The sequence below is a fragment of the Sphingomonas sp. Leaf208 genome (genome assembly GCF_001421415.1).
Classification (GTDB): domain Bacteria; phylum Pseudomonadota; class Alphaproteobacteria; order Sphingomonadales; family Sphingomonadaceae; genus Sphingomonas.
Map to the genome: position 1 here is coordinate 287,762 of NZ_LMKH01000001.1, position 57,671 is coordinate 345,432.

49 protein-coding genes, 1 pseudogene and 2 riboswitches (2 of these 52 running past the window's edge) are annotated in these 57,671 nt (G+C 65.7%); of the genes and pseudogenes, 36 read left to right on the forward strand and 14 right to left on the reverse strand.

What is annotated here, in order from left to right:
* On the forward strand, positions 1–779 hold the 3' portion of the coding sequence (locus ASE69_RS01130; RefSeq protein WP_056481745.1) for a choline dehydrogenase. The gene continues 841 nt to the left of window position 1, outside the view; 779 of the gene's 1,620 nt are visible here — the last part of the coding sequence; the start codon falls outside the window, past its left edge; its stop codon occupies positions 777–779.
* 215 nt (positions 780–994) lie between these two features.
* On the opposite strand, the gene ASE69_RS01135 is transcribed toward ASE69_RS01130, so the two are convergent.
* Positions 995–1,774: an SDR family NAD(P)-dependent oxidoreductase gene (locus tag ASE69_RS01135; protein ID WP_056481748.1), complete on the reverse strand. Its 780-nt coding sequence runs from the start codon at positions 1,772–1,774 to the stop codon at positions 995–997.
* A 104-nt stretch (positions 1,775–1,878) separates the two neighbouring features.
* On the opposite strand from ASE69_RS01135, the gene ASE69_RS01140 reads away from it, so the two are divergent.
* The 10 genes from ASE69_RS01140 to cobJ all read left to right on the forward strand — a co-directional run bounded on the left by ASE69_RS01140 (position 1,879) and on the right by cobJ (position 17,054).
* Positions 1,879–3,249: a cytochrome P450 gene (locus tag ASE69_RS01140; RefSeq protein WP_056481751.1), complete on the forward strand. Its 1,371-nt coding sequence runs from the start codon at positions 1,879–1,881 to the stop codon at positions 3,247–3,249.
* Positions 3,250–3,291: 42 nt separating this feature from the next.
* Positions 3,292–5,367, forward strand: coding sequence for an alpha/beta hydrolase family protein (locus tag ASE69_RS01145; RefSeq protein WP_056481753.1), 2,076 nt, complete (start codon positions 3,292–3,294; stop codon positions 5,365–5,367).
* A complete protein-coding gene (locus ASE69_RS01150) occupies positions 5,364–7,472 on the forward strand; it encodes a S9 family peptidase (RefSeq protein ID WP_056481756.1) in 2,109 nt (702 codons plus the stop codon). The genes ASE69_RS01145 and ASE69_RS01150 overlap by 4 nt, the downstream gene beginning before the upstream one ends.
* A gap of 61 nt (positions 7,473–7,533) precedes the next feature.
* Positions 7,534–7,751, forward strand: a riboswitch (cobalamin riboswitch).
* Between the two features lie 181 nt (positions 7,752–7,932).
* Entirely contained in the window at positions 7,933–8,982 is a 1,050-nt protein-coding gene (locus ASE69_RS01155; protein WP_235517896.1) for a HoxN/HupN/NixA family nickel/cobalt transporter, read from the forward strand.
* A gap of 215 nt (positions 8,983–9,197) precedes the next feature.
* Positions 9,198–9,411: riboswitch (cobalamin riboswitch) on the forward strand.
* A gap of 99 nt (positions 9,412–9,510) precedes the next feature.
* Positions 9,511–10,548 carry a cobalamin biosynthesis protein CobW gene (cobW, locus tag ASE69_RS01160; RefSeq protein WP_056481759.1) on the forward strand — a complete coding sequence of 346 codons (1,038 nt, stop codon included), beginning with the start codon at positions 9,511–9,513 and terminating at the stop codon, positions 10,546–10,548.
* Between the two features lie 8 nt (positions 10,549–10,556).
* Entirely contained in the window at positions 10,557–13,802 is a 3,246-nt protein-coding gene (gene cobN, locus ASE69_RS01165) for a cobaltochelatase subunit CobN (protein WP_056481762.1), read from the forward strand.
* Entirely contained in the window at positions 13,799–14,944 is a 1,146-nt protein-coding gene (locus ASE69_RS01170) for a cobalamin biosynthesis protein CobG (RefSeq protein WP_056481765.1), read from the forward strand. Before cobN ends, ASE69_RS01170 begins: the two co-directional genes overlap by 4 nt.
* Positions 14,945–15,574 (forward strand): precorrin-8X methylmutase, encoded by a 630-nt coding sequence (locus ASE69_RS01175; protein ID WP_056481768.1) that lies wholly within the window; start codon positions 14,945–14,947, stop codon positions 15,572–15,574. It begins immediately after the preceding gene.
* The gene (cobI, locus tag ASE69_RS01180) at positions 15,571–16,308 is read left to right on the forward strand and encodes a precorrin-2 C(20)-methyltransferase (protein ID WP_056481771.1); all 738 of its coding nucleotides are present in this window, start codon (positions 15,571–15,573) and stop codon (positions 16,306–16,308) included. The genes ASE69_RS01175 and cobI overlap by 4 nt, the downstream gene beginning before the upstream one ends.
* Positions 16,305–17,054, forward strand: a complete 750-nt coding sequence (gene cobJ, locus ASE69_RS01185; protein WP_056481774.1) for a precorrin-3B C(17)-methyltransferase — start codon at positions 16,305–16,307, stop codon at positions 17,052–17,054. The genes cobI and cobJ overlap by 4 nt, the downstream gene beginning before the upstream one ends.
* Here the strand turns inward: cobJ and ASE69_RS01190 are convergent.
* Positions 17,030–17,779: a cobalt-precorrin-6A reductase gene (locus ASE69_RS01190; protein WP_056481777.1), complete on the reverse strand. Its 750-nt coding sequence runs from the start codon at positions 17,777–17,779 to the stop codon at positions 17,030–17,032. The genes cobJ and ASE69_RS01190 overlap by 25 nt on opposite strands.
* Here ASE69_RS01190 and ASE69_RS01195 point away from each other — a divergent pair.
* From ASE69_RS01195 to ASE69_RS22355, 7 genes are read left to right on the forward strand one after another with little or no spacing between them, the layout of a single operon-like run.
* Positions 17,778–18,977, forward strand: a complete 1,200-nt coding sequence (locus ASE69_RS01195) for a bifunctional cobalt-precorrin-7 (C(5))-methyltransferase/cobalt-precorrin-6B (C(15))-methyltransferase (RefSeq protein WP_056481780.1) — start codon at positions 17,778–17,780, stop codon at positions 18,975–18,977. The two genes, ASE69_RS01190 and ASE69_RS01195, sit on opposite strands and share 2 nt — an antisense overlap.
* Positions 18,959–19,336: a cobalamin biosynthesis protein gene (locus ASE69_RS01200; protein WP_235517898.1), complete on the forward strand. Its 378-nt coding sequence runs from the start codon at positions 18,959–18,961 to the stop codon at positions 19,334–19,336. The genes ASE69_RS01195 and ASE69_RS01200 overlap by 19 nt, the downstream gene beginning before the upstream one ends.
* A complete protein-coding gene (gene cobM / locus ASE69_RS01205) occupies positions 19,333–20,118 on the forward strand; it encodes a precorrin-4 C(11)-methyltransferase (RefSeq protein ID WP_056481786.1) in 786 nt (261 codons plus the stop codon). Before ASE69_RS01200 ends, cobM begins: the two co-directional genes overlap by 4 nt.
* A complete protein-coding gene (locus ASE69_RS01210) occupies positions 20,115–21,422 on the forward strand; it encodes a cobyrinate a,c-diamide synthase (protein ID WP_056481789.1) in 1,308 nt (435 codons plus the stop codon). The genes cobM and ASE69_RS01210 overlap by 4 nt, the downstream gene beginning before the upstream one ends.
* Positions 21,419–22,147 (forward strand): uroporphyrinogen-III C-methyltransferase, encoded by a 729-nt coding sequence (gene cobA / locus ASE69_RS01215; RefSeq protein ID WP_056481792.1) that lies wholly within the window; start codon positions 21,419–21,421, stop codon positions 22,145–22,147. Before ASE69_RS01210 ends, cobA begins: the two co-directional genes overlap by 4 nt.
* Positions 22,144–22,920, forward strand: coding sequence for a precorrin-6A synthase (deacetylating) (gene cobF / locus ASE69_RS01220; RefSeq protein WP_056481795.1), 777 nt, complete (start codon positions 22,144–22,146; stop codon positions 22,918–22,920). Before cobA ends, cobF begins: the two co-directional genes overlap by 4 nt.
* 47 nt (positions 22,921–22,967) lie before the next feature.
* Positions 22,968–23,126 carry a hypothetical protein gene (locus tag ASE69_RS22355; RefSeq protein WP_235517901.1) on the forward strand — a complete coding sequence of 53 codons (159 nt, stop codon included), beginning with the start codon at positions 22,968–22,970 and terminating at the stop codon, positions 23,124–23,126.
* A 91-nt stretch (positions 23,127–23,217) separates the two neighbouring features.
* Here ASE69_RS22355 and ASE69_RS01225 read toward each other — a convergent pair whose 3' ends face one another.
* A complete protein-coding gene (locus ASE69_RS01225) occupies positions 23,218–23,487 on the reverse strand; it encodes a DUF1488 family protein (protein WP_056058830.1) in 270 nt (89 codons plus the stop codon).
* A 144-nt stretch (positions 23,488–23,631) separates the two neighbouring features.
* On the opposite strand from ASE69_RS01225, the gene ASE69_RS01230 reads away from it, so the two are divergent.
* The 3 genes and pseudogenes from ASE69_RS01230 (at position 23,632) to ASE69_RS22710 (ending at position 28,325) form a co-directional block, all read left to right on the forward strand.
* A complete protein-coding gene (locus ASE69_RS01230) occupies positions 23,632–25,767 on the forward strand; it encodes a M3 family metallopeptidase (RefSeq protein WP_056481798.1) in 2,136 nt (711 codons plus the stop codon).
* Positions 25,768–25,917: 150 nt separating this feature from the next.
* Positions 25,918–26,385: pseudogene (locus tag ASE69_RS22705) on the forward strand (TonB-dependent receptor plug domain-containing protein); the annotation flags it as partial.
* A gap of 674 nt (positions 26,386–27,059) precedes the next feature.
* Positions 27,060–28,325: a TonB-dependent receptor gene (locus tag ASE69_RS22710; RefSeq protein WP_235517903.1), complete on the forward strand. Its 1,266-nt coding sequence runs from the start codon at positions 27,060–27,062 to the stop codon at positions 28,323–28,325.
* Positions 28,326–28,359: 34 nt separating this feature from the next.
* Here the strand turns inward: ASE69_RS22710 and ASE69_RS01240 are convergent, their stop codons facing one another.
* Both ASE69_RS01240 and ASE69_RS01245 read right to left on the reverse strand, forming a co-directional pair.
* Positions 28,360–28,986: a glutathione S-transferase gene (locus ASE69_RS01240; RefSeq protein WP_321163557.1), complete on the reverse strand. Its 627-nt coding sequence runs from the start codon at positions 28,984–28,986 to the stop codon at positions 28,360–28,362.
* 108 nt (positions 28,987–29,094) lie between these two features.
* Positions 29,095–31,245 (reverse strand): TonB-dependent siderophore receptor, encoded by a 2,151-nt coding sequence (locus ASE69_RS01245; RefSeq protein WP_056481802.1) that lies wholly within the window; start codon positions 31,243–31,245, stop codon positions 29,095–29,097.
* Positions 31,246–31,388: 143 nt separating this feature from the next.
* On the opposite strand from ASE69_RS01245, the gene ASE69_RS01250 reads away from it, so the two are divergent.
* Positions 31,389–31,730 (forward strand): hypothetical protein, encoded by a 342-nt coding sequence (locus tag ASE69_RS01250; RefSeq protein WP_056481805.1) that lies wholly within the window; start codon positions 31,389–31,391, stop codon positions 31,728–31,730.
* Between the two features lie 318 nt (positions 31,731–32,048).
* On the opposite strand, the gene ASE69_RS01255 is transcribed toward ASE69_RS01250, so the two are convergent.
* From ASE69_RS01255 to ASE69_RS23310, 3 genes are all read right to left on the reverse strand, one after another.
* Positions 32,049–33,701, reverse strand: coding sequence for a Na+/H+ antiporter (locus ASE69_RS01255; RefSeq protein ID WP_183037970.1), 1,653 nt, complete (start codon positions 33,699–33,701; stop codon positions 32,049–32,051).
* A 131-nt stretch (positions 33,702–33,832) separates the two neighbouring features.
* Complete coding sequence (locus ASE69_RS23305; protein WP_200924085.1) at positions 33,833–33,985, reverse strand: hypothetical protein; 153 nt, start codon at positions 33,983–33,985, stop codon at positions 33,833–33,835.
* A 175-nt stretch (positions 33,986–34,160) separates the two neighbouring features.
* Complete coding sequence (locus ASE69_RS23310) at positions 34,161–34,364, reverse strand: hypothetical protein (protein ID WP_056481809.1); 204 nt, start codon at positions 34,362–34,364, stop codon at positions 34,161–34,163.
* Between the two features lie 179 nt (positions 34,365–34,543).
* On the opposite strand from ASE69_RS23310, the gene ASE69_RS01265 reads away from it, so the two are divergent.
* Positions 34,544–35,551, forward strand: a complete 1,008-nt coding sequence (locus tag ASE69_RS01265; RefSeq protein ID WP_056481812.1) for a sugar kinase — start codon at positions 34,544–34,546, stop codon at positions 35,549–35,551.
* A gap of 63 nt (positions 35,552–35,614) precedes the next feature.
* Positions 35,615–35,821, forward strand: coding sequence for a hypothetical protein (locus tag ASE69_RS01270; RefSeq protein ID WP_056481815.1), 207 nt, complete (start codon positions 35,615–35,617; stop codon positions 35,819–35,821).
* 48 nt (positions 35,822–35,869) lie between these two features.
* Here the strand turns inward: ASE69_RS01270 and ASE69_RS01275 are convergent, their stop codons facing one another.
* A complete protein-coding gene (locus tag ASE69_RS01275) occupies positions 35,870–37,159 on the reverse strand; it encodes an N-succinylarginine dihydrolase (protein ID WP_082452802.1) in 1,290 nt (429 codons plus the stop codon).
* Positions 37,160–37,476: 317 nt separating this feature from the next.
* Here ASE69_RS01275 and ASE69_RS01280 point away from each other — a divergent pair, with 317 nt between their 5' ends.
* The 8 genes from ASE69_RS01280 (at position 37,477) to ASE69_RS01315 (ending at position 45,128) form a co-directional block, all read left to right on the forward strand.
* Positions 37,477–38,463: a lytic transglycosylase domain-containing protein gene (locus ASE69_RS01280; RefSeq protein WP_235518000.1), complete on the forward strand. Its 987-nt coding sequence runs from the start codon at positions 37,477–37,479 to the stop codon at positions 38,461–38,463.
* Positions 38,447–39,178, forward strand: coding sequence for a septal ring lytic transglycosylase RlpA family protein (locus ASE69_RS01285; RefSeq protein ID WP_056481824.1), 732 nt, complete (start codon positions 38,447–38,449; stop codon positions 39,176–39,178). Before ASE69_RS01280 ends, ASE69_RS01285 begins: the two co-directional genes overlap by 17 nt.
* A 26-nt stretch (positions 39,179–39,204) precedes the next feature.
* Positions 39,205–40,368: a D-alanyl-D-alanine carboxypeptidase family protein gene (locus tag ASE69_RS01290; RefSeq protein WP_056058791.1), complete on the forward strand. Its 1,164-nt coding sequence runs from the start codon at positions 39,205–39,207 to the stop codon at positions 40,366–40,368.
* Positions 40,369–40,396: 28 nt separating this feature from the next.
* Positions 40,397–41,374 (forward strand): AAA family ATPase, encoded by a 978-nt coding sequence (locus ASE69_RS01295; RefSeq protein WP_056481827.1) that lies wholly within the window; start codon positions 40,397–40,399, stop codon positions 41,372–41,374.
* A gap of 79 nt (positions 41,375–41,453) precedes the next feature.
* Positions 41,454–43,001, forward strand: a complete 1,548-nt coding sequence (gene metG, locus ASE69_RS01300; protein ID WP_056481829.1) for a methionine--tRNA ligase — start codon at positions 41,454–41,456, stop codon at positions 42,999–43,001.
* Positions 43,001–43,777, forward strand: a complete 777-nt coding sequence (locus tag ASE69_RS01305; RefSeq protein WP_056481832.1) for a TatD family hydrolase — start codon at positions 43,001–43,003, stop codon at positions 43,775–43,777. Before metG ends, ASE69_RS01305 begins: the two co-directional genes overlap by 1 nt.
* Positions 43,774–44,538 (forward strand): MBL fold metallo-hydrolase, encoded by a 765-nt coding sequence (locus ASE69_RS01310; protein ID WP_056481836.1) that lies wholly within the window; start codon positions 43,774–43,776, stop codon positions 44,536–44,538. Before ASE69_RS01305 ends, ASE69_RS01310 begins: the two co-directional genes overlap by 4 nt.
* Positions 44,535–45,128 carry a TIGR02281 family clan AA aspartic protease gene (locus tag ASE69_RS01315; RefSeq protein ID WP_056481839.1) on the forward strand — a complete coding sequence of 198 codons (594 nt, stop codon included), beginning with the start codon at positions 44,535–44,537 and terminating at the stop codon, positions 45,126–45,128. The genes ASE69_RS01310 and ASE69_RS01315 overlap by 4 nt, the downstream gene beginning before the upstream one ends.
* Positions 45,129–45,401: 273 nt before the next feature.
* Here the strand turns inward: ASE69_RS01315 and ASE69_RS01320 are convergent, their stop codons facing one another.
* Positions 45,402–48,074, reverse strand: a complete 2,673-nt coding sequence (locus ASE69_RS01320; protein WP_056481842.1) for a M1 family metallopeptidase — start codon at positions 48,072–48,074, stop codon at positions 45,402–45,404.
* A 167-nt stretch (positions 48,075–48,241) separates the two neighbouring features.
* On the opposite strand from ASE69_RS01320, the gene ASE69_RS01325 reads away from it, so the two are divergent.
* From ASE69_RS01325 to mazG, 4 genes are all read left to right on the forward strand, one after another.
* Positions 48,242–52,267 carry a Pls/PosA family non-ribosomal peptide synthetase gene (locus ASE69_RS01325; protein WP_056481848.1) on the forward strand — a complete coding sequence of 1,342 codons (4,026 nt, stop codon included), beginning with the start codon at positions 48,242–48,244 and terminating at the stop codon, positions 52,265–52,267.
* Positions 52,264–52,863, forward strand: a complete 600-nt coding sequence (locus tag ASE69_RS01330) for a 4'-phosphopantetheinyl transferase family protein (RefSeq protein ID WP_056481851.1) — start codon at positions 52,264–52,266, stop codon at positions 52,861–52,863. The genes ASE69_RS01325 and ASE69_RS01330 overlap by 4 nt, the downstream gene beginning before the upstream one ends.
* Positions 52,860–53,378, forward strand: a complete 519-nt coding sequence (locus tag ASE69_RS01335; protein ID WP_056481854.1) for a GNAT family N-acetyltransferase — start codon at positions 52,860–52,862, stop codon at positions 53,376–53,378. The genes ASE69_RS01330 and ASE69_RS01335 overlap by 4 nt, the downstream gene beginning before the upstream one ends.
* Before the next feature lie 83 nt (positions 53,379–53,461).
* Complete coding sequence (gene mazG, locus ASE69_RS01340; protein ID WP_056481857.1) at positions 53,462–54,196, forward strand: nucleoside triphosphate pyrophosphohydrolase; 735 nt, start codon at positions 53,462–53,464, stop codon at positions 54,194–54,196.
* Here the strand turns inward: mazG and hflX are convergent.
* The 4 genes from hflX to ASE69_RS01360 all read right to left on the reverse strand — a co-directional run.
* On the reverse strand, positions 54,177–55,469 hold the full coding sequence (gene hflX / locus ASE69_RS01345; RefSeq protein ID WP_056481860.1) for a GTPase HflX: 1,293 nt from the start codon (positions 55,467–55,469) through the stop codon (positions 54,177–54,179). The genes mazG and hflX overlap by 20 nt on opposite strands.
* Positions 55,466–56,008, reverse strand: coding sequence for an RNA chaperone Hfq (gene hfq / locus ASE69_RS01350; RefSeq protein ID WP_082441049.1), 543 nt, complete (start codon positions 56,006–56,008; stop codon positions 55,466–55,468). The genes hflX and hfq overlap by 4 nt, the downstream gene beginning before the upstream one ends.
* 101 nt (positions 56,009–56,109) lie before the next feature.
* A complete protein-coding gene (locus ASE69_RS01355) occupies positions 56,110–57,486 on the reverse strand; it encodes a sigma-54-dependent transcriptional regulator (RefSeq protein WP_056481863.1) in 1,377 nt (458 codons plus the stop codon).
* 4 nt (positions 57,487–57,490) lie between these two features.
* On the reverse strand, positions 57,491–57,671 hold the end of the coding sequence (locus ASE69_RS01360) for an ATP-binding protein (protein WP_156362082.1). Its footprint extends 2,057 nt past the window's final position; only the last 181 of its 2,238 coding nucleotides appear in the window; its start codon lies beyond the right edge, outside the window; it ends in the stop codon at positions 57,491–57,493.

The following is a 57,671-nucleotide window of genomic DNA, read 5'->3' on the forward strand; positions in this document are numbered from 1 at the left end:
GCGTGGTGCACGCGCTGCCCGGCGTCGGCGAGAATTTGCAGGACCATCTCGATGTCGTGATGAACTGGAAATCGCGCGGGCTGCGCACCGGCTATGCGATGACCAAGGGCGTCGGGATGATCGGCGTAGGGCTCAATTACCTGTTGCGCGGCAAGGGCGCGGGGCGGCAGCAGTTCCTCGAAGCGGGTGCGTTCGTGTCGTCGCGCGAGGGGCTGTCGCGGCCCGACGTGCAGATCCACGCAGTGCTCGCGATCATGCAGGATCACGGCAAGGTGAAGGCAACCGAGGACGGCTTCACGCTGCATCTCTGCCAGTTGCGGCCGCAGAGTCGCGGACGGATCGGGTTGCGCTCCGCCGATCCGTTCGCCGATCCGACGATCGTCGCGAACTATCTCGCGACCGCGGAGGATCGCCGAGTGATGCGGGCCTGTGTCGGGATCGGTCGCGATGTCGCGCGGCAGGCGGCGCTCGATCCATACCGGGCGGGGGAGTTGTCGCCGGGCGAGGACGTCCGCACCGACGACGAGATCGACGCCTGGGTAAGGCGGACGGCTGAGACGATCTACCACCCGGTGGGGACGTGCAAGATGGGGACCGCGGACGATAAGCTGGCGGTGGTCGATGCGACGTTGGCGGTGCGCGGCTTGCAGGGACTGAGGGTGGTGGATGCGTCGGTGATGCCGACGCTGATCGGATCGAACACCAACGCGCCGACGATCATGATCGCGGAAAAGGCAGCGGACATGATCAAGGGACGGCAGTTGGCGCGCGCGGCTTGAGGGCGGTCGGTATTTGCATCCTCCCCCGCCAGGGGGAGGTGGCACCGCAGGTGACGGAGGGGGAGGACACGGAGCCGGCGTTTCGCTTTCCTCCCCCTCCGTCTGGCGAGCGCCAGCCACCTCCCCCTGGCGGGGGAGGATTAGCAGGTCGCGTTCACCTGGACGGAACGTTTTGACCCTTTGCCGCCTTTGGCGTGGAAGGGGGGCGGTCTATCTCACCGCGGCGCCATCCGGATCGCGCCATCCAGACGCACATCCTCCCCATTAAAATACCCACACTCGATCATCGTCAGCGCCAGCGCCGCAAACTCCTCGGGCCGGCCCAGCCGCTTCGGAAACGGCACAGAAGCCGCCAGCGCATCGCGCACCTGCTGCGGCGCGGCGGCCAGCAAAGGCGTGTCGAAAATCCCCGGCAGGATCGTATTCACCCGGATCCCCTCGCTCATCAGATCGCGCGCGATCGGCAGGGTCATGCCGACCACCCCCGCCTTCGAGGCCGAATAGGCGGCTTGCCCCATCTGGCCGTCCTCCGCCGCAGCACTCGCGGTGTTGACGATCGCCCCACGCTCGCCGTCGTCGCCAGGCTCGAGCGTCAGCATCCCCGCCGCCGACTTCGCGAGACAACGGAACGTGCCGACGAGATTGATCTGGATGATCCGATCAAACGCATCGAGCGGAAAATGCTTGATCGATCCATCCTGCTTCGATCGTCCCGCGGTCTTTGCCGCATTGCCCGTGCCCGCGCAATTGACCAGGATCCGCTCCTGGCCGTGCGCCGTGCGCGCCGCTGCGAACCCAGCATCGACGCTGTCGTCGGACGTGACATCGACCTTGCAGAACAGCCCGCCAATCTCGTCCGCGAGCGCTTCCCCCTTGTCCGCCTGCAGGTCGAAGATCGCCACTTTCACCCCCTTGGCGGCCAGCGCGCGCGCCGTGGCGGCACCCAGGCCCGACGCGCCGCCGGTCACGACGGCAGCAGTGTTTGCGAGGTCCATGCATCTCTCCTGTCAAAGCCCTGGGATCCGCGCCCCGGTTGCAGAACATTAGTTATGCCGGTATTCGAGGCTTGCCAAGCCGGCATGTCGCTGAGGATCCGACGATGAGCCACGCCATGTTGCAGAACGCCAGCCCGCACTGGCTTCCGCGCCAGCCCAAGGGTGCGCTCGATCATATTCCGGGGAGCAACGGCCTGCCGTTCGTCGGCAACACGTTCAAGTTGCTGGCCGATCCGATCGCGTTCTCGGAAGGCATGGCGGCGCGGTACGGCCCGATCTATCGCAATCGCGCGCTCGGCGGGACCGGCGTCAACCTCCTCGGTCCCGATGCGAACGAACTGGTGCTGTTCGATCGCGACAAGATCTTCTCGTCCGAACAGGGCTGGGGGCCGCTCCTCAACATGCTGTTCCCGCGCGGCCTGATGCTGATGGATTTCGACAAGCACCGCGCCGACCGCAAGGCGTTGTTGGTTGCGTTCAAGCCGGAACCGATGCGGCATTATGCGACCGAACTCGATGACGGGATCGAGTCCGCGATCGGCGGCTGGGCCGGGCAGACCTTGCGCTTCTACGATGTGGTGAAGAAGCTCACGCTCGATCTCGCCGCGACCAGCTTCCTTGGCGTGCCGCTCGGCGCGGAGGCGGACCGGATCAACCAGGCGTTCGTCGACGAGGTGCAGGCGAGCGTCTCGCCGATCCGCAAGCCCTGGCCCGGCACACAGATGCGCAAGGGCGTGCGTGCCCGCGCCTATCTGGTCGACTTCTTCGAGCGCGAGATCCCCGCGCGGCGGAGCGGCGACGGCCAGGATTTCTTCTCGCAATTCTGTCGCACGACCGATGACGACGGCGCGCCGCTGAGCGCGCTGGCGATCGCCGACCACATGAATTTCCTGATGATGGCCGCGCACGACACGATCACCTCGTCCGCGACCAGCCTGGTCATGCTGCTCGCGCGCAACTCGGAATGGCAGGAGCGGCTACGCGAAGAGGTCGCTGCGCTCGACCCAGACGTGCCGCTGACCGAGCAGCTCGATCGGCTCGTCCTCACCGAATACGCGTTCAAGGAATCGCTGCGGATGATGCCGCCCGTCCCGTCGATCCCACGCCGCGCGCTCAAGGATTTCAGCTTCGGTGGTTTCGATATCCCCGCAGGTACGAGCGTCAACACCGCCATCACCTATACGCACCGAATGGCGGAGCACTGGCCCGATCCCGACAGGTTCGACCCGTTCCGCTTCACGCCCGAGGCGTCGAAGGGCCGCCACCGGTTCGCGTGGGTGCCGTTCGGCGGCGGCGCACACATGTGCATCGGCTTGCACTTCGCGACGATGCAGATGCGGCTGCTGATCGCGCATCTGCTCACGCGCTACCGGATCGAGGCGGCGGCGGGCAGCGGCGACGCGTGGCAGGTCTTCCCGATCCCGCGGCCGAAGGATGGTTTGCCGGTTACGTTCGTACCGCTTGCCACCCCGTAATAGTGTGTCATCCTCGCGCGGTTCATTCGAAGGAGCCGTTCGTTGCGCTTGACCCTTGCCCTCCTCCTGCTCGCGGCGACGCCGGCCTATGCCCAGCAACAACCGGCCGCCCCGGTGCCCGACGGCCCGACGCGGAGCTTCACCGGGAGCGACCTGTTCGGGCTGACGATCGCGGCCGATCCGCAGATCAGTCCGGACGGCAAGACGATCGTCTATGTCCGCCGCACCGGCGACGTGATGACCGACAAGATGCAGTCCTCGCTGTGGCTGATCGACGTCGCGAGCGGTCGCCAGACGCCGTTCGCCACCGACGGCAGCAGCCCGCGCTGGTCACCCGACGGGGCAAGGATCGCCTATGCCGCGCGCGACGGCGAAGGATCGCAGCTGTTCGTACACTGGATCGGCGGTGCGCAAAGCGCGCGCGTGACGAGTTTCCCCGGTGATCCGCAGGCGCTCGCCTGGTCGCCGGACGGGACCAAGCTCGCCTATATCGCAACGGTGGCGGGCGAGGGGACCAAGCTCGGCACGCAGCCGCCCAAGCCCGAGGGCGCGAAATGGGCCGAGCCGCTGACGATCATCGACCGCGTCAATTATCGCAACGACGGGCCCGGCTATGTGAAGCCTGGCTACGACCATCTGTTCGTGGTCGGCGCGGATGGGGGCGCGGCTCGGCAGCTCACATACGGCAAGTTCGACGATGGCGGCCCGCTGTCGTGGACGCCCGACGGCCGCAGCATCGTCTTCGCCGCGATCCGCGGACCCGCCGCCGACCGCCAGGTGATGAACTCCGACGTGATCGCGGTCGATGCAGCGAGCGGCGCGATGCGGACGCTTACGACACGTGACGGCCCCGACGCCCAGCCGCGCGTGTCGCCCGACGGCAGCAAGATCGCGTGGCTCGGCTTTGACGACAAGCGCCGCAGCTACGAGAATACGCAGCTCTATGTCGGCGACCGCGATGCCGCCTCGCCGCGCTCGCTGACCGCCACGCTCGACCGGGCGATCGAGGACGCGGTGTGGTCCGCCGACGGCCGCAGCCTCTATGCGAGCTACGACGATCACGGCCAGCGCCGCGTCGCGCGCGTCGGTGTCGATGGCCGCGTCACGCCGCTGATCGACAATGTCGCGGGCGGCGGGCTCGACCGGCCCTATACCGGCGGCGAGTTCTCGGTCTCGAAGGGCGGCACGATCGCCTATACCGGCGGCAACGCGAGCACGCCTGCCGACGTCTGGGTGCTGGCGGGCGGGAAGCCGCGTCGCCTGACGACGCTCAACGCGGTGCTGACCGGATCGAAGGCGCTCGCGCAGGTCCGCAAGATCGCGGTGACCGCGCCCGACGGTCGACCGATCGACGCCTGGCTCGCCACCCCGCCGGGCCGTGCCGCAGGCCAGCGCGTGCCGCTGATCCTCGAGATCCATGGCGGCCCGAACGCCGCGTACGGCCCCGGTTTCGCCACCGACATGCAGCTCTACGCCGCGGCCGGGTACGCCGTGCTCTGGACCAACCCGCGCGGCTCGACCTCCTACGGGGCCGAGTTCGCCAACCTGATCGACAAGACCTACCCGGCCGCCGATTATGACGACCTGATCGCCTCGGTCGACGCGGCGATTAAGGACGGCACCGCCGATCCGGAAAACCTGTTCGTAACCGGCGGTTCTGGCGGCGGGCTGCTGACCGCGTGGATCGTCGGCAAGACCGACCGGTTCAAGGCCGCCGCAACACAAAAGCCGGTAATCAACTGGATCAGCGAGGCGCTGACGATGGACAACACGCTGTTCACCTCGCGCTACTGGTTCACCAAGCTGCCGTGGGAGGATCCGATGAGCTATTGGAACCGCTCGCCACTGAGCTTGGTCGGCAACGTCAAGACACCGACGCTGGTGGTGGTCGGCGGCGACGATTACCGGACGCCGGTCAGCGAATCCGAGCAATATTACGCGGCGCTTCAGATCCGCGGCGTACCGACCGCGCTGGTCAAGGTGCCGGGCGCGAGCCACGGTGGCCTTGCCGCCCGCCCGTCGCAGTCGGCCGCGAAGGCGTCGGCGATCATCGCCTGGTTCGATCGATACCGGAAGCCGGCAGTCGCAACGATGCCGGCACAGGGAGCAGCACAATGACGATACGATACATGTTGCTGGCCGGCGTGGCGCTGGTCTCGAGCGCGGCGGTCGCACAGGTCCAGCCGCCGCGCGTTGCGAAGAAGCCGTTCCAGGTGACCTCGCCCAACGGTGCGCGCGAGGACGATTATTACTGGCTGCGCGACGACATCCGCAAGAACCCGGAGATGCTCGCCTATCTCGCCGCGGAGAATGCGTATGCCGATGCGCAACTCGCCTCGCTGAAGCCGCTCCAGACCAAGCTCTACGAAGAGACCGTCTCGCACATCAAGCAGGACGACAGCTCGGTCCCGTACGCGAAGAACGGCTATTATTACGGCTCGCGGTTCCAGACCGGCGCGGATTATCCGATCCTCGAACGCCGCAAGGGCAGCCGCACCGCGCCCGCCGAGACGCTGTTCGACGAGCCGGCGATGGCGAAGGGCCACAGCTACTTCGCGCTCAGCGACTGGGCCGTGAGCCCCGACAACCGCCGCGTCGCCTGGGCGGAGGATACCGTAGGCCGTCGCCAGTATGTCCTCAAGGTAAAGGACCTCGCGACCGGCGCGACGATCGCCGACACGCTCTCGAACATCGAGCCGAACGTCGTCTGGGCCGACGACAATAAGACGTTGCTGTACGTCGAGAAGGACCCAGTCACGCTGCGTGGCTACCGCGTGAAGGCGCACGTCCTCGGCACGCCCACCACCAGCGATCGCCTGCTGTACGAGGAGAAGGACGACACCTTTTCGATCGACGTCTCGCGCACCTCCGATGATGAGTTCGTCTGCATCGGCGTGAGCAGCACGGTCAGCGACGAGCAGCGTTGCGCCCCCGCCGCCGCTCCGACGAATTTCACGATCGTCGCGCCGCGCGCGCGCGAGTTCCGCTACAGGTCGGATCACATCGGCAATCGCTGGATCATCCGCACCAACAAGGACGCCAAGAACTACAAGCTCGTCACCGTTGCCGACGCCGATCTGGCCAAGGGCATGGCGGCATGGCGCGACCTGACGCCGGCCAGCGACACCGTCTTCATCGAGAGCTTCAAGCCGTTCGACGGGTTCGTCGCGATCGACCAGCGCGAGGGCGGCAACCGGATGATCCGGGTGCTGAACGACGCGGGCAAGTCCACGCCGGTCACTGCGGACGAACCCGCCTATCGGATGGCGCTCGAGGTGAATGAAGAGACGGCGACGCCTTGGGTTCGCTACACCTACGGCTCACTCGTCACGCCGACGACGACCTACGAGGTCAACGCAATGACCGGCGAGCGCCGCGTATTGAAGGTCGCCCCGGTACCGGGCTACGACCCTGCGAAATACGTCACCGAACGCGTTTGGGCGCCGGCGCGTGACGGCACGCGGATCCCCGTGTCGCTGGTCTACGCCAAGGGAACCAAGCGAGACGGCACCGCGCCGCTCTTCCAATACGCCTATGGCAGCTACGGAATCTCAAGCGATCCAGGCGTCGACCCCGGTCGCATCGGCCTGCTCGATCGCGGCGTGATCTACGCGATCGCGCATATCCGCGGCGGGCAGGAGATGGGGCGCGGCTGGTACGACGACGGCCATCTACTCAACAAGAAGAACAGCTTCACCGACTTCATCGACGTCACCCGCTATCTCGTCGCGCAGAAATATGCCGCCAAGGACCGCGTCGCGGCGATGGGCGGCAGCGCGGGCGGGCTGCTGATGGGCGGCGTCGCGAACATGGCGCCGGCCGACTACAAGCTGATCATCGCGCAGGTGCCGTTCGTCGACGTGGTGACGACGATGCTCGACGCGTCGATCCCGCTGACGACGTTCGAGTACGACGAATGGGGCAACCCCGCGCAGAAGGCATCGTACGACTATATGCTGAGCTATTCGCCGTACGACAACGTCAAGGCGAAGGCGTATCCCGCGCTCTATGTTGGCACCGGGCTATGGGATAGCCAGGTGCAATATTACGAGCCGACCAAGTGGGTCGCGAAGCTGCGCGAACTGAAGACCGACAAGAACCCGCTGCTGTTCCGCGTCAACATGGAGGCGGGGCATGGCGGCAAGTCCGGCCGGTTCGAACGCTACCGCCAGAATTCGGAATGGCAGGCGTTCATGCTGCAACAGCTCGGCCTCGCGAAATAGCACGCCCGTTGGCACGCGACCCAAAGCAGGGTACCGATCGCGCGGGACGCGGCTTCGAGCCGTTTCCCGTGATCGCGTCGGTGCCCGGAAGGGCTTGATTGGGAATGCGGTGCGGACGGCTTGCCGTCCCATGCCGCGGCTGTCCCTGCAACTGTAAGCGGTGAGCGAGACGCACGAGCCCTTTTCGCGAGGGCAGCCACTGGGTCGACGACCTGGGAAGGCGTGGCGAGGAGCTTTGACCCGCGAGCCAGGAGACCTGCCGGCGTCTGGTCGCTCTTGTCCCGGTCCAGGGGGTGGCCGAGGCACGGTGAACGCCGCCTGCGTGACACTGGCTGAGCGACGACCATGTGGCGGGGGCCGCATCGGCGTCGTGCGTCGGTCGCTCATGGCGTCCGGTCGTCGCATGGCCCGGCCGTTCGCGGCAGGCCCCGGTCCTCGTCGGACGCTGCGGGGTTTGTGCATGACGACTTTGACGATGGAACGACCGACACGGGTTTCGACACGAAAACGCATCGGCTGGATGTTTGCAGGCCTGGTCGCGGCCAACATCGCCGCATGGTGCTGGGCGTTCTCGCTGTTCCACGCGCAACCGCTGATGCTGGGCACCGCGCTGCTCGCCTGGGGCCTCGGCCTGCGCCACGCGGTCGATGCGGATCACATCGCAGCGATCGACAATGTGACGCGGAAACTCATGCAGGACGGTCAGCGCCCGATCGCGGTCGGCTTCTGGTTCGCGATCGGGCATTCCGGCATCGTGCTCATCGCGGCCGTCGCGATCGCACTGACCGCCAATGCGCTGTCACAGTTCGAGGCATTCAAGCAGGTCGGCGGGGTGGTCGCGACCGTCATCTCCGCTGTGTTCCTGTTCACGATCGCCGCGATGAACCTGATCATCCTCCGCTCGGTGTGGCGCACCTTCGGCCATGTCCGGGGCGGCGGCACCTATGTCGAGGAGGACCTCGACCTCCTCCTCGGCAACCGCGGGCTGCTCGCACGTCTGTTCCGCCCGATGTTCCGGCTGGTCACGCGGAGCTGGCACATGGCGCCACTCGGCTTCCTGTTTGGCCTGGGTTTCGACACGGCGACGGAGGTCGCGATCCTTGGCCTCTCAGCAAGCCAGGCCGCCGACGGTCTTTCGATCGGTGTCGTCCTAGTCCTCCCCGTGCTGTTCGCGACCGGCATGGCGCTGGTCGACACCGCCGACGGCGTCGTCATGCTTGGTGCCTATGAATGGGCGTTCGTGAAGCCGATCCGCAAGCTCTACTACAACATAACCATCACCTTGATCTCCGCGATCGTCGCGATCGCGATCGGCGGGATCGAGACACTCGCGTTGCTCGGATCGAAGCTCGGCTTCACCGGCGGCATATGGGATGTCGCAACGGCGCTCGGCGAGAACTTCAACGGCCTCGGCTTCTTGATCATCGGACTGTTCGTCCTCTGCTGGGTGCTGAGCTTCGCGATCTACCGCTGGAAACGCTTTGACGAGATCGAAGTCGTGCACGGATAGCGCTCCCGCCGATTTCGATCCTCCCCCGCCAGGGGGAGGTGGCTGGCACTAGCCAGACGGAGGGGGAGGACGGCGATCACGTTTGTTCCGTGTCCGCCCCCTCCGTCACCTCCGGCGCCACCCCCCCCTGGCGGGGGAGGATCGAAAACTAGCGATATGCGAATTGGCAGTCCCGCCAAACTGCTCTAACCAAACCTCGAGGCTCGGTTTCACCGAACCTCACAGATCGCGCCGGTGCCCTTCGGGGCTTGAATGGGAATGCGGTGCGGGAGTTCCTCCCAATGCCGCGGCTGTCCCTGCAACTGTAAGCGGTGAGCGAGACGCACACGCCCTTCGCGAGGGGGGCAGCCACTGGGTGAAAACCTGGGAAGGCGTACGTCGAGCCTCGACCCGCGAGCCAGGAGACCTGCCAGCGCAACGGTCGCTCTTGCTACGATCCAGGGGATGGTCGCGGCACGGTACTCCGTCTGAGCGACGAACGCGTGCGGCCCTATGGTCGTGCGTGCGTGTGCTCGCAGGAGAATACCAATGCCCGATCTTTCAAAGGTCCCCGTCACGATCGTCACCGGCTTTCTCGGAGCCGGCAAGACCACGCTCATCAGCCACCTGATCCGCAATGCGAACGGCCGCCGCCTCGCCGTCGTAGTCAACGAATTCGGCACGCTCGGCATCGACGGCGACATTCTGAAGGGCTGTGCGATCCCCGATTGCCCGGCCGAGAACGTGATCGAGCTGGCGAACGGCTGCATCTGCTGCACGGTGGCGGATGATTTCATCCCGACCGTGGAGGCGCTCCTCGCGCTCGACCCGCGCCCCGATCACATCCTGATCGAGACCTCCGGGCTCGCGCTGCCGAAACCCCTGCTGAAGGCGTTCGACTGGCCCGCAATCCGCTCGCGCATCACCGTCGACGGCGTCATCGCGCTCGCCGATGCGGAAGCCGTCGCCGCGGGCCGCTTCGCCCCCGACGTGGCCGCGCTCGACGCGCAACGCGCCGCCGACCCCAGCGTCGATCACGAGACGCCGCTCTCGGAAGTGTTCGAGGATCAGCTTGCCTGCGCCGATCTCGTGCTGCTGACCAAGGTCGATCTCGCCGGCCCCGAGGGCGTCGCCAAGGCACGCGCCGTCATCGCCGCGGAGTCCGCACGGCCGCTCCCGGTGATCGACCTGACCGACGGCATCATCGATCCCCGCGTGATCCTCGGCCTCAACGCTGCGGCCGAGGACGATATCGCCAGCCGCCCCTCGCATCACGACGGCGAGAACGACCACGAGCATGACGATTTCGACAGCGTCGTCGTCGAGCTTGGCGAAATCGCCGACCCCGCCGACCTGACCGCGAAGATCGAAGCACTCGCCCGCAGCGCCGACATCCTCCGCGTAAAGGGCTATGCCGCCGTCACCGGCAAGCCGATGCGCTTGCTCGTCCAGGCGGTCGGCGCGCGCGTCCGTACGCAGTACGACCGTCCCTGGCGCGCAAGCGAACCGCGTCGCACGCAACTGGTGGTGATCGCCGAGCACGACCGGATCGACGAGGCCCGCATCAAGGCCGCGCTGGACGGCTGAGGCGCACGATGCACGTCGTCTTCCGCGAGACCCACGGGCTGGAGGAAAGCGCGGCCCCACAGGACCTCGCCCAATCCCCCGCGGACCTCGTCGTGCTCTCGTTCTCGGACGGTGACCTCGGCGCGTTCGCCGCGGGCTGGAAACGTGCGGACGCCGCCGGAAGTCGGCTGCCGTCGTTGCGCCTCGCCAACCTGACCGCGCTTCAGCACCCGCTTTCGGTCGACACCTATGTCGAACAGACGCTGGCCCGCGCGAAAGGCATCCTGATCCGGCTGATCGGCGGGCGCTCCTACTGGAGCTACGGCCTGCAACAGGTCCAAAACCTCGCGCAGGAGAGGGGCATCGCGCTCGCCGTCCTCGCTGCGGACGGCCGCATCGATACCCGCCTCGACGCCGCCTCGACGATCACGCTCTCTACACTCCACCGCCTGGCCCATCTCTGTGACACTGGCGGCGCGGTCGCAGCGCAGGCGGCACTGGCCCAGTTCGCGCTCGCGGCAGGCATCTACGCCGGCCCGGTCACCGGCGTGCGAGCGATCGCCGACGTCGGCGGCTGGCAGCCGAATGACGGCGTGACATGCCCGGCGGCCTTCCACCTGAACGCGACACGCCCCCGCATCCTGATCGTCTTCTACCGCTCGTACCTGACCGCCGCGGACCTCCACCCGATCGAAGCGCTTCACGCCAAGCTGACCGCGCGAGGCTTCGACGTCATCGGCCTCTTCGCGCCCTCGCTGAAAGCCCCCGACGCAGCCGGCTGGTTGAGCCGCTGGGTCGAAGCCCTGAAACCCGCCGCGATCGTCAACGCAACGGCGTTCTCCGCACGAGGCGCTACCGACACCACGCCGCTCGACGGTGCCAACGTTCCGGTCTTCCAGATCGCGCTAGCCACGTCCGACCGCGCGGCTTGGATCGGCGCGACCCGAGGCCTGTCACCCGCCGACCTCGCCATGCACGTCGTGCTACCCGAAGTGGACGGCCGCCTCTTCGCCGGCGTCGCCAGCTTCAAGGAGGCCCTAGCGCGAGACGGCGACCTCGAATACACCCGCCGCGAACACCGCGCCGACCCAGCCCGCATCACCGCGATCGCCGCGCGGATCGAAGCCTGGACGAACCTCGCCAGCAAACCCGTCGCCGACCACCGCATCGCGATCATCCTCTCGACCTACCCCGGCAAGGCGTACCAGATGGCGCACGCCGTCGGCCTCGACGCGCTAGCCTCCACGCAAGCGATCCTCGCCGACCTCACGGACGCGGGCTACGCGATCACCCCCGACGCCAGCGATCTAGCCATGTCACGCATCCACTGGCCGCTCGCCGAGTACCGCAAAGCCCTCGCGCACCTTCCCGAAGCTCTGCACAAGGACCTTCTGGAAACTTGGGGCGAACCCACCGAAGACTTCACGTTCACTGCGATCGACCAAGGCGGGGCACTCGTCGCGCTCCAACCCGAACGCGGCCGAACCGAGCAACGCGTGGAAGAATATCACGACATCTCGCGTTGCCCCTGCCACGCCTATGTCGCCTTCTACCTGTGGCTCCACGCGCGCGGCACCGACGCACTGGTGCATGTCGGCGCGCACGGCACGCTCGAATGGCTGCCCGGCAAGTCGGTCGCGCTATCCGACGCCTGCTGGCCCGAAGCGCTAACTGGCGCGATGCCCGTCATCTACCCGTTCATCGTCAACGACCCCGGCGAAGCGGCCCAAGCCAAACGCCGCATCGGCGCAGTCACGCTCGGCCACGTCCCGCCGCCGCTGGAGCGCACGCGCACCGGCGCCGGTCTCGGCCGCCTCGAGGCGCTGCTCGACGAATTCTCCAACGCCGACGGCCTCGATCCAGCCCGCCGCGACCGCCTGCAACGCGACATCCGCGACGAAGCCACCGCCACCGGCCTCGCCGCGACGCTGGGTCTCGACGACGTACAGTCCCAAGCCGAAGCGATCACCCGCATCGACACGTTCGTCTGCGACGTGAAGGAGAGCCAGTATGGCGACGGCCTCCACATCTACGGCCGCGGCGAGCAAGGCGATGCCGAACGCGCTGGGCTAATGTCGGCCCTCAAAGGCAAGCGCGTCGCACCCGGCCCCTCCGGCTCCCCCTGGCGAGGTCGCGCCGACGTCCTCCCGACCGGCCGCAACCTCTACACGACCGACCCCCGCGCGGTCCCGTCGCGCGCCGCCCATACCCAAGGCGTGAAGCTCGCCGACGAACTCGTCCGCCGCCATTTGCAGGATCACGGCGACTACCCGCGCAACCTCGTCGTCGACTTATGGGCATCGGCGACGATGCGAACGGCCGGCGAAGAGTTCGCGATGGCGCTCCACCTGCTCGGCGCGGAACCGGTATGGGACATGCAATCCGACCGCGTGACGGGCGTCGAGATCCTCCCGCTCGCCAACTTCGACCGCCCCCGCATCGACGTCACCCTGCGCGTATCCGGCCTGTTCCGCGACGCCTTCCCGACACTCTGCACGATGTTCGGCCAGGCCGTGCGAGCCCTAGGCGCACGCGACGAACCGGCCGACTGGAACCCGTTCGTCGGCAAGCCAGCCACCGCGCGCGTCTACGGTCCCGAACCCGGCCGCTACGGCCTCAGCATGGGTGACGCCGCCGAAACCTATACGCCGGAGGCGCGCCTGACCGCCGGCCAAGCGTGGCTCTCCGCCTCCAGCCACGCGGTCGACGCCGATGGGGAAGGGGGCCAGGACAGCTTCGACCCCGCCGGCATCCGCGACCGCGTCGCCGCCGCCGATGCCTTCGTCCACGTCCAGGACCTGCCCGAAACCGACCTGCTCCTCGCCGCAGATTACGCCGCACACGAAGCCGGTTTCGCCGCCGCGCAATCGGTCGCGGGGGGCAACGCCACGCTCTACCATCTCGACGCACGCGATCCGAACCAGGCCAAGGCCCGCCCGCTCAACGAGGAGATCGCCCGCGTCGTCCACGCCCGCGCGGCACACCCCGCCTGGGTCGACGGCATGATGCGCCACGGTTTTCGCGGTGGCGCGGAGATCGCCGCCACGCTCGATCATCTCGGCGCCTTCGCGCATCTCGCCAGCGCAGTCCGTCCCGAACTGATCGACCTCTATTACGACGCGACGCTGGGCCGCGACGACGTCCAAGCGTTCCTCGCGGACGCCAACCCCGGCGCACTCGCGGCGATGCAGGCGCGCTTTGCCGCCCTGCACGCAGCCGACCTCTGGCCGACCCGCCGCAATTCGATCCTCGCGAGCCTGGACCTGCCGGCATGAGCGCATTTGTCGTCAAAGGCTGGTGCCCCGACGCATGGCGCCCGATGATGGCCGGCGACGGCCTGTTGGTCCGCATCCGCCCACCGCTCGGTCGCCTGACGCGCGAGCAAACCCTCGGCCTGTGCGAGGCGGCGACGGCGCACGGCAACGGCCTGATCGACCTCACCAGCCGCGCGAACATCCAGATCCGCGGCGTCCGCGAGGAAAGCTGGCGTCCATTGATCGACACGCTGCTCGACCTCGGCCTCATCGATCCCGATCCGATCCGGGAAGCGCGCGCGAACATCCTCGTCGCGCCAGAATGGCGGACAGGCGACGACACCCACCGCATCGCCGAGCTTTTACGCGCGCGTCTGGCGGACTTGCCCGAACTCCCCGGCAAAATAGGCTTCGCGATCGACGCTCGGGTAGAGCCGGTGTTGCAAGACGCCCCCGCCGACTTCCGCATCGAGCGCGCTGGGTCTGGAACGCTTATCCTCCGCGCAGACGGCCGGACCCTTGGCACGCCGGTATCGCCCGGCACCGAAGTCGACCGGTTGATCGCACTCGCGCACTGGTTCGTCGACAGCGGCGGCACCGCCAGTGGTCGCATGGTACGCCACAGCGCCATACTGCCGGACTGGGCAGCCCCAACAACCCCTCCTGCCGCAAGCGCGCCACCGCTTCACGTCGGACAGCATTCCCTAGGACTCGCGCTAGGCCTGCCATTCGGTCGCATCGCAGCGCGCGCGCTGGCACGCTACGTCGACTCCGAGCGAGCAATTGCAGCGATCCGCATCACGCCTTGGCACATTGCCATCTGCGAAGCCGACGCGGCGCTTCTAATTGAACCCGACCCGGTCGACTTCATCACCGACCCCGCCTCGCCAGCGCTTCACGCGGACGCCTGCGTCGGCGCGCCAGCCTGTCCGCAGGGCAGTGTCGTGACGCGAGCGCTCGCCCGACGCCTGGCGCCGCATATCACCGGCCGCCTCCACGTCTCCGGCTGCGCCAAGGGATGCGCGCGCGCCGCCCCCGCCGACGTGACGCTGACCGGCCGCGAAGGCCGCTACGACCTCGCGTTCGATGCGCGTGCCGGCGCACCACCCTCCCGCGCAGGCCTTAACGTCGCGCAGATCCTCGCCCAGTTCGGAGCCGCCTGAATGCCGTACGCCTATGAAACCGACGGCGCGGCGATCTACCGCCAGTCCTTCGCGATAATCCGCGCCGAAGCCGATCTCGCCCGCTTCTCGCCCGAGGAGGAGCCCGTCGCGGTCCGCATGATCCATGCCGCCGGGCTCGTCGGCCTAGCCGAGCACATCCGCTTCACGCCGACGTTCGCAGTGGAGGCTCGTCGCGCGCTTCAAGCCGGCGCCCCGATCCTGTGCGACGCCCGGATGGTCACCGAAGGCATCACGAAGGCCAGATTGCCTGCCGACAACCGCATCGTCTGCACGCTCCACGCGCCCGAAACGCCCGAACTCGCGCGGACGATGGGCAATACCCGATCCGCCGCCGCACTCGAACTCTGGCGCCCGCATCTTGCCGGTGCCGTCGTCGCGATCGGCAATGCGCCGACCGCGTTGTTCCACCTGCTCAACATGCTTGAAGACCCCGATTGCCCGCGTCCCGCGGCGATCATCGGCTGCCCGGTCGGCTTCGTCGGCGCGGTCGAATCCAAGGCGGCGCTGTCGACCGACCAGCCCGTGCCTTGCGTCGTCGTGGAAGGCCGGATGGGCGGCAGCGCGATCACCGTCGCCGCGATCAACGCGCTTGCGAGCGGCACGGAATGACACCCGTAAGAACTGGGGGCACGATCCACGGCGTAGGCTTGGGCCCCGGCGCGCAGGACCTGATGAGCGTCCGTTCGGACCGCCTCGTCCGCGGTGCGCACCACATCGCCTATTTCCGCAAGGCCGGTCGCCCCGGCCAGGCGCGAAAGATCGTCGACGGCATGCTCCGCGACGACGTGATCGAATTCCCGATGGAATACCCCGTCACCACCGAGATCCCGGTCTCGGACCCGCGCTACAACGACTGCCTGTCCGCTTTCTACGCCACCTGCATCGACCGACTCGCAACGCTTGCAAACGCGGGCGAGGACGTTGTGGTCCTCTGCGAAGGCGACCCGTTCTTCTACGGTTCGTTCATGCATCTCTACACGCGCCTCCAGACGATCGCGCCGGTTAAGGTCGTGCCCGGCATCACGGGCATGTCCGGCGCATGGACGGCCAGCGGCGCGCCGATTACCTGGGGCGACGACGTCCTGACGGTCCTGATGGGCACGCTTCCCGAAGACGATCTTGTCCGCCGCATCCGCGACACCGACGCGCTGGTGGTCATGAAGATCGGCCGCCACCTCGCCAAGCTCCGCCGCGCCGTCGCCGCTGCGGGGCGCGAAGCCGAAGCGTGGCTGGTCGAATACGCCGCGATGGCCGATCAGCGCGTGACTAGGCTGTGCGATGCGGAGGCGATCACGCCCTATTTCTCGATCCTGCTGATCCACGGGCAGGGGCGGCGGCCATGACCGGCTGGCTCGCGATCGCCGGCCTTGGCCCCGGCGACGAAGCGCTCGTGACGCCCGAAGTCACCGCGGCGCTCGCGGACGCGACCGACGTCATCGGCTACATCCCCTATGTCGCGCGCGTCGCCCCCCGCGAAGGCCTGACGCTCCACCCGACCGACAACCGCGTCGAACTCGATCGCGCCACGCACGCGCTCGAACTCGCCGCCCAAGGCCACCGCGTTGTGGTGGTCTCGTCGGGCGACCCCGGCGTGTTCGCAATGGCGGCGGCGGTGTTCGAAGCCCTCGAAGCCGGTCCCCCAGACTGGCGCGACATCGATATCCGCGTCCTCCCCGGCATCACCGCGATGCTCGCCGCCAGTGCACGTGCGGGCGCACCGCTCGGGCATGACTTCTGCGCGATCAACCTGTCGGACAATCTGAAGCCGTGGGGCGTGATCGAACGCCGCGTGCGCCTCGCCGCCGAAGCCGACTTCGCGATCGCCTTCTACAATCCGCGATCGAAGGCGCGCTCCGACGGCCTGATCCGCATCTTCGACCTCCTTCGCGAAACCTGCGCCGACGACCGCCCCGTCCTGTTCGCCCGCGCGGTTTCCACGCCCGAGGAAACGCTCCGCATCGTGCCCCTGACCGAAGCCCGCGCGGACATGGCGGACATGCGGACGATGATCATCATCGGCTCCAGCCTGACGCGCGTTATCGAGCGCCCAGCGGGACCGATCCTCTACACCCCTCGGTCGGCAGCATGATCGAGCCAGCGCATCACATCCGCCACCGCATGCACCTCGCGTCGAGCGGGCAGGGCAGGCCGATCGATCATGATCACCGAGAGGCCAAGCGCGCGCGCCGCATGCAGTTTGGCCGACGCCCCGGTGCCACCAGCGTTCTTGCAGACCACGACTTCGATGCCGTGCGCCTCCATCAACTGCCGATCGCCCTCGACATCGAACGGCCCACGGTCGACCACGAGATGATGACGCGGCAACCCCGGCGGCTGGTCGGGGATATCGACGAACCGCAGCAGATAATCATGCTGCGGCTGCTCCGCAAACGCGTCGACGTGCATCCGCCCCAGCGCCAGCATCACGCGCCGCGGCGGTCCGTTCAGCGCCGCAATCGCAGCGTCGATATCGGCCACGCGCGCCCACCGATCGCCAGCGACCGGCAACCAAGCAGGCCGCGTCAGTGCAATATGCGCAACACCGGCGCGCTCCGCCGCGAGAACCGCGTTTGCGCTCATCCGAGCCGCGAAGGGGTGCGTCGCGTCGACCAGATGCGTCACGCGATGTTCGCTCAGATAGCGGACAAGCCCCTCGATGCCGCCAAACCCGCCGATGCGCACCGGGATCGGTTGCGCTTTCGGTTCGGCGACGCGTCCGGCATAGCTCAGCACCGCATCGTTGCCCCGCGCAGCCAGCGCCGCGGCAAGCGCGCTGGCCTCGGTGGTGCCGCCCAGCACCAGGATGTTCGACATGGCTGACACTCCCTGGCTGACGATCATCGGTATAGGCGAAGACGGCGCGGATGGCCTGTCCGCGTCGGCGAAGGCCGCATTGGCGCAAGTCGAGCTCGTGACTGGCGCGCCCCGCCACCTCGCGTTGCTCCCGGATCTTAAGAGCGCGGTCGAACCCTGGCCAGTCCCGTTCAGCGACGGTGTCACTCGGCTGCTCGCGCACCGTGGCAAGCGCGTCGCGATGCTCGTATCCGGCGATCCGTTCTGGTTCGGTGCGGGTACGTCGATCACGCGCCACCTCGATCCCGGCGAATGGGTAGCGCACCCCGCGCCCTCGACATTCGGTCTCGCCGCCTCGCGCCTCGGCTGGCCTATCGAGGAAACCAGTTGCCTGGGTCTCCACGCCGCACCTTTTACCCGCCTCCGCCGGCATATCGTACCCGGTCGTCGCGCGATCGTGCTGGTCCGCGACGGCGCGGCGGTTGCCGGATTGGCACGGTATCTCTTCGACCTCGGCTTCGGGCAATCGCGCCTGCACATTCTCGAAGCGCTCGGCGGGCCGCGCGAGCGTGTTCGCGACATCGCGGCAGCCAATCTCGATGATGACGACATCGTGCATCCCGTCGCGGTGGGGATCGTCTTCGCGGGGCAGGGCATGGTCGTGCCTCGCACATCCGGCCTGCCGGACACTTGGTTCGATCATGACGGCCAGCTTACCAAGCGCCCGGTTCGCGCGCTGACATTGTCCGCGCTCGCCCCAAGGCCCGGCGAGACGCTGTGGGACATCGGCGCGGGCTCTGGCTCGATCGGCATCGAATGGTTGCTGGCTCATCCGTCAACGCACGCCACCGCATTCGAAGCCGACCCCATCCGCGCCAGCCGAGCCAAGAGCAACGCCGCAGCCCTGGGCGTCGACCAACTTCGTGTGGTCCTGGGCCGTGCACCGGAAGCACTCGAAGGTCACGCGGCACCAGATGCGGTCTTCGTTGGCGGCGGCCTCTCCGAAGCCTTGCTCGAAACATTGTGGGCCAGGCTGCCGATTGGCCCACGCCTGGTCGCCAACGCAGTGACGCTCGAATCCGAGGCGTTGTTGTCGCGCTGGCACGGACTGAAGGGCGGCACGCTGCTGCGCGTGGAACTGTCGGAAGCCACCCCGCTCGGCACGCGACGCGGCTGGCGTGCGAGCTATCCGGTCGTTCAATGGAGCGTCACGCTGTGATCGTGGCTGGCTTCGGGTTCCGCGCGGAGGCCACGCTGGCATCGCTGCAAGATGCGCTCGCCAGCGCGCGGCAGGGCCAGCCGCAGATCACGCGGCTTACCACCCCCCGCGACAAGGCTCCGTTGGTCGAACGGCTTGCCGAAGCGCTGGATCTGCTCCTGGTCGCTATCGACCCAGATGCGCTACGCGCTGCACAAACGGCCACGAAGTCGGCTTTTAGCCTGAAGATACGCCAGACTGGCAGCGTCGCCGAAGCTTGCGCACTCGCTGCGGCAGGACCCGGCGCGCGGTTGCTGACACCGCGCCACATTTCCCACGACCGCATGGCGACGTGCGCCATCGCAGAAGGATTCGCATGACCGTCCACTTCATCGGCGCAGGCCCAGGCGCGCCCGACCTGCTTACGCTCCGCGGGCGCGACCGGATCGCCGGATCGCCCGTATGTCTCTATGCGGGCTCGCTAATTCCTGCGGCGATGCTCGATCATTGTCCGCCCGGCGCCCGCATCGTCAACACCGCGTCCTTGTCGCTCGACGAGATCATCGCCGAGATCCAGACCGCGCACGACGCCGGCCAGGACGTCGCCCGGCTCCACTCCGGCGACCTGTCGATCTGGTCGGCGATGGGCGAGCAACTCCGCCGCCTCCGCGCGCTCAACATCACGTTCACGATCACCCCCGGCGTACCCGCCTTCGCCGCCGCCGCCGCCGCGCTGGAGGTCGAACTGACGCTGCCCGAACTCGCGCAGTCGGTGGTGCTCACGCGCACGCCCGGCCGCGCCAGCACGATGCCGCCCGCCGAGACGTTGACCGCGTTCGCCGCTACGGGCGCGACGCTCGCGATCCATCTTTCGGTCCACAATCTCGCGCAGGTGATCGCGGACCTCACGCCGTTCCACGGTACCGATTGCCCGGTCGCTATCGTCTGGCGTGCGAGCTGGCCAGACCAGCAGATCGCGCGCGCGACCCTCGCGACGATCGCCGATGCCGTCACGGGCAGACCCGATCGCACCGCACTAATCCTCGTTGGCCAAGCACTTGCCGCGCAGGATTTTACGGAAAGCAGCCTCTACGCGACAGGCTACGACCGCCGTTTTCGGCCACAATCAGCGGACTCGAAGTTCGCGGGAGGCGAGGCATGATGCCCGGCTTGATGGTCGCCGCGCCCGCATCGGGCATGGGCAAGACCACCGTCATGCTTGGCCTCCTCCGCGCACTCCGTGACGAAGGCGTTGCGGTGCAGCCGTTCAAGAGTGGCCCCGACTATATCGACCCAGCCTTCCATCGCGCTGCCAGCGGTCGCGCATCGTTCAATCTCGACAGCTGGTCGATGCCTGCAACAATGCTCGACACCCTTGCGGCTAAAGCCGACGACGCGGACTTCGCGCTCTCGGAGGGATCGATGGGCCTGTTCGATGGGGTCGCGAAACCGGGCGCGACCGGCAACGGTGCCAGCGCCGACATCGCCCGCCGGATGGGCTGGCCGGTCGTGCTGGTGATCGACGTCTCGGGGCAGGCGCAGTCTGCCGCCGCCACCGCGCTCGGCTTCAGCCGCTACGACCCCAGCGTCCGGATCGCCGGCGTAATCCTGAACCGCGTCGCCAGCCCCCGCCACGAACGCCTCGCGCGTAGCGGCATGGACGCTGTAGGCATTCGCGTGTTCGGGGCATTGCCACGGCGCGGCGACCTTAAGCTGCCTGAACGCCATCTCGGGCTGGTGCAGGCGGTGGAACATCCCGATCTCGACGCGCGGATCGCCGAATATGCCGAATTCCTGCGCGCGCATGTCGACATCCCCGCGCTCCGTGACGCCGCGACCGCCAACATCAGGCCGGCAAGCGCGCCAAACTGGATACGCCCCCCGGCACAACGTATCGCCCTCGCGCAGGACGCAGCCTTCTCGTTTACCTACGCGCACGTCCTCGAAGGCTGGCGGCGCGCGGGGGCAGAAATCCTGCCCTTCTCCCCGCTTGCCGACGAGATGCCCGCCGTGGATGCCGACCTCGTCTGGCTCCCCGGTGGCTACCCCGAACTCCACGCGGGCAAGCTCGCCGAAGCGCACCGGTTCCATGCAAGCCTGACCGAGTTCGCGAAGACCCGCCCGGTCCACGGCGAGTGCGGCGGTTACATGGCGCTCGGCGAAGCGCTGATCGACGCGGACGGCGTGAGCCACCGGATGACAGGCTTGCTCGGCCTCGCCACCAGCTATGCCCAGCGGAAGATGCACCTCGGGTATCGCCGCGCGACATTGCTTGCGCCGATGGGGAGCGTCGCGGTCGGCGCGGCGCTGACCGGCCATGAATTCCATTACTCCACGATCATCGATCAGCCCGACGCTCCGCTCGCGCACGTCACCGATGCGGAGGGCAACGCCGTTCCCGAAACCGGCTCGTATCGTGGCCACGTCTCGGGCAGTTTCTTCCACATGATCGCCGCCACGCCATGACCGGTTTCGTCTCGTTCGTCGGCTCCGGGCCCGGCGATCCCGAATTGCTGACGCTGAAGGCGGTGTCTCGGTTGCAGGCAGCGGACGCGGTCCTGTTCGACGATCTGTCTTCGGCCGTTCTGAGCCATGCCCGCTCCGGCGCCGACCTGATCGCGGTAGGGAAGCGCGCCGGTCGTCCGTCGCCAAGCCAAGCGCATGTCTCTCAACTGCTCGTCGAATACGCCCGGACCGGAATCCGCGTGGTCCGCCTGAAGTCCGGCGACCCGGGCATGTTCGGCCGCCTCGAGGAGGAGATCGTCGCGCTGAGAGCAGCGGGCATAATGTTCGAGATCATCCCCGGCATCAGCGCCGCCAGCGCCGCGGCTGCCGTCGCACAGATCCCGCTCACGCGGCGGCTCAGCGCGCGCCGCGTCCAGTTCGTCACCGGTCACGATGTTACGGGCGACCTTCCCGAACAGCGCAACATGGCGGCGCTCGCCGATCCCGACGCGACGACGGTGGTGTTCATGCCAAAGCGTACGTTCCCCGCGCTGGCCACGTCGCTGATCGAGCACGGGCTTTCCCCCGATACGCCCGCGCTGATTGCAGAGAATGTCGGCCACCCCGACCAAGCCCTGACACGCACGACGATCGCCGACCTCGCCGCACAGTTGGAGGCAGGCTTTTCCAGCAAGCCCGCGCTGATCCTCTACGGTCCGCTGATGGATCACGAGGCCGGGGAGTGATCGACCTTCACCTCATCGGCATGGGCACCGGCAACCCCGATCACCTCACGCGCGCCGCGATCGCTGCGATGAACGCAGCCGACCTGATCCTGCTGCCGCGCAAGGGTGAGGCGAAGTCCGACCTGATCGACCTGCGCCGCACCATCTGCGCAGACGTTCTGACCGCTGCCACCCGTGTCGTCGAGTTCGACCTACCCGAACGCGACACGGCCGCGCCGTATCTGAGTGCGGTCGAGCGATGGCACGACGCGATCGCGCTCGCTTGGCGAGACGAGATTGCACGGCATTTGCCGACCGGTGGCCGCCTGGCGTTGCTCGTCTGGGGCGACCCATCGCTCTACGACAGCACGTTGCGGATCGCCGATCGGTTGCGCGCTGATGGCCTAGCGATCACCGTGACGGTCGAACCTGGCATCACCAGTCTCCAGGCGCTGACCGCAGCGCATGCCATACCCTTGAATACGGTCGGCGCGCCGGTTCTCATCACGACGGGACGCAAATTGAGGGCAGGGGGGTGGCCGGTGGGCGTCGATACGATCGCGGTCATGCTCGACGGGGATTGCGCATTCAGCACGCTGGATTTTCGCGGTATCGAGATCTGGTGGGGTGCCTATTTAGGCATGGCATATCAGATGCTGATTGCCGGTTCCCTGGACGAGGCGGCCGAACGGATTGTCGAGGCTCGTGCCAGCCTCAGGGAGCGGCATGGCTGGATCATGGACATCTATCTTTTGCGCCGCGTCGTTCCGATCGACGAACTCAGGTTACGCTGAACCTCCGATTGCTACTACGTTCAGGGAGTATCCGGACGGTGCGGCGTATGCGCCGGGCAGCGAAATACGACCGGAGCTCGACCAAGATGAAGATCGTCATCATCGTCTTCGCGGCGATATGGGGTGTATCGATGCTGTTCGGCGTGACCTTGCTCGTCGGCAGTCGCTACTCGACCCGTATCCGAAGGTTCGTGACCGGCGACTGAAGCGCGCGCGCCAATCGCGCTCCAATCTATCGTCGGCAAACCGGGGCGGATGACGGCGCCAACGGGCAGCCGCCATCCGCCCTCGTCGCTGTTATTCGAGATCGTCTTCGTCGACGATGATCGTCGATGCATTCGGCTTACGCTCGATGGCCGCAAGGCAGGCATCGACGATGTCGTCGTTGAAACGATTGAACAGTTCGATGCCGTCGTCCTCGGGTTCGTCGCCGCTCAGTTCCTTCAGAACCGCGTACTTGACCGCGAACTCATATTCGTCGCCGTCGAACTCGCCGGAAAACTCGATCTGCTTCTGGATGTCGTTGTCGACGACGCTCGCCTGATCGATTTCGAGGGTATTTGCCATGTCGGAACTCCTGGGGTTTGACCGCCTACTGCCTGCGAGCGGGCGGCAGTGCAAGCGCTCAACCGGGCGGTTTGCTAACCGATTGTAACAAGGGCTGCGGCAGGGCAAGGATAGGGGCATCACTCCTGCCATTGTGAGTCGTCAATGTCGCGTTCCAGCCTGCTTCGTTCCGCCGCCATCCTCTGCTGCATCGCCAGCGCCGCCTCCGCGCAAACCCCCGCCAAATCGTCGCGCGTCAATCCGCTGACCGTCCCCAGCACGCTGCCGTTCCAGGCGCCGCGCTTCGACCAGATCACCGACGCCGATTACCAGCCCGCGCTGGAACAGGGCATGGCGGAACAGATCGCCGAGATGAAGGCGATCGCGAACAATCCCGCGGCACCGACCTTCGCGAACACGATCGAGGCGATGGAGCGCTCGGGCCGCACGCTCGACCGCGCGAGCCAGGCGTTCTTCGGCGTGTCGCAGGCGAACACCAACGACGCACTCGACGCGGTACGGTCTGCCGAGGCGCCCAAGCTCGCGCAGCACAGCGACGCGATCTATCTCGACCCGAAGCTCTTCGCACGCGTCCAGGCACTGTACGCAAAGAAGGATTCGCTAGGCCTCGATGCCGAGCAGAAGCAGGTCCTCGAGATCTATCACAGCGATTTCCTCCATGCCGGCGCGCAGTTGAACGATGCCGACAAGGCCAAGCTGCGGTTGCTCAACACACAGATCTCGACCGCGACGACCGACTTTCAGCAGAAGCTGCTCGCCGGCACCAAGGCGGGTGCCCTAGTGGTTGACGACAAGGCCAAGCTCGCCGGGCTGAGCGATGCGGAGATCGCCGCCGCTGCCGAGGGCGCGAAGGAGCGGGGGATGCTCGGCAAATACGTGCTGTCGCTACAGAACACGACGCAGCAGCCGGCGCTCGCCTCGCTCTCCGACCGCGCGACCCGTGCGGCGCTGTTCGAGAAGAGCTGGAACCGGTCGAAGCGCGGCGACGCCAATGACACGCGCGCGCTCATCCAGAAAATCGCGCAGTTGCGCGCGCAGAAGGCGCAGCTGCTCGGCTATCCGAACTACGCCGCCTATTCGCTGTACGACCAGATGGCGAAGACACCTGCGGCGGCGAAGGGGTTCATGACGCAGCTCGTCCCCGCGACCGCCGCGGAGCAGCGTCGCGAGGCGGCCGAGTTGCAGAAGACGATCAACGCGACCGGCACCTCGTTCCCGCTCGCGCCGTCCGACTGGGATTTCTATTCGGACAAGGTGCGGAAGGCCAAGTACGACCTAGACCAGAACGAGCTGAAGCCGTATTTCGAGATTTCCCGCGTGTTGACCGACGGCGTGTTCTTCGCCGCCAATCAGCTCTACGGCGTCACCTTCAAGGAACGCCGCGACATCCCGACCTACCAGCCGGATATCCGCGTGTTCACGGTGTTCGACAAGGACGGCTCCGAACTGGGCCTGATGTATTTCGATTACTGGAAGCGCGACAACAAGGCAGGCGGTGCCTGGATGTCGAACTTCGTCGGCCAGTCGAAGCTGCTGAAGACCAAGCCGGTCGTCTATAACGTCGGCAACTTCACCAAGCCCGCGCCGGGCCAGCCCGCGCTGATCACGTTCGACGACGTCACGACGATGTTCCACGAATTCGGCCATGCGCTGCACGGCCTGTTCGCGAACCAGACCTATCCGCTGGTGTCGGGCACCAACACCGCGCGCGACTGGGTCGAGTTCCCGTCGCAGTTCAACGAGCATTGGGCGCTCGATCCCAAGGTGTTCGCGAACTATGCCAAGGATTACCGCACCGGCGCGGTGATGCCGCAGGCGCTCGTCACGAAGATCAAGAATGCGGCGAAGTTCAACCAGGGGTATGAGCTTGGCGAGCTGGTCGCGGCGGCGACGCTGGATCAGGACTGGCATTCGCTGCCGGCGTCAGCCGGGCCGCAGGACGTCGACGCGTTCGAGACCAAGGCGCTGAATTCGATGGGGCTGGACACGAAGGACGTGCCGCCGCGCTATCGCACCAGCTATTTCGCGCACATCTGGGCGGGTGGCTATGCGGCCGGCTACTATGCGTATCTGTGGACGCAGATGCTCGATAACGACGCCTATGCGTGGTTCATGGCGCATGGTGGGCTGACGCGCGCGAACGGCCAGCGCTTCCGCGACATGATCCTGTCGAAGGGCCATACCGAGGATTACGGTCCGATGTTCAAGGCGTTCTACGGCAAGGACCCCGATATCGGTCCGATGCTCGAAGACCGGGGCCTGACGGCGGGCGCGAAGTAATGCAGCGGCGGTGCAGCGGCCTTTTGGACCGCTGCACCGCACCATATTAAATCTGTAGCGTAACGGTCATCCGACTGTCTCGTCGTGCCAATAGGCGCAGCCCCGGGAGTGACGATCGATCGATCTCGCTAGGGGTTTTCAAGAATGACGATGTTTTCTCGTACGGCCGCGCGGCTGTTGTGCGGCGCAATCGGGTTTGTCGTGGTCGGCGTGCCAGTCACCGCAACGGCGCAGTCGCTGGTTGCCAAGGACGTGGAGCCGGGTTCGCCTGCTTCGATCGTCGATCTCGCCGATACAGCCACCCCGCCCGCCGGGCAGGATGATACGATCGTCGTCACCGGCGCCAACACGCGGTCGGTGACGCAGGTCAGCGGCGTCGACATCCAGAAGATTCTTCCCGGCGTCAGCCCGTTGAAGGCGCTCCAGACGCTCCCCGGCGTTACCTTCCTCACCGCCGATCCATGGGGCAACAACGAGCAGAACATCTCGCTGTTCGTCCATGGCTTCAACGCGCAACAGCTTGGCTACACGCTCGACGGACTGCCACTGGGGGATCAGAATTACGGCAATTACAACGGCTTGTCGCCGCAACGTGCGATCATCTCGGAGAACGTCTCGCGCGTGACGCTGGCCAGCGGCGCGGGCGATCTTGGCACTGCCTCGACCAGCAATCTGGGCGGCACGATCGATACCTTTTCGAGCGACCCGAAGAAAGATCTCGGAGTCCAGGTCGACCAGACGCTCGGCAGCCACTCGACCTCGCGACTGTTCGCGCGGATCGACAGCGGCGACCTTGGCAACGGCAACGCGTTCTATATCTCGGGCTCGCGGCAGAAGGCCAAGGCGTGGGATTTCAACGGTATTCAGGGCGGCTATCAGGCTAATGCGAAGTTCGTTCATGACGACAGCAACGGCAAGCTGACGCTCTATGGCGCGTTTTCGGACAAGACCGAACCGAACGAGGATGCGACCGTCGTCACGACGGCGACGGAAGGCACCGCGCCGTATGTCCGCCCGTTCGTCTATCCCAATTTCAACGCAATGCTGACCTATCTCAACTCTGGCGCGTACAAGGCGGACGGGTCGAACTACCGCAATTATTACGGCGTCGCGGCGCGCACCGACTATCTCGGCTACGTCAAATACGACTGGAACGTCAGCGACCGAGTGACCTTCTCGAACCAGGCTTATTATCATCACAATGACGGCGTCGGGGTCATCGGCGGCCCGATCGACGTCGCCGGCCTGCCCAAGCTGTTCTCGTTCTATTATCCCGGCCAGAACCTACCCAAGTGTTCGGTGGCTCAGGGCTCGCGACGCGCACGACAGAATATCGCATCGACCGCGGTGGCCTCGTCTCCACCGTCGCGCTCGATCTCGGCGCGCATCATGTCGAGTTCGGTGCCTGGTACGAGCATCAGAGCTCGTCCGCGTATCGCCGCTGGTATCCGTTCCCGGTCAACGATCCGAGCACGCCGTACCAGCGTCCGCGTGAGGAACTGACACCGCTGATCACGCAATATCACAGCGAAGTCCGCGTCGACGAATACCAGGCACATATCCAGGACAGCTGGAAGGTCTTGCCAACGCTCACGATCCAGGGCGGCGTCAAGAGCACGTTCCAGAACGCGTCGCAGCGCGTGCCGACGCAGCCTATCCCGGGCTCGTTCACCGGCTCGGTCGCGCTGCCGGTCGGCAAGATCGACACGCACAAGTACTTCCTGCCGCAGCTTGGTGCGCTGTGGGATGCGACCGACAACGAACAGGTATTCGTCAACGTCCAGAAGAACATCCGCCAGTTCCAGACGAGTGCCGCCGCCGGATTGTCGCCGTTCGCACTCGGCAGCCAGGCGGCGTTCGACCTGTTCAAGCAGGATGTCGAGCCCGAGACGAGCTGGACCTATGAGGCGGGCTTGCGCTCGCACCATTCGCTGAACCTTGGCCCGCTCACCGGCTTCGACGGCCAGATCAGCGTCTATCACGTCGACTTCAGCGACCGCCTGCTCGGGATCAGCCCGAACCCGGTAGTGACCGCAGTCGTCAGCGGCGCAGCGATTCTGCAGAACGTCGGTGCGGTGAAGACCGACGGGTTCGACGTCGCCGGCACGTTCCGGTTCGGCTCGCACTTCTCGTTCTACGATGCGCTGTCGTACAACAACTCGCGCTACGAGGAGAACTACATCAGCGGGACGAGCATCGTCGCCACGGCGGGCAAGAAAGTGCCGGGCAGCCCCGACTGGCTGAACAAGTTCACCGCCTCGGCCAATTACGACATCTTCGACGCGCAACTCGTCGGCGACTATATCGGCAAGCGGTTCGCGACCTACACCAACGACCTGTCGGTGCCGTCCTACTTCACGCTGTCCGGCCGCATCGCCGCGCACGTACCGTTGTCGGAAGGGGAGATCGTCAAGACGGCGACGGTCAGCCTCAACGTCACTAACATCACCAACAAGCGCGCCGCCTCGACGCTCAGCATCGGCGCGGCGAGCGGGACGTTCAACCAGTTCCCGGTCGCACCCCGCCAGGTGTTCGGGACGATCAGCGTCGGCTTCTGACGCGGGCAGGGGGCCTCGGTCTTGCCGGGGCCTCCTACTGGATCGGGAATAGCATCGGTGGATCGCCCGGTTGCCAAGGCGTTGGGCGTATCATGACCTTAGCGAACGGCGACGATGCGAGGTGCATCGCCAGCCACGCATGCAGTCGCTCGAACGGCAGGCCGTCGAAATAGGATCGATCGGTTTGCGCGAACTGGCGGACGAACGGCATGATCGCGAGATCGGTCATCGACTGCGGGCTGGTGCCGAAACTGTCGCTAGCACGCAACCTCTCGTCCAGATCGCGGAGCAGCACGGTAGCCGCATCGCGGTGCTCGATCGGATCGACGCCGTAGCGATCGGCATATTTGTAGCGGTCGAGATGGTGTTTGAAGGCGCCGTCGTTCGTCGCGATCAGTGCGGCGTCGCTACCGGTCGGCCACTCGGCGTCGCCTGTGTTCGCACAGGCCCAGCGCATGATGTCGAGGCTCTGGTCGATCACCGTCCCGTCCGGCAGCACCAGCACCGGCACGGTTCCCTTGGGCGACGCGTCGAGCATCGCCGCCGGCTTGTCCCGCAAGACGATCTCGCGCAGTTCGACACGACGGTCGTTCGCCGCAATCGCGAGCCGTGCGCGCATCGCGTAGGGGCACCGTCGGAAGCTGTAGAGGATCGGCATCATCGGACCTGCATAATGCGAGCGAGCGTCCAGGTCGCCTGATCCCGAGAACAGTCGGCGCGACCGCAATCGATACCGCGGAACGGCATCGATCGCGGCAAGGCCGTCAACTCAGAAACGGTAGCCGATCGTCGCCTGCACGGTCCGGCGGTTGCCGTACCAGCACCAGTTATAGTTGGCGAAGCACGACGTCAGATACTTCTTGTCGAAGATATTGGCACCGTTGACGGCGAGGCTGAGGCCCCGGAGCGATGGGGCGAACTTCTCCAGGTCGTAGCGAATCAGTGCATCATAGACGGTGTAGGACGGGCTGTTGCGACCCGCGGTCTCGCCCGGCGTTACTCCCGCATAGACCTGGTCGACGTGACGCACCGCGCCGCCGATCGTCAAACCTTCCAAGGCACTCACGGGCGGCGCCCAGTCGAGGCCGAGCGACGCACCGCCGCGCCCAACGGTTTCGAGCCCCCGTCCGACGCGCATTGGATCGTTCACGTCCTGCGTCACCTTCACGCGCTGACGGCTATAGGCGGCACGGGCTTTGAAGCCGTACGGCAGCGGCGCGCTACCTTCGAATTCCACGCCCTGCGAGCGGACCTTGCCGGTCTGCGTCGAGACCGAGAACGTCGGCGTCGAGGTCAGCACGTTGGTCTGGTCGATGCGGAACCACGCTCCCGAGAGCAGGATCTGCGTGCCCGGAATCGTGAACTTCGCGCCGGCCTCGAACTGCTTGCCGAGCGACGGATCGGCGATGCCGAACGATCCATCGGGACGGAGCACGGTGCCGGCCTGCTGTTCGAACGACGTCGAATAGCTCGCATACGGCGCGAGGCCGAATGGCAGCGTGTAGAGCGCCGCTGCACGGTAGGTGAACTTCTCGTCGTGCTTCGCAGCGCCGCCGATCTGTTGCGCGCGCGCCCAGTCCTGGCGGCCGCTGAGCACGACGCGAAGCGCGCCCAGCGCCATCTGGTCCTGCGCGTAAAGACCCTGCTGGCGCTGGCGGATCACTGTATAGCCGCCGAACGGATCCGGCACTGCCGCGACGCTCTGTGGCGGAATGACGGTCCCATAAACTGGGGCGAACCCGTTTAGCGATGGCGCCGAACCGAACGCGAAATCCTCGATCGAATGCGCAACCTGGCGGTCTACACCGAACAGGAGCGTGTGCTTGATCGGGCCGGTCTGGACGGAGCCGGAGAGCTGGTTGTCGAACGTCCAGTTGTTGAGCTGCTCGCGGGTCGCGTAGGACGCGCGACTGAAAGTCTGCTGCGTCGGGTCGGTCGTGTCGAGGCCGCCTGCGGTATAGATGAGCCCGAGCGCCGACTTCACATATTGATAGCGACCCGACGAGCGGAATGCCCAGCCGCCACCGAAATCATGACGGAAGATATAGGTGAGCGCCGCCTGCTCACGGCTGAAGCGGTTGCCGGCCTCGCCGCCATCGAAGCTGGTCGGCAACTTGCCGTTGGGGTTGGCGAGTAGCGTGCCGCTGGCTGGAAACACGCCGTAGTCGCCGTTGTAAGGGTCATGCGAATAGGCGCCGAGCAGCGTGAAACTAGTCGAACTGCCCGCGCCTGCCGTCACTGCGCCCGAGATCGTCTGGCGTTCGCGCTTGCCGAATTTTTGTTGCGTGTCGGCACCGTTCGCGCTGCCGTTGATTCGCCACAGAACGCCTTCGCCGGCTCGGCCACCGATGTCGGCATCGACGCGGTAGAGATCGTAGTTGCCGTAGGTGCCGCTGATCGCGCCGTAGAGCGCTTGGTCGAGCGGGAGCTTGCTCGACTCCGCAACAAGGCCACCGGGGCTCGACTGGCCGTACAATACTGATGCGGGACCCTTGATGACTTCGATCCGGTCGAGCCGGGAGACGTCCACCTGCGGAACCGCGTAGCCGGACGGGCTGCCGAACTGCTTCAGGCCATCGAGATAGACCGGGGCATCGAAGCCGCGCAGCTTGAACTGGTCATAGACCTCGCCGCTCGACCCACGCGTTTCGGGGGTCACGCCGGCAACGAAACGGAGCGCCTGGTTGAGGTTCTGCAAACTGCGTCCGGCAATGTCGTCGGCGGTGATGACGGTGATCGACTGGGGCGTCTCGGCGAGCGGCGTATCCGTCTTTGTCCCGGAGGATGCCTGGTCTCGCGGATGCTGTCCGGTAACGACGATCACGTCCGAGGCGTCTTCGTGCAAAGTCTGCGCATAGCCCGGCGCGACGGCGAAAGCAGCGGAGCCCAGCAGGATGGCGATGCCAAGACGACGTGTCATATGATTCCCTTTACGTTATCGCGCCCCGCTAATGTTTTTGATAACTATTATCAATAGCCGCGTTCCGACCGAGCCAGATAGCTCTTGCCTCTGCGGCAATATGGCAACACCAGCCGCGAAACGTAACGTGATGGACGATAGACATGAGCGGCAAGATACTGGCGGTCGAGATTGCAACGGCGGGGGACGCATCCTGGTTCGAGAAGCATCCCGATCGCCGGCTGCGGATCCGCAACATGGTGATGGGCGAGTTCGGCGACGTGAGCGGCGAGCCTCCGGTCGGCATGGCGTGGCGAACGATCGTCCTGGAAGCGCAGCCTGGCGCCCGTAGCCGCCAAGCGATCGCACTCCCGATCGGCACGGATGTCGAGTCGTTCGACGACGACGATCTATTCGATCTATTCCGGCGCGTGGCTCCGCCCGGCGCGCGGAAAATGATTGCAGCATTGCGCCAAGTTAAGTTGCCCGGCACGCCCGAAACCTGAGTCCGTCTCGCGCGGTTCAGCACCATGATTATGGGAACAAATATCGGGCAAAGCGGGGCTTTCCCGTGATGGACTGCGCTTCTAACTTCCCCGCCGCCTGCTAGCTTGAGTGACAGTGACGCGCTGCCGAAGGGCGCTGCGTCCTCGGTGCCCTGCCCGGATACGAGAGTGTCGCACGGACGGGCGGGGCACCTCGTTCATTTCTAATTCACCTTCGAACGGCATATCGCGAATTAGAGGCATCGCCCAAGTAACGCGTACCTTCAGCGCCCCGTCGGTTTCAGTCACACGGACGGACGGGGCGCTATTTCGCGCCGGTTAAGCCAAGCCCTGCCGCGACAACCGCGCATCGATCAGGTCGAGCTCGCGCCCGAGTTGCTCCGCCAGTTCCACCCCGATCTCCCGGCGCCTTGCAAGGTCGAAGATCGCGTTGCGCTCAGCCCGCACCGCCGCAAGCCGCATGTCCCGTTCGATCTTGACGTCGCCCTGCCGCGCGCGGTCCTCCGGCCGTGACGACAGGCTATCGATGCGTTCGCGGTACTGGTCCATCAATCGCGCCGCGACATCGGTGAAACGATCGGGATCGTCACGCCCCTCGGCCATCCGATGTTGAACACGGTCGAGTTCGGCGATCGCGGCGTTGGCAGCGACCAGCCGAGCCTGATCGCGCGCGGCACCGATGCCGGTTTCGGGCGGCAGACTGAGGCCCCGCAGCAGCAACGGCAGCGCGACGGCGGCAATGACCAGCGACGACAGGATGACGCCCGACGCAAGGAAGATGACGAGATCGCGCGCCGGGAAGGGCGTACCGTCGGCTAGGCTCAACGGCAGCGTAAGCGCGCCTGCCAAGGTGATGGCACCACGCGCGCCGGCGCATGACATCGCCGCAATGATACGCCGCGGCGGGCTTTCGCCCGCGGTCGTATCGTTGCGACGCCGTGCGCGGAGAAGCGTGAACTGGAGTGAAACCCAGACCCAGCCGTAGCGAAGGATCGCCAACCCGGCGACGACGGCAATGACATAGACGGCCAACCACCACGGGCTGACATGCCCGGTCGACGTAACCGTGTCGCGGGCGCGAACGAACACTTCGGGCAGTTGCTCGCCGAGCAGCACGAAGATTACGCCGTTCAGGGTGAACTGGAGCATGTCCCACACCGCGCGCCTGCGGATGCGCGTACCGGCGGCGACCGCCGTGGTCGCGTCCGTGAAGGTCATCGCGATACCCGCGGCGGCGGCAGCGAGAACGCCAGACGCGTGGATGTGTTCGGCCAATAGATAGGCGGCGAACGGGATCAGCAAGCTGACGAGGATGTTCGAGCCGGCCTCGTCGCCGAACCGTCGTGCGAAGGCGCTCTTGGTCGCGACGATACCGAGCGCGACGCCGACGCCGATCGCAACGCCCGCAATCGCCATCCACGCGAAGGTCGCGGCGGCATCGGCGAACGAGAAAGTGCCGGTCAGTACGGCGGCGATCGCAAAGCGGACGCAGACCAGGCCGGACGCGTCGTTCAGCAATGCCTCGCCTTCGAGGATATGCATCATCCGCTTCGGGATCGGCGCGTTCTGGGCGACCGCGGAGACGGCGATAGGATCGGTCGGCGACACGACCGCTGCGAGTGCGAACGCGACGCCGAGCGGCATCGCCGGGATCAGCCAGTGCACGAACAAGCCCATGCCCAGCACGGTGAGGAAGACGAGCCCCAGTGCGAGCCCCAACACTGCTCCGCGATCGCGAAAGAGTTCGTCCTTGGGAATGCGCCAGCCATCGAGGAATAGGAGCGGCGGCACGAGCAACAGGAAGAAGAGTTCGGGATCGAGTTCGACCCGGACATGCGCAACCATGCCGATGAGTGCGCCGAGCGCGATCTGCACCAGCGGACGCGGCAGCGCCGACGGCAGCATGCGCGACGCGATGCCGCTGACCACGACGGCAAGCAACAGAAACAGGCACAAGGTCACAATCTGCAAACCGGACTCCCCAAGGTTTTGGACGCGCGGCAGGCACGCAGGCGCGCGATCAACAGGACCGGCAGGTATCCTCGATCAGATAGCAGAGAATCGGAAATTTCGGAAGCGTGCGCTACCTTTCCCCACAGCGTCTACGCCGTCCGCAGCACCACGCAGCCGCCGCGGACGTCAAGGTGGTAACCCGACACTTCCATCCCGCGATCGAACCGATGCCAGGTTCGGCCGCCGTCGCCGCTCATGGCGTACGTCACGATGTGGCGATTGTTGGTCACGTGGATCTGCATCGAACGACCATGCGGGTTGGCGGGGCGGCCGCGTTGGGCGCCATATTGATGCGTGACGAAACGATCGCCGTCGAAGCCAGGACCGCAATAAAGCTTGTCGTCGTAGAACAGCAGGAGCCCAGCGGTCGTGCCGGGAGTCGCAGTCGAAGCGGTATCGCGTATCCCCGGCGATCAGCTACAGCGGAGATGAGTTCACGGGCGCGGAGCCGTTAGCGGCGAGGGTCAGCGTGTTGCCGGAGATCGATGCGCGCTTTGCCTCGTTGGGACGCAGGCGAAAACTCCATTTCGTGCCGAGCGCGAGCTTATCGAAGTTGTCGGATTTGCTTGGCCGTGCGAAACTAAGGCGGATACGATCGCCGCCCGAGAGGAAGAGCCACATCCTCGCCGTCGATGGCAGCTGGCTCGCTCGGTGACGTTCGTCCCCGCACGGAAGCGGGGGCCAATCTCACGCTAACGGGAAGGGGCTTCCGCTGGCGTATCCATCGTGGCACGCACGCTCCACCACGACCAAGCAAAGGCCTTCCTCCCTTTGCTGGGCGGATCAGACGAAAGGGTAATATGACGAAATTCCTGGCGTTCGGCGAGATCATGTTACGGCTTTCCCCGCCGGGTCGCGAGTTGCTGTTGCAGACGCCGAAGCTCGACGTTTGGGTCGCAGGCGCCGAGGCGAACGTCGTGACGCAGCTTGCACGGCTCGGCCATGACGTCGGGATGGCAACGATGGTCCCCGACAATGATCTCGGCCGCGCGGCGATCACGACGTTGCGTGGTCACGGTGTCGACACGTCGACGATCACACTGGGCGGCGACCGGATGGGGCTGTATTTCGTGACGTCGGGCGCGGGCCTCCGCGCTACCGAAGTCATCTACGACCGGGCCTGGTCGTCGTTCGCGGAAGCGCCCGCCGACACCTGGGACTGGACTTCGCTGCTCGACGGCGTCGATCGCCTGCATCTGTCCGGCATCACCCCGGCGCTCGGCCCGGTCCCGGCGGAAGCGGCGCTGGCCGCGGTTCGTGCCGCGACCGAACGCGGAATTGCGGTCTCGTTCGACGGCAATTGGCGGGGCAAGCTGTGGGAACGGTGGGACTCAAACCCGCGCGCGATCCTGACGCAACTCGTCGAGCATGCGGACCTGATGTTCGGCAATCACCGCGACATCGCCCTGCTGCTCGATCGCGACTTCTCCGGCGAGGCCGAGGATCGCCGACGCGAGGCGACGGAGGCGGCGTTCGCTGCGTTCCCTCGCCTGCAGACGATCGCGTCGACTGCGCGTCATGTCGAACACGTCGATCTCCACCGCCTTTCCGCGCGGATCGATACGCGCGACGCTAGCGTTCAGACCGACGAGGTCGTGCTGGCCGGTATCGTCGATCGGATCGGCGGCGGCGACGCGTTCGCTGCGGGTATCCTGCATGGCTTGCGGTCGGGCAAGGACATCGCCGAAACCGCGCGCATCGGCTTGGCGCTTGCTGCGCTGAAACACTCGTTACCTGGCGATGCGAGCCTGTTCCGCCAAGCGGATATCGACGCATACCTGGCCGGCGGACTCGATGTCCGGCGATGATGACTGGACGCTTGGGGCGGCGATAGGCGCTAATTCGTCCAATGGCGCCGGGGCGAATGCGTCGTGCTCGGTGCGTTGCCGAACGCGACGCGCACGGCATTGCTCTACGGCCTGTCGAAGCGCGCGTATAACGGCACGCTCTATTACGAAGACAAGACGTTCAGCGCGCGCGGATCCGTCAGCTATCGCAGTCCGTACATCGACGGCAGTTCGGCGACGGGCAACCTGTTCGAGGGGTATGATTCGACCCGGAACGTCGGTGTAGTCTGAATCCGCAAGCGACCCGGTGGCGCACTCCTGGCGAGAGTGCGCCACCGATCAGATCTCGTCGGGGCTGAAACCGAGCGCTGTGGTCAAGGCCGAACGGGCACGGAGACACTGCTCCCAAAGATGTGGATTACCCAGATCATCGGGCGCAATCGCTTCGGGCCATTCGCGCGCAATGACCGCTTCGATCCGGTCGCAGGCCGCATCATCGAGCAGGAAGCGGCGATCGATCGCCGCAAACGCTTCCGCATCGACCTGAACGCGAAGCCGGAGACACGCAGGACCGCCGCCGTTGCGCATCGATTCGCGGACGTCAACGATCTCCAGTCGGGTGATCGGCCCCCCGGCTGCGATCAATTCCGACAGCCAAGTCCAGACATCGGCATGCTCACGTGCTTCGGCAGGCAGGACAAGGGTCATTCCCCCATCCGGCATCGTGACCAGTTGGGAATTGAACAGATACGTCCGGATCGCCGTGTCGAGGCTCACGCGATCTGCCGGAACCTCGACGATCACCGCGTCGGGGACGAGCGCCGCCACCGCATCGTACAGCGCGCGAGGATCGGCGAACGCCTGCTCATGCGCGAACAGGACGTGACCGTTGGCCACTGCGACCACGTCATTGTGGAAAGCACCCGCCGCGATCGCCGCCTCGCTTTGCCGAACCATCAGCGTATGGCGGGGATCAAGGCCGTGGCGGCGTGCGACCGCCTCGTTCGCGCTGCGGTGCTGACGCGAGGGGAAGCCACCAGCCTGACCCTCGCCATAGACGAACATCTCTACCGCAGCGCCGCCTGCGGGCGAGACCAGCCGCATGAAGTTGGCTGCACCTTCATCCCCGAATGCGGCGGGCAGGGGGGGATGCACCCGGAAATACCGTGCGTCTGAAAACGCGAGGCGGAGTTGTCGTTCGGTCTGCACTGCCTCGGTCGCGCGGTGCGGCATCGTCGACAGGTTCGCGACCGAGATATGGCATAGGCCGTCATCCGTGTCGGTCGCCGGGGACACCGTGCCCGCATTCGCCGTCCACATCGACGACGCCGACATCGCGTTGGCGACGAGCGCTCTGTCGGCAGCCCACGCGGACCCCAGGACTTCCGCATCGGAACCCGCGAACCCTAGCGTCCTCAACCAATCGACTTGCGGCCTGACGTGCGGCAGAAAGACGCCTTGCTTCAGGCCTATCGCCATCAGGCGACGCATCTTGCCCATGCCCTGAAGCGCGGCAAGACGGGGGGCGGATACCGCGCCGGCGTTGGCGGACGACGCGCGGTTGCCGATCGAGAGCCCCGCGTAATTATGCGTCGGACCGACGATTCCATCGAAATTGACCTCGATCACGGCATCACTCCTCGTCCCGTCGGTCTCGGTGTTTGCCACCGCCGTCCCGCGAATGGCAGGCCGATAGCCGGAATTGCCGACAGGGTAAAAGGTGCCGTGCCCGATGGAGGATAGCTATCAGGCAGCGCCAACGGTCTCGAGCGACGGGGCGGGTTAGCGCGATAGGCTTCCGCTCTGCGCCATCAAGCGCCTGTGCGTGGCAACCGTGCGACGGTGCGAGGTTCCGATCCGCTGGTGTCTGTGGCACATCCTTCGGCATGGGTGGGGTAACACGAGCAGCAACTTGGCTGCGCAACGGCGCTTTCGGCGCGATCGCAATGCTGTCCGTCGGCGGACCGGCGGTCGCGCAGGACGACGCAGGGTTTCAGTCGTATATGCGCGAACTGCGTCAGCAGGCGCTGGCCGATGGTGTCAGCGCGCGTACGGCGGATGCGGTCTTTCCGACGCTGACGCTCAACCCCCGCGTGATCGAACTCGACCGGGCACAGCCGGGCGCAACGAACTCCAGCGCGATACCCGCCTTCGCGCCGTATCGAACGCAGCATGTCGACGCGGCACGGATCGCTCGCGGTCGCCAGACCTATCAGGCGCAACGCTATCGGCTCCAGCGGATCGAGCAGCAGACCGGTGTTCCCGAATCGGTCATGGTCGCGATCTGGGGCCATGAGACGAACTACGGCAGCTACACGGGCGACTTCGACCTCCTGCGGTCGCTCGCGAGCCTTGCTTATGAAGGCCGGCGGAGGTCGCTGTTCGCGGGCGAGTTCATCGCCGGGTTGAAGATGCTCGATCGCGGCGTGACGCGGTCGCAATTGAAGGGAAGCTGGGCAGGGGCCATGGGCAACCCGCAGTTCCTGCCGTCCATCTACCTGCGGATCGCGCGAGACGGCGATGGCGATGGCCGCGCGGATATCTGGAACAGCCCCGCCGATACGCTCGCGTCGATCGGCAACTATTTCGTCGACGCCGGCTGGCGCGCTGGTCAGCCCTGGGGGGTCGCGGTCAACGTGCCCGCCGGGTTCGATCGATCGCAGGTCCGCAACCGCCTCGTCTCGCCGCGCTGCCCGCGCGTGTTCGAACGACATAGCGGCTGGCGAACGATTGCCGAGTGGCGCGCGTTGGGGGTCAGCCCGCAAAGCGGTAGAGCGCTGGACGGTTCGGTGATGGCCACGTTGCTCGAACCGGATGGCCCCGGCGCGACGGCCTATCTGCTGACCAGCAACTACCGCGTGATCCTCGATTACAATTGTTCGAATTTCTATGCGCTGTCGGTCGGGTTGTTGGCCGATGCGGTCGAGCGCTAGGGCCCTGAGCCTGGCGTTCGCGCTCGCGGCCTGTGGTCACGCGCGCGAAAGCGGTGGCGCGATACTGTCGGCTGGCGGCGGACTGTACGGCAGCTATCAGGATACCGGCACGGCAAGCTGGTACGGCGACGAATTGTCGGGCAACCGCACGGCATCGGGCGAGGCGTTCGATCCGGATGCGATGACCGCGGCGCATCGCACACTGCCGCTTGGGTCTTTCGTCGAAGTCACCTCGATCGAGACCGGCCGGTCGATTCTGGTCCGCATCAACGATCGCGGCCCCGGTCGTCGTGACCGGATGATCGACTTGTCCCGCGCCGCAGCGCACATGCTCGGCACCGACCGCCATCAGGTGGCAACCGTCCGCATCCGCGCGATCGTGCCGTCGATGCGGGACGCTTCACTGCTGAGGGCGGGTAAGGCGGTCGCTCTGCAACCCGCCACCTATACCCGCGCGATGAGCATCGACACCTTGCCGTCTCGTGCACCGGTGACGCTGATACCCGGCCGTCGGTATCTGTTGCAGGTCGCGACCTTCTCGAACGAAGCGCGCGCGACCGCCTTGGCCAAGCGCCTCGATGCCGACGTGGTCGAAGGCGGTGGTCTGTACCGCGTCCGCATCGGCCCGTTCAAAGATGCTATCAGCCTGCAACGCGCGCGTGACGCGGTCGCCGAGCGCGGCTATGGCGATGCCCAGGTCCTGCCCACGGATTGAGTTCCCTTTTGCTCACGGAATACCCCATGAAGAAGCTGATCGTCGCACCGCTTGCCGCCCTCGCGCTGGCGCATCCGTCCATCGCCGCTGCGCCGCAGTTCCAGACCGCGGCGCCGATCGCGTACATGGAAGACCTGTCCTCCGGCGCGGTGTTGTTCTCGCGTGATGCCGACCGCCGCATGCCGCCGGCGTCGCTCGCCAAGATGATGACGGTCTATGTCGCGTTCGACATGGTCAAGAAGGGCGAGCTGAAGCTTGACCAGATGATGACCGTGCGCCCCGAGACCTGGGCGAAATGGCATGGCCCGACCGCGGGTTCGACGATGTTCCTGTCGTCCGGTGAGAACGTCAGCGTGGCCAACCTGCTTTACGGTATCGTCACGCTATCGGGTAACGACGCGTGCATCGTGCTTGCCGAAGGGATCTCCGGTTCCGAACAGGCATTCACCGAGCGTATGAACCGCAAGGCAGCCGAACTCGGCCTCAAGGACAGCCATTTCGGCACCGCGAACGGTTGGCCCGACAACGGCGTCACCTACGTCACCGCGCATGACCTTGCCGAGCTCGCTGCCGCGACGATCAACAACTATCCAGACCTCTACAAGCAGTTCTACTCGAAGCGCGACTTCACCTGGGGCAAGACGATGGGCGGCAGCGCCATCACTCAGGCAAACCGCGATCCGATCCTTGGTCGCGTCGCCGGTGCCGATGGCCTGAAGACCGGGCATACCGAGGAAGCGGGCTACGGCTTCACCGGCTCGGCCGTGCAAAACGGGCGCCGCCTGGTCATGGTCGTTGCCGGCCTGACAAGCGCGGGGCAGCGCGCAGAAGAATCAGTGCGATTCATGGAGTGGGGCTTTCGCGCATGGCAGTCGAAGCCGATCGTCGCCAAGGGCAAGAAGGTCGAGACCGCAGCGGTCCAGCTCGGCGATGCCTCGTCGGTCGGTCTCGTTGCGCCCAAGGCACTGACCGTGACTCTGCCCGCCGGTACCTCGCCGAACCTCACCGCCAAGGTCGTGTACGAGGGCCCGATCAAGGCGCCAATCAAGGCCGGCCAGCACATTGCAGATCTCGTCGTAACGACGTCGGACGGCCTGCAGCAGCGCATGCCGCTCGTCGCAGACAAGGATGTCGCCGTTGCCGGCTTCTTCGGACGTGCCTGGGCTGGCCTGACCGGGTTCTTCGGATGACGATGCATGTCCCGGACGCGCGACGGGCATGACTGAGATATTCGGCAACGCCGCCGCGCAGTCCGCTTTCCTTTCGGCGATGCGCGGCGGCGCGTTGCATCACGCCTGGCTGCTGACCGGACCGCAAGGCGTCGGCAAGGCAAGTTTCGCGCGGCTGGCGGCGATGCGGATGCTTGCTGACGGCGCCAATCCTGATGCCACTCCGGCTGGGTTCGACGTGCCGCAGGGCGACCGCACGCGGTCATTGATCGAGGCGGGGTCTCACCCGGACTACCGTGTGCTCGCGCGTCTTCCGAAGGATCCGGAGAAACCCGACCAGGACTTGGCGCGAAGCATCACCATCGCACAGGTCCGCACGCTCCAGCCGCTGTTCGCGACGACGCCGTCAATGAGTGCGCGCCGCGTGGTGGTGATCGATGCGATCGACGATCTCGAACGCGGCGGTGCCAATGCGTTGCTCAAGAACCTCGAGGAGCCGCCCGCCGGAACGATCTTCCTGCTTGTCAGCCACGCACCCGGGCGACTGCTGCCGACGATCCGGTCGCGGTGCCGATTGCTACGGTTCGAAGCACTGGGTCAAGACGAGGTGACGAAGGCGATCCGCGCACTCCGCCCCGAAGCGGATGACGAAGAGGTCGCCGCACTTGTCCGTGCCAGCGACGGGGCACCGGGCAGGGCGCTACGCTATGCCGGCCTGGACATCGCCGGCATCGACAGCGCGCTTGCCGAGATCGCGCGCGACGGTGACCGTGATAATGGCCGGCGCCTGAAATTGGCGAAAGCGCTGGGGAGCAAGGCGTCGCAACCGCGATACGAGGCGTTCCTGGACCGCGCGCAAGCCTTTGTCGCCGACCAGGCACGCACGCGATCCGGACCCGCTTTGCGTACCGCGCTCGATGCCCATGCGGCTGCGCGCGATCTCGCCGGCGCGGCGGTTGGACTGTCGCTGGACGCGCAGGCGACCGTTTTCGAAATGGCCGGGATCGTCGCGTCGCTGCGCCAGTAAGCGGCGGAATCGCACAAGCGTCCCGGCGGGGTCATAGCGCGGGCTTCACCTGATCGGACCGATGCTCTAGGAGCGCGGCATGGCCGACCCCTTTTATATCACCACCGCAATCCACTATCCCAATGGCCGGCCGCATATCGGCCATGCCTATGAGATGATTGCCGCCGACGCGATCGCCCGGTTCCAACGTCAAGCCGGACGCGACGTGCTGTTCCAGACCGGTACCGACGAGCACGGCCTCAAGATGGCGCAGGCCGCGCGCGACCGGGGCATTCCGGTACGCGCGTTCGCAGACGAGATGTCGTCGCATTTCAGCGTGATGGCCGATCGTCTTGGCATCTCCTATGACCGTTTCATTCGTACCGTGGACACGGATCACTACGCCGCAAGCCGTGCCATCTGGCAGGCTATGGCGGACTCGGGCGATCTGTATCTCGATCGCTACGAGGGCTGGTATTCGGTTCGCGACGAAGCGTTCTACGATGAATCCGAACTGACCGGGGAGGGCGATGATCGCCGTTCGCCGCAAGGCACGCCGGTCGAATGGACCGCCGAGGAAACGTGGTTCTTTCGCCTGTCGAAATACCAGCAACCCCTGCTCGATCTCTACGCCGCCAACCCGGACTTCATTCGCCCCGAAAGCCGTCGCAACGAGGTGATGCGCTTCGTCGAGGGTGGTCTGAAGGATCTGTCGGTGTCGCGTACCAGCTTCGACTGGGGCGTGCCGGTACCCGACAGCCCCGGGCACGTCATGTATGTGTGGGTCGACGCGCTGACGAACTACCTGACCGGTATCGGCTATCCCGACATGACGGGCGACAAGGCGAAGTTCTGGCCCGCCGATATCCATTTGATTGGCAAGGATATCGTCCGGTTCCACGCGGTGTACTGGCCCGCGTTCCTGTTGTCCGCGAACATTCCGTTGCCGAAAAGCGTGTTCGGTCACGGCTTCCTGCTCACACGCGGCGAAAAAATGTCCAAGTCGGTCGGCAACGTCGTCGATCCGATGGCGTTGGCAGACGCGTTCGGCGTCGACGCCCTCCGGTATTTCTTCCTGCGGGAGGTCAGCTTCGGTCAGGACGGGAGCTATTCTCCCGAGGCAATCGTGACCCGTGTGAACGCCGAACTGGCGAACAGCTTCGGCAATCTGGCGCAGCGGACTTTGTCGTTCATCGCCAAGAACTTGGAAGGCGTGTTTCCTTCTGCTGGCACGGTCCAGGAAGCGGATGGCATGTTGATCGAGGAGGTCATCGTCGCGTGCGCCGGCCTCAAGGCAGGCTTTACCGATCTGGCCTTGTCGCAGGGTATCGAGGCCTGGATGCGTGGCGTGTTCGCTTGCAACCAGTATATCGACGCACAGGCGCCCTGGGCACTGCGCAAGACCGATCCCGACCGGATGCACGCCGTATTGCGCACGCTGGTGCGCGCGATCCGCATGCTGGCGATCGCGATCCTGCCGGTCGTGCCGGACTCCGCCGGTAAGGTTCTTGATCAGATCGGCGCGGTCGAGCGCGATCATGCGGCGATCGACGATGATCGCTGGTACGACCGGGTAGCTGCGTCCGACTTCCGGATTACGCCACCATCCCCCGTCTTCCCCCGTCTCGAACTGCCCGCGGAGGCCTGATGCTCGCCGACAGCCATTGCCACCTCAACTACAAGGGGCTCGTCGAGCATCAGCAAGCCGTACTTGCACGGGCGCGAGCGCGGGGCGTGACGGCGATGCTGAACATTTCGACCCGCGAGAGCGAGTGGGATGATATCGTCGCGACCGCAGAGCGCGAGCCCGACGTCTGGGCAACGATTGGCATCCATCCGAACGAGGCGGACACCTATCCCGACGTCGATGCCGCCAAGCTGATCGAACGGGCACGTCATCCTCGCGTGGTGGGGCTGGGCGAAAGTGGCCTGGATTATTTTCGCGACACGTCCGATCGCGCCCGCCAGCAAGCGAGCTTTCGCGCGCACATAACGGCATCGCGCGAGACCGGGTTGCCAATCGTCGTCCACACACGCGATGCCGAGGACGATACCGCTGCGATCATGGCAGAGGAAATGGGGAAGGGGGCCTATCCCGGCGTCATCCACTGTTTCACCGCAAGCGGAGCTTTCGCCGACAAGGCGTTGGACATGGGCCTTTATATCTCGATATCGGGTATCGTCACCTTCAAGAACGCACGTGATCTGCAAAAGACGGCCGCGCGCTTACCCATCGAAAGACTTCTGATCGAGACCGACGCACCGTTTCTCGCGCCGGTCCCGCATCGTGGCAAGACCGGAGAGCCGGGCTTCGTCGCCGACACGGCGAAATTCCTGGCCGACTTGCGCGGTGAGGATGTCGAAGACTTATCGCGCCGTACGGCCGAGAATTTCCACACGCTGTTCGGCAAGACGCGCGCATGAGAATCACGATTCTCGGATCGGGCACGTCGTCCGGCGTCCCGCGGATCGGCAACGACTGGGGCGATTGCGATCCTGCCGAACCACGCAACCGCCGCACGCGCGCGTCCGCGCTGATCGAGCATGATGGTACGCGCATCCTGATCGACACGAGCCCGGACATGCGCGAGCAACTTCTCGCGGCCGACGTCGACCGGGTCGACGCCGTTATCTGGACGCACGATCACGCGGATCACTGCCACGGTATCGACGATCTGCGCCAACTCTACCACGCTGCGGGAACGCCGGTACGTGGCTATGCGCGACCTGCCACGCTCGCGGCGCTGGACTCGCGTTTCACCTATGCATTCCATGGCCGAGCCGGCTACCCGCCGACGATCGCGGCAGAAACGCTACCCGATCGGCTGACGATAGGCGGGATCGAAATTCGCGTTACCGATCAACCTCACGGTAGCATCCACGCGGCTGGATTGCGGTTCGAAGCGGGTGGCGCTTCGATCGGATATGCTACCGATTTCAATATCATGACCGACGATATGGCCAAGCTTTACGAAGACCTCGACGTCTGGGTCGTCGATGCATTGCGGCGACGGCCGCACCCAACGCATATGGAATTGCCGGCCGTGCTTGGATGGGTCGACCGACTGCGGCCGGGGCGAACCGCGCTCATCCACATGGACCACAGCATGGACTATGCGAGCTTGGTCGGCGAACTTCCGAAGGGTGTCGAGCCTGGTTATGACGGGCTCGTGCTCGACGCATGACCGCCGACCGTGCAGCCCAGTTCGCGCTGTACGCCGTGATGCTGATCCTGCCGCTGTCGGCGCTGGTTGCGCGGCGAAGCGCCGTCAAGCCGATGCTCAAGATGGCGCTGGCATGGGTAGGCATCTTCGCCGTCGGTCTCCTGATTGCGAGCCAACGGGATCGACTGTCCGGCGTCATTGCGATGTTCGACGACCAACAGGTCAGCGGAACCGAAACCCGCATACGCATGGCTGACGACGGTCATTTCTGGGCGAAGGTGGAGATCAACGGGGTCGGTCGGCGCATGCTGATCGATAGCGGTGCCACGACGACGGCACTGTCGATGCAGACCGCGAAGGCGGCGAGTCTCGACTTGGACGAAAGTCCGTTTCCCGTAATTCTCTCAACTGCCAACGGCCAGGTCACCGCACGGTCGGCGACCGCGAAACGCGTAGCCGTCGGAAATATCGTCATGACCGATCTTGGGATCGTGACGTCGCCGGCCTTCGAAGAGACGGACATCCTCGGCATGAACTTCCTGTCGCGACTAGGTTCGTGGCGGGTCGTCGGCAAGACGCTCATCCTGTCGCCACCGCCACCCCGTATTTAACATAATGTATATTATCGATCTTATATTGTGTGAAGCATATCGGTTGATTCCGAGGTGCTCCTAGGCATCTCGGTAGCCAAGCAGCTTACGTATAATGACGACGCTCTGCTCGTCATGAGCGCTCATCCCTGGCTCAGCGTATGCGGTTCAACGGTGAACGCTGCCAATGATAGCGCCACCGATCCGGCACGATACCGTATCGAAGGTATCGTCCGGCGTATGAAGAGGCTGAGGCAGCGCCACGCCGCGCTGCCTCAGCCCCGTCCTTGCGCGCTACTTCGCGTTCGCAAGAGCCGCTGCGATCTCCGCGGACTTCGCCTGGCGCAATACACCGCAATGGCGAATGCTCTCCAGCGTGCGCTGATAATTTAGCAACCCGACGTTAGCCTTGCGGATCGAGGCGCCGACCTTGGCATCGATCCGGTCCGCCTGTTCGGCACCGCACTGGACCGCGAGCGCCTGCGGCAGGCGGCTGGTGATGAAGATGCCGTTGCCACCGGCGAGAAGCTTGTCGTAGTTCGCCAGGATCCAGTCGATGCCGAGATCGCGCGTTTCCGCATTGCCGGCGACGCCGAAGATCAGCCCGATCCTGTCATAGCTCCGCATCCGCTTGTCTTCGAGCGACAGGAGATAATTGGCGGCGTCGGGCCGCCCACTGGACGCAGCGGCGCCGAGAGCAGCCTGGCGGAAGCCCGGGTCCTCGCTCGATAACGCCTTGTCGACCAGCATCTTCGCAGCAGGCAGACCGCCCTCCTCTGCCACCACGGTCAGCGCAGCTCCGAGAAAGCCGGAGTCGAGCGCCGCGGTGTCGCCCGCCAGGTATTTTTCCCCCGCTGACTTCAGTTTGTTGCGGACGGCGGGATCGCGCGCATCGTCCGCGACGAGATTGACCAGTTCGTGGCGCAGGTTCTGCCGACCTGGATCATCCTTTGCATAGGCGCCGGCTGCCGGGTTGAACCCCAGCGCGGTCAGGCGCGGTGTGTAGATCGAGGCCAACAGTGCGCGGTAGGCAGGCAGCGAAGCGGCCGAGATCAAGCCGCGCGAGCGCAACCCAGCAATCCGCCGCCCGCCGTCGATGCTGGCGGTCGAATCCGGGTTCGCCGCGACCGCACGCGCTTCCGCGAACAGCCATGCGGCCGGTGCCTTGCCAGCGCGGAACGCGGCCCACAGGCTATCGGTGGTGGCGAGCGCCTCGCCCGGGGACAACGTGCCCGAAGCCGCGATCAACGCCTGCCAATCCGCCGGTGCCATGTCGAAACGGTAATAGCCCGCACCACCGACGTTCGGCATGATCACCCCTGAGGCGGGCGCGGCGATCGACGTCGTGGTCTTGTCGAGCAGCGTGCATTGCTTCGCCGCGCCGACCCGAACGCAGAACGGGATCGTCCAGCTCAATGGCGGCGGAGACGATCCCAGGAAGGCATAGCGCGACTGGGACGCGACGATGCCGTTACCCTGCCGCCGGACGTCGATGACCGGAACGCCCTGCTGGTCGACGAACGATTTCAGCGCGGACAGCACGCGCGGATCCTTCGCCGCATCCGAGATCGATTGAAAGAACTGCTCGGACGTCGCATTGCCATACGCGTGACGCTTGAGGTGAAGGCGGACCCCCGCCTTGAACTTCTCGTCGCCGAGATAGGCCGCGATCATCGCGACCACCTGCCCGCCCTTTCCGTAGGTTATGCCGTCGAACGCGGAATCGATCTGGCCGTTGTCGGTGATCGGCTGGTGGATCGGGCGTCCCACCTCCAGCGCATCGGTGTTCATCGTGCCGAAGCCCTCATCCAGCGCACCGACGCCGATGTTGAGCTCGGGCCGCCAGGCGTTGCCGATGCGATAGCCCATCCAGTTGGCGAAGCTTTCGTTCAGCCAGATGTCGTCCCACCATGCCGGCGTGACGAGGTCGCCGAACCATTGATGCGAGAGCTCGTGCGCGACGATCATCCCGAACGCCTGCTTGTCGGACGTCGTCGCACCGGCCGAGAGGAAGATGATGCCGTCGCCATAGGTGTCCGCGCCCGCGTTTTCCATCGCGCCCGGCATGATCGGCGTGCCGATCTGGTCGAGCTTGGGGAACGGGAACGGCTCGCCGAAATATTGCTCGAGCAGGGACACGATGCGCGGCGTCTCCGCCATCACATAGCCCATCTTGTCCTTCTGCGCGTGCGTCGCGACGGCGCCATACGGCATCGGGGTTGGTCGTTCGGGAGTCGCCGGGATCGTCCCGATCTGGTGAACGAACGGCCCCGTATCGAACGCAACAAGATAGGTCGGCAATGGCTTGGTAACCGCGAGCTGATGCTTCTCCATTCCCCCGGCGACCTTCGTGACGGACACCTTCGGCGCGTTGCCGATCACGACCAGACCTGGATGGGTCGTGACGGACACGGTGAACGGCGTCTTGAAGCCAGGCTCGTCGAACCCGGGAAACGCAGCGCGTGCATCGATGCTTTCGAACTGCGTCCAGCTGTACCAGGCATCGCCGACCTTGACGTGGAACAGGCCGGAGGCGCTGTCCCCGAAACTGCCCGTATAATCGAACGCCAGCGTCGCCGCGCCGGCGGGCAGGACATTCGCGAAGTCCAGCCGCGCCGTGCCACTCTGATCGACCTGCGTGAAGATCGCCGGGGTAGCCTTGCCACCTACCATCGCGACCGCCTTGCCAATTTTCAGGTCGCGGCCGTGGATATACAGGGATTTTGTCGCAGCCTTCAGCGTGACGTCGATCTCGTCATGTCCCGAAAACCGGTCAGCCTCGGGCAAAATGGTGAAGTCGAGGCGATACGCCTTGGGTATCGCCGCATCGGACAGACGCCCCTTCGGTGCGTTCGCATCGGGTACGATCGCCGCCTTGGCGGGCGCTTCCGTCGTCGCCTTCGGACTTGCATGCGCGGTCGACGACAACAGGAGAGCGGTGAAACCGATGAGGCATGAGGCGCGCATGTGAAGATTCCCGACGAAGGTGTAGTAGGGGTGTAAGTCAGCACCGAAGGCGCCGCAAGCCTTGTCTGGCCATGCCCTCGATCCGCGCCGGGCGGAAAATTTCGAAGGTTTTCCTGCACGCCGATGACGAGTAGCAAATGGCGTTCGACATCGTCTAAGGCTTGAGTATGCAGCAAGACACGCCGGTAAGCCCTTCCGATACCGCCATTTTAGCAAGGACGGCTTACCCGTCGATCGCCCCCGCCCCTGCGTTGCGTGCCGCAGAGCCTTACGCCCGTGACGAACTGCTGCACGAGATCTTCGACGCCACGCGCGCGGCGCATCCCGACGCGATCGCGCTGCGGCTTATCGGCGCAGACGAGGAATACGACCGCAAGACCGCCTGGACCTATACCGACCTCGCCACGCGCAGCCTCGCGCTCGCGCACCGCCTGCGCGCGATGGGGATCGGCCGCGGCGACCGCGTCGTGCTGTGCCTGCCGCGCGGGCTTGACCAGTATATGGCGATCCTCGGCGTGCTGCGCGCAGGTGCCGCCTATGTGCCGGTCGACTGGGGCTATCCGCAGGACCGCATCGACTTCATCGTTGAGGACAGCGAAGCCGCCCTGACGATCACCGTCGCCAACCGCGTCGCCAACCTGAAGGGGAAAACGCTCGCGCTCGACGCGGCGCTGGGCGATCTCGCGGCTGAGCCGTCCGAGCCGATCAGCCGCGACGTCACGCAAAGCGATCCGCAGGACCTCGCCTACATCATCTACACATCGGGCACGACCGGCCGGCCCAAGGGCGTGATGATCTCGCACGGCAACGCGTGCCACCTGGTCCGCTCGGAAAGCGCGATCCTCGACCTGACCCCGGCCGACGTCGTGTTCGGCGGCTTCAGCCTCGCGTTCGACATGTCGGTCGAGACGATGTGGAGCGCGTTCTTCGTCGGTGCGGTCGTGCTGGTCGCGACCGAGGCGCTGGCGACCAGCGGGCCTGACGTGGCGATCGCGCTCGCCGAGGCGAACACGACGATCTGGCACGTCGTCCCCTCGCTGATCGCGCTCGTCGAGCATCCGGTGCCAACGCTGCGCCTGCTCAACATGGGCGGCGAAGCGTGCCCGGCCGACCTGCCACGCCGCCTCGCGCGTCCGGGCCTCCGCCTGCTCAACACCTACGGTCCGACCGAGACGTCGGTCACCGCGACCTGGACCGAGGTGTTCCCCGGCCATCGCATCACGATCGGCAAGCCCCTCCCCGGCTACACCGCCTGGGTGGTCGACGAGCATATGCAGCCGGTCCCCGACGGCCAGGAAGGCGAACTCGTCATCGGCGGGCCGGGCGTCGGCGTCGGCTACGTCAACCGCCCCGACCTGACCGCCGAGAAGTTCATCATGACGCCGTTCGACGGCCCGTCGGGCGCGCCTGAGCGGATCTACCGGTCGGGCGACCTGGTGAAGCTCGACGCGGCGGGCGACATCGATTTCGTCGGGCGCATCGACACGCAAGTGAAGATCCGCGGCTTCCGCGTCGAACTCGCCGAGATCGAGGCGGTGATCGGCGAATGGCCAAGCGTCGCGCAAACCGTCGTCCAGCTCTTCACCGACGGCGATGGCTCCGAATTCCTCGCCGCGTTCCTGATCGCGCGTCCGGCGGAGGAGATCGACATGGTCGGCCTCAAGGCCCGCGTCGCCGAGCGGCTCCCCAACTACATGCGCCCCGCGGGCTACCAGTTGCTGTCGCACATGCCGACGCTGCCCGCCTCGGGGAAGGTCGACCGCAAGGCGCTGGTCAAGCCCGAGATCACCGTGACGTCGGACCGCGAGATGGTCGCGCCCGCCACGCCGATGGAGGAAAGCCTGCACCGCGTCTGGGCCGAGGCGTTCGCGCCGCAGCCGGTATCGGTGCTCGACGACCTGTTCGAGGATCTCGGCGGCCATTCGCTGAAGGCCGCCCGGTTGGTTTCGGCAGCGCGAAAGGTGCGCGGGCTCGAAGGGCTGTCGCTCGAGGACGTCTACGCCGCGCCGACGATCCGCGCGCTAGCGCTGCGGATCGGCGGCACCACGCCCGTCGCGATCCTCGACGAGACCAGCTTCCACCATATCGCGCCGTGGAAGCGCCGGCTGTGCGTCGCCGCGCAGACGCTCGCGCTGCTGCCGATCTACACGCTGGCGGGGCTGCAGTGGTTCTCACCCTATCTCGCCTACACGCATCTCGCCGGCGACATGCCGCGGGTCGACGCGCTGATCCTCAGCGGGCTGTTCTTCACGGTCGTGCCGATCGCGTCGATGTTCCTGTCGATCGCGCTCAAATGGCTGATCGTCGGGCGCTTCAAGGCGGGCGATTACCCGCTCTGGGGCAGCTATTATTTCCGCTGGTGGCTGGTCCGCCGAATCATCGGCGTCACCGCGACGCCGTATCTCGCGGGCACGCCGATGATCCGCGGCTATTACCGGATGATGGGCGCCAAGATCGGCGAGCGCGTCCATATCGGCACCGGGATCATCGACACTGCCGACCTGCTCCACGCAGACGACGATGCGATCATCAGCGACCAGTCGGTGCTCTCGACCAGCTCGGTCGAACGCGGGTTGTTGCGGCTCGGCACGGTAAAGCTCGGCAAGGGCGCGTTCGTCGGGTCGATGGCAGTGGTCGGCCGCAACGCCGCGCTCGGCGACGACGCGATGCTCGACGATCTGTCCGCGCTACCCGCGGATACGACGATCCCGGCTGGCCAACGCTGGGCAGGTTCGCCTGCCGCGCATGACGGCGATGCGCCCCGCCGCCCGGCCACCGCAGCGCAGCGCAGCGCGGGCCCGGCGATCGGCCTGTTCCTGTGCGCGCTGATCCTGCCGCTGGTCGCGATCCTGCCGATCGCTCCCGGGCTGATCGCGCTGATCGAGCTCGATTGGGCGACCAGCGGCTATGCCTATGTCGCGGTCGCGCCGCTGCTCGCGGTCACCTATGTCGTGATGATGTGCGTGCTGACCGTGGCGGCCAAGCGCCTGATCCTCGGCCGCGTCGCGCCTGCGGTCTATGCGCTCAACAGCGGGTTCTACGTCCGCTACTGGTTCGTTCAGCAGATCAACGACCTCGCGCTTCGCCTGCTCCACCCGATCTTTGCGACGCTGTACGTGGTGCCTTGGTACCGTGCGCTCGGCGTGAAAGTCGGTCGTCGCGCGGAAATCTCGACCGCCAGCGCGATCGTGCCCGACCTCGTCGAGATCGGCGAGGAGAGCTTCATCGCGGACTCGGTGATCTTCGGCGCGGCGCGGATCGGCCACGGCACGATCGAACTCGCGCACACGAAGATCGGCCGCCGCAGCTTCATCGGCAACTCCGCACTGCTGCCGAGCGGCACGCAGATCGGCGACGAGGTGCTCGTCGGCGTCCTCTCGAAGCCACCGAGCGATCCCGCGCTCGCCACCGAAGCGGGCAGCACCTGGTTCGGCTCACCCGCGATCAAGCTGCCGGTGCGACAGGTCAACACGATGTTCGACGAAGGCGCGCGGTTCAATCCGTCGCGCGCGCTGATCGCCACGCGCCTGTCGATCGAGGCGGTTCGCACCACGCTGTCCCTGACCGCGTTCCTGGTGTTCTTCAGCTTGCTTCTGTCGGTGGTCGGCGACCTCGACGATCTCGACAATGGCGCACTGGTCGTCGCGGCGACGTTCCCGTTCCTGTACGTCGGCTTCTGCCTGGCCTGCGGGATCTTCGTCCTCGCGCTCAAATGGCTCGTCGTCGGCCGCTACAAGGTCACGACTGCGCCGCTCTGGAGCACGTTCGTCTGGCGCACCGAACTGGTGACCGCGACTTACGAGAACCTGGCGGTCGCCAACCTGCTCGAACCGCTTCGCGGCACGCCGTGGATCGCGCTCTATCTCCGGCTGATGGGCGCGCGGATCGGCAAACGCTGCTACATCGACACCACCGACCTGACCGAGCACGACCTCGTCGACATCGGCGACGACGTCGCGCTCAACGACTTCGCCGGCCTGCAGACGCACCTGTTCGAGGACCGCGTGATGAAGGTCGGCGCGATCCGCGTCGGCGACCGCGCGACGATCGGCTCGCTCGCGATCGTGCTGTACGACGCCGAGATCGGCGCAGACGCACAGCTCGGCGACCTGTCGGTGGTGATGAAGGGCGAGACCTTGCCCGACGGCACGAGCTGGGACGGGAGCCCGGCGCGGATCGCCGTCGCGACGTGACGCCGGTCTGGCACTACGGTCCGCTCGACGCGCTCGTCTGGGACGGGCGGTCGCCAATCGCGTGGAGTGTTGCCGAGACCGGACCGTACGCTGCCGGCCTGCCCGGCGATGCGCGCGCGATCCGACACGGCCTGGCCGTTGCGCTCATCCGCAAACTGGCCGGCGACTCTGACGATGTTCGACTGACACGCAGTGCGGCCGGCGCGCCGATCGTTTCCGCCCCCGGCGGCTGGTATCTCAGCCTCTCCAGCCGCGGCGCACACGCCCTGATCGGCCTTGCGCGCCAGCCGATCGCGGTCGACCGCGAAGTCGTCGACGACCACGCTCCGCTCTGGGACATGCTAACCCCGACCGAAGCCGACGCGCTCCGCCGCCTGCCCGCCCTCGCCCAGCCCCACGCATGGCTCCGTCGGTGGACGATCAAGGAAGCGCACGCGAAGCTCATCGGCGAACCCCGCCGCATCCGCCCCGAATCGATCGAAACCATCGTCACCGATCCAACCCACGCGACCGCAACGTTCGAAGGCACTTCGCGCTGCTGGAGCCGTTCCATCCCCGACGCGATCGAAACCATCGCGCAGTGGAGCCAGCCATGACCAGAATCCTGACCCGCCGCTACGAGGACAAGGACCGCGCTGCCGTCCTCGCGATCTTCGACTCGAACCTCCCCGAGTATTTCGGCGACGGCGACCGCGATTGGCTGGAAGAAACGCTCGACGACCCCGACGGCCCGGCATTCGTGGTCGACGTCGACGGCATCCCGGGCGCGTTCGGCGGCTACGAAATCTGGGAGCATTACAACAAGGCACTGCTCTATTGGGGTATGGCCGCGCGCGCATATCACGGCGCCGGTCTCGGCAAACTGCTGCTGTTCGAACGCCTACTCCACGTCGCCACCTCAGGCGAGCCGCCCACGCGCTACGTCACAGTCGATACGTCGCCCCAGGTCTCTCCGTTCTTCCAGCATTGCGGCTTCGAACTGACCAGCGTCTGGCCCGGGGGCTACCGGTCCGGCATGGACATGCACGAACTCCGCTTCGATATTGCGGGGGTGTCGCTCGAAGACCTGACGGGCAGACGCGACGCTGCTTTTGCGCGATGTACGGCCTGATACGGTTCAGTCTTCATCTACCACGCCCTCGATGTTTCGGCGTACGTTCCGGATCGAAAAATCCCGTTCTATAAGGCTTCTCTATGATCGAACGTCTCGTCGCCATCATGGCCCGGTTGCGCGATCCCGTCGAAGGTTGCGACTGGGACCGTGTGCAGACCTGGTCGACGATCGCACCCTACACGATCGAGGAAGCCTATGAGGTCGCCGACGCGATCGAACGGAACGATCCCGGGGACCTCAAGGACGAACTGGGCGACCTTCTGCTTCAGGTCGTGTTCCATAGCCGCATTGCGGAGGAAGCCGGTGCGTTCACGCTGGCCGACGTCGTGACCTCGATTGCCGACAAGATGGAACGGCGTCATCCGCATATATTCGGGGACGTGGAACAGTCACCTGGTTGGGAAGCGATCAAGGCGCAGGAGCGTTCGGCCAAATCGGACAGCAGCGCGTTGGCGGGGGTCGCACTTGGCCTTCCGGCACTGTCTCGCGCCGACAAGTTGCAGAAACGCGCAGAGCGGGTGGGCTTCGACTGGCCGGATGCGAGCGGGCCGCTGGCGAAAGTTCACGAGGAAATCGAGGAGGTTCGCGAAGCCCCTTCCGATAAACTCGCGGAAGAAGTTGGCGACCTGCTATTCGCGGTTACCAACTGGGCGCGGCATCTCGGAGTAGACGCGGAAAGCGCGTTACGCGCCGGCAATTTGAAGTTCGAGGCGCGGTTCCGGGCGATCGAGGATCTCGCCGGCGATGCGTTCGCCGGCATGACCCTCAATCAGAAGGAAGAACTATGGCAGGTGGTCAAACGTCGCGGCGGGTGAACCGGTCATAGTCCGCATCGGACAGTCGCACGTCATATGTCGTCTCGAGCTCGTCATCGACGCTCCCGAACACTTCGCCATGCGCATGCAGCCAAGCAGCGCCCGCGCCATCGCTGGCATCGAGCGTGATCCGGTAGCGCCGATGCGCCCCCGTCAGCTTTGCCGCGATCTGCTCGATCAGATGCGGCACCCCTTCCCCGCTCAGCGCCGATATCGCCACGACATCGTCGCGCCGCGCCGCTTCGCCGGCAATCTCGTCGTGCGCGTCGGGGTCAAGCAAGTCGAGCTTGTTCCAAACCTCGAACCGCGGCGTATTGTCGTCGACACCGATCTCGGCCAGCACAGTCTCGACATCGGCACGCTGCGCCTCCGAATCCGGGTGGGCGATATCACGGACATGGACCAACAGATCGGCGGAGACCACCTCTTCCAGAGTTGCCTTGAACGCGGCGACCAACTGCGTCGGCAGGTCAGAAACGAAGCCGACGGTGTCCGACAGGATCGCCTTGTCTAGCCCAGGGAGCTGAATCTGACGTAGCGTCGGATCTAGCGTTGCGAACAGCAGATCCTCCGCCATCACGTTGGCACCAGTCACGCGATTGAACAACGTCGACTTACCCGCATTGGTATAGCCGACCAGCGCGATTACCGGCCATGGCGCGCGCTGGCGCCGTTCACGGTGTAGCCCGCGCGTCCGGCTGACCTGCTCAAGCTCACGCTTCAATCGCGCCATCCGGTCGCGAATCAAACGACGATCCGCTTCGATCTGGGTTTCGCCCGGACCGCCAAGGAAGCCGAAGCCGCCGCGCTGGCGTTCGAGATGGGTCCAGCTCCGCACGAGCCGGCCAGCCTGGTAATCAAGATGCGCGAGTTCGACCTGCAAGCGCCCCTCGGCCGTCGCGGCGCGTTCGCCGAAGATCTCGAGAATCAGTCCGGTGCGATCGATCACCTTCACCTCGAGCGCTTTCTCCAGATTGCGCTGCTGGATCGGAGTCAGGCTCGCATCGAAAACGACCAGTCCCGCCTCTTCCATCCGAACTTGGGTGGCCAACAATTCAACCTGCCCGCTTCCAATCAGCGTTGCGGGCTTTGGCTGGCGGACGCGGTAAGCGATCCGTTCTACCACCTCTACACCGATCGCAGCGGCCAACCCCGCGGTTTCCTCCAACCGGGCATCTACGTCGCGCGCAGCGTCGCCTTGGTCGGGAAGAACGACGATCGCTCGTGTTCCACGGGTGAACTCGTCCCGATCGCGTTCGAAACCACTACTCAATCGTCATCGTCCGTTTCATCCGTATCGGTGGGCTCTTCGGCAAGGTTCAGCGGGCGGGCCGGCTGGATCGTCGAGACAGCGTGCTTGTAGACGAGTTGTGCCATGCCTTCGCGCTGGAGCAGCATGCAAAACAGATCGAAGCCTGCGATCTGGCCCTGCAGCATGACGCCGTTGATGAGGAACATCGTCACGCTATCTTCGGATTTGCGCACCGCGTTGAGAAATATATCCTGCAAAAGCGGGTGCTTCTTCTGGTTTTCTCCCACCGCATCGACGATTGCCGACACGTCCATGGGCCCAGCAGGCATGATCGTCGAGATCGCATGCTTGTAGATCAGCTGCGACTGGCCATCGCGGCGGAGCAGGACGGAAAAATTATCGAACCATGTGACGATGCCCTGGAGCTTTACGCCCTTGACGAGGAACATGGTGACCGGCGTCTTGGAGCGCCGGAGTGCGTTCAGGAACAGATCCTGAAGCGAGCCTGGTTTATCGGCCAATGGGATAACCCTTTGTTTTTGGCGGGACTTTGCCCGCAAGGCGCCGTTTCCCGGCGTCGGAGATGCACCCGGTTACCGGGCGCGGTACTGATCTATGATCGCCGCCCTGCTATATCCAGAGGGCGGCGAAATTACGGCGTCTATTCCTCGCGGCTTTCGGTGATGCCGAGCAGCTTCAATTTTCGATGAAGCGCCGAACGCTCCATGCCGATGAAGCTGGCCGTCCGTGAGATATTTCCCGAGAAACGTCGGATCTGCACCCGGAGATATTCCCGCTCGAACGTCTCGCGCGCTTCCCGCAAAGGCGAGCCCATGATCGCGGTCGATCCGGCCGATCCGATATCGCCTTGATCGCCCAAGACCTCGGCCGGCAACAGGTCGAGGTCGATCCGCCCGATCCGGTCTCCCGGCGCCAGAATGATCGTGCGCTCGACGACGTTGCGCAGCTGCCGGACATTTCCCGGCCAGTCGTAGGATTGCAACGCAACCATCGCGTCCGGCGCGATTTCCGGCGTCGGCACGCGGCGCTCGGATGCGTAGTGCGCAATGAAATGCTGGACCAGCGCGGGGATGTCCTCGCGACGATCGGACAGCGGCGGGATCATCACCGGTACGACGTTGAGCCGGTAATACAGGTCCTCGCGAAACCGTCCTTCGGCGATTTCGAAGACGAGGTCGCGCGCGGTCGCGGAGACGACACGAACGTCGACCTTGACGACGCGCGTACCACCTACCCGTGTAAAGCTCTGGTCAGTCAGAGCGCGCAGGATACGGGCCTGCGTCGCGATCGGCATGTCGGCGATCTCGTCGAGGAACAACGTACCGCCATGCGCCTGTTCGAACAGACCGGGACGGACGAGATCGCCCGCTTCCTCGACACCGAACAGTTCCTCGTCCATTCGCTCGGGCGTCATCCGCGCGGCGCTGACGATGATGAACGGCGCGTCGGTCCTCAGGCTCCAACCGTGTAGCAGGCGCGCGGCGACTTCCTTGCCGACTCCCGCCGCGCCCATGATGAGGACGCGGCTGCCTGTTGCCGCCACCCGCTTCAAGGTCGCGCGAACGCCATTAATCGAGCCCGAACTGCCGGTCAGGTCGGTTTCGCGGCCGACCGTAGCGCGCAGCGTAGCGACCTCGCGGCGGAGGCGTTCGGTCTCGGTCGCGCGGGCTACCATCAGTAGCAATCGTTCGGCCTCGAACGGCTTTTCGATAAAGTCGGACGCCCCGCGGCGAATTGCGGCGACGGCGGTATCCAGATTGCCGTGACCCGAGATCACCAGAACAGGGATCGACGGATCGCGCCGCTTGATCTCGTCGAGCAGTTCGAGGCCGTCGAGACGCGAACCTTGCAGCCATACATCGAGCAGCACCAGCGACGGACGCCGCGCCGCGATCGCTTCCAAGGCGGAATCGCTGTCGCCAGCGTCGCGGGTCTCATAGCCTTCGTCCTCCAGGACGCCGGCTACGAGTTCGCGAATGTCACGTTCGTCGTCCACGACGAGAATATCGAGCGCCATTAAATCATGTCCGGTTGCGGGTCATCGTGTCGAGTCGGCCCTCCCCAGCCAACTCGGATGCGGATGCCCCTTGGTCGAGCGCGGCCAGCGCCTTGGCGTCGAAGGTCATGGTGACGAGTGTACCGCCCCCCGGCCGATCGGAAAAGCCGATCGTCCCGCAATGCTCCTCAATGATCTTCTTGACG

What these genes read in the sequence shown, in the direction of transcription:
- ASE69_RS01155 (WP_235517896.1), top strand. Translation starts at nt 7,933, where the DNA reads ATGACGACTTTGACGATGGAACGACCGACACGGGTTTCGACACGAAAA.
- ASE69_RS01325 (WP_056481848.1), top strand. Translation starts at nt 48,242, where the DNA reads ATGCAGCAAGACACGCCGGTAAGCCCTTCCGATACCGCCATTTTAGCA.
- ASE69_RS22355 (WP_235517901.1), top strand. Translation starts at nt 22,968, where the DNA reads ATGCGCCGGGCAGCGAAATACGACCGGAGCTCGACCAAGATGAAGATC.
- ASE69_RS01245 (WP_056481802.1), bottom strand. Translation starts at nt 31,245, where the DNA reads ATGACACGTCGTCTTGGCATCGCCATCCTGCTGGGCTCCGCTGCTTTC.
- cobW (WP_056481759.1), top strand. Translation starts at nt 9,511, where the DNA reads ATGCCCGATCTTTCAAAGGTCCCCGTCACGATCGTCACCGGCTTTCTC.
- cobM (WP_056481786.1), top strand. Translation starts at nt 19,333, where the DNA reads ATGACCGTCCACTTCATCGGCGCAGGCCCAGGCGCGCCCGACCTGCTT.
- ASE69_RS01210 (WP_056481789.1), top strand. Translation starts at nt 20,115, where the DNA reads ATGATGCCCGGCTTGATGGTCGCCGCGCCCGCATCGGGCATGGGCAAG.
- ASE69_RS01250 (WP_056481805.1), top strand. Translation starts at nt 31,389, where the DNA reads ATGAGCGGCAAGATACTGGCGGTCGAGATTGCAACGGCGGGGGACGCA.
- ASE69_RS01230 (WP_056481798.1), top strand. Translation starts at nt 23,632, where the DNA reads ATGTCGCGTTCCAGCCTGCTTCGTTCCGCCGCCATCCTCTGCTGCATC.
- ASE69_RS01225 (WP_056058830.1), bottom strand. Translation starts at nt 23,487, where the DNA reads ATGGCAAATACCCTCGAAATCGATCAGGCGAGCGTCGTCGACAACGAC.
- ASE69_RS01355 (WP_056481863.1), bottom strand. Translation starts at nt 57,486, where the DNA reads ATGGCGCTCGATATTCTCGTCGTGGACGACGAACGTGACATTCGCGAA.
- mazG (WP_056481857.1), top strand. Translation starts at nt 53,462, where the DNA reads ATGATCGAACGTCTCGTCGCCATCATGGCCCGGTTGCGCGATCCCGTC.
- ASE69_RS01310 (WP_056481836.1), top strand. Translation starts at nt 43,774, where the DNA reads ATGAGAATCACGATTCTCGGATCGGGCACGTCGTCCGGCGTCCCGCGG.
- cobI (WP_056481771.1), top strand. Translation starts at nt 15,571, where the DNA reads ATGACACCCGTAAGAACTGGGGGCACGATCCACGGCGTAGGCTTGGGC.
- ASE69_RS01265 (WP_056481812.1), top strand. Translation starts at nt 34,544, where the DNA reads ATGACGAAATTCCTGGCGTTCGGCGAGATCATGTTACGGCTTTCCCCG.
- ASE69_RS01135 (WP_056481748.1), bottom strand. Translation starts at nt 1,774, where the DNA reads ATGGACCTCGCAAACACTGCTGCCGTCGTGACCGGCGGCGCGTCGGGC.
- ASE69_RS23310 (WP_056481809.1), bottom strand. Translation starts at nt 34,364, where the DNA reads ATGTGGCTCTTCCTCTCGGGCGGCGATCGTATCCGCCTTAGTTTCGCA.
- cobJ (WP_056481774.1), top strand. Translation starts at nt 16,305, where the DNA reads ATGACCGGCTGGCTCGCGATCGCCGGCCTTGGCCCCGGCGACGAAGCG.
- ASE69_RS01305 (WP_056481832.1), top strand. Translation starts at nt 43,001, where the DNA reads ATGCTCGCCGACAGCCATTGCCACCTCAACTACAAGGGGCTCGTCGAG.
- ASE69_RS01140 (WP_056481751.1), top strand. Translation starts at nt 1,879, where the DNA reads ATGAGCCACGCCATGTTGCAGAACGCCAGCCCGCACTGGCTTCCGCGC.
- ASE69_RS01280 (WP_235518000.1), top strand. Translation starts at nt 37,477, where the DNA reads ATGCTGTCCGTCGGCGGACCGGCGGTCGCGCAGGACGACGCAGGGTTT.
- ASE69_RS23305 (WP_200924085.1), bottom strand. Translation starts at nt 33,985, where the DNA reads ATGCAGATCCACGTGACCAACAATCGCCACATCGTGACGTACGCCATG.
- metG (WP_056481829.1), top strand. Translation starts at nt 41,454, where the DNA reads ATGGCCGACCCCTTTTATATCACCACCGCAATCCACTATCCCAATGGC.
- cobA (WP_056481792.1), top strand. Translation starts at nt 21,419, where the DNA reads ATGACCGGTTTCGTCTCGTTCGTCGGCTCCGGGCCCGGCGATCCCGAA.
- ASE69_RS01320 (WP_056481842.1), bottom strand. Translation starts at nt 48,074, where the DNA reads ATGCGCGCCTCATGCCTCATCGGTTTCACCGCTCTCCTGTTGTCGTCG.
- ASE69_RS01335 (WP_056481854.1), top strand. Translation starts at nt 52,860, where the DNA reads ATGACCAGAATCCTGACCCGCCGCTACGAGGACAAGGACCGCGCTGCC.
- ASE69_RS01150 (WP_056481756.1), top strand. Translation starts at nt 5,364, where the DNA reads ATGACGATACGATACATGTTGCTGGCCGGCGTGGCGCTGGTCTCGAGC.
- ASE69_RS01195 (WP_056481780.1), top strand. Translation starts at nt 17,778, where the DNA reads ATGGCTGACACTCCCTGGCTGACGATCATCGGTATAGGCGAAGACGGC.
- ASE69_RS01315 (WP_056481839.1), top strand. Translation starts at nt 44,535, where the DNA reads ATGACCGCCGACCGTGCAGCCCAGTTCGCGCTGTACGCCGTGATGCTG.
- cobN (WP_056481762.1), top strand. Translation starts at nt 10,557, where the DNA reads ATGCACGTCGTCTTCCGCGAGACCCACGGGCTGGAGGAAAGCGCGGCC.
- ASE69_RS01295 (WP_056481827.1), top strand. Translation starts at nt 40,397, where the DNA reads ATGACTGAGATATTCGGCAACGCCGCCGCGCAGTCCGCTTTCCTTTCG.
- ASE69_RS01200 (WP_235517898.1), top strand. Translation starts at nt 18,959, where the DNA reads ATGGAGCGTCACGCTGTGATCGTGGCTGGCTTCGGGTTCCGCGCGGAG.
- ASE69_RS01285 (WP_056481824.1), top strand. Translation starts at nt 38,447, where the DNA reads ATGCGGTCGAGCGCTAGGGCCCTGAGCCTGGCGTTCGCGCTCGCGGCC.
- ASE69_RS01290 (WP_056058791.1), top strand. Translation starts at nt 39,205, where the DNA reads ATGAAGAAGCTGATCGTCGCACCGCTTGCCGCCCTCGCGCTGGCGCAT.
- ASE69_RS01190 (WP_056481777.1), bottom strand. Translation starts at nt 17,779, where the DNA reads ATGTCGAACATCCTGGTGCTGGGCGGCACCACCGAGGCCAGCGCGCTT.
- ASE69_RS01175 (WP_056481768.1), top strand. Translation starts at nt 14,945, where the DNA reads ATGCCGTACGCCTATGAAACCGACGGCGCGGCGATCTACCGCCAGTCC.
- ASE69_RS01240 (WP_321163557.1), bottom strand. Translation starts at nt 28,986, where the DNA reads ATGATGCCGATCCTCTACAGCTTCCGACGGTGCCCCTACGCGATGCGC.
- ASE69_RS01170 (WP_056481765.1), top strand. Translation starts at nt 13,799, where the DNA reads ATGAGCGCATTTGTCGTCAAAGGCTGGTGCCCCGACGCATGGCGCCCG.